This window comes from Undibacterium sp., from assembly GCF_030683615.1.
Taxonomy (GTDB): Bacteria; Pseudomonadota; Gammaproteobacteria; order Burkholderiales; family Burkholderiaceae_D; genus Undibacterium; species Undibacterium umbellatum.
Genome location: NZ_JAUXQE010000037.1, coordinates 115,343 through 170,056, shown reverse-complemented (window position 1 = coordinate 170,056; position 54,714 = coordinate 115,343). Strand labels below are relative to the sequence as shown.

The following is a 54,714-nucleotide window of genomic DNA, read 5'->3' as shown; positions in this document are numbered from 1 at the left end:
CAATATCGTTACTCAATACTGCAATTGCCGCCCCTGCTGTCACCAATCCTGTCAAACCGGGCAGCGCAATACGCATAGGCATGATAGATGGCTTGAGTGGTGCTTTCAGCAATGCTGGCGAGGCGGTGCAAAGAAATTTGCAAATCGCCATAGAGCGTGTCAACGCTCGCGGTGGAGTGCGCCTGCCGGATGGCCTGCATCCTCTGCAACTGAGCAGTTTTGATAATAAACAGGGAGTGGAAGAGTCGCTGACTGCGCTCAGACATGTGACCGATCAGCAGATACCCTTTGTGGTGCAAGGCAATAGCTCAGCCGTGGCGCTGGCACTGGTGGATGCCATCAACAAGCATAACCAGCGGGTACCCGACCATCGTGTTCTCTTTCTCAATTATTCCGCAGTGGATACCACGCTGACCAATGAAAAATGCAGTTACTGGCATTTCCGTTTCGATGCCCACGCCGACATGCGCATGCATGCACTGACCGAAGTCATCAAGACAGATAGTCGCGCGAGTAAGATTTATTTGATAGGCCAGGATTATAGTTTTGGCCGCCAGGTGAATAAATCTGCCCGCGCCATGCTGGCAGAAAAACGGCCCGATATCCGCATCGTTGGTGATGACTTGCATCCCATAGGCAAGATCAAGGACTTCTCACCCTATGCCGCCAAGATCAAGGCCAGCGGAGCTGATGCCGTCATCACGGGCAACTGGGGCAATGACTTGAGCTTGTTGGTCAAAGCCGCCAAGGACGCTGGTATGGCGACCAAGTTTTATACCTTCTATGGCAATGGCCTGGGCGCACCTGCCGCCCTGGGTGATGCTGGCTTGGGCAGGGTGCGTGCCGTGGCCGAGTGGCATCCCAATGCGGGTGGCGCCGATAGTGACGCCTTTTACCAGGAATTCCGCCAGCGTTATCCTGACCCCAGGGATGACTATGTGCATTTGCGCATGCAAGCCATGGTGGAAATGCTGGTTGCCGCGATAGAAAAAGCCAAAAGCACAGAAGCTGCCGCTGTTGCCCGCGCACTGGAAGGCGCACACTACAAGAATGCTTTTCATGATGCCGTCATGCGTGCGGAAGATCACCAATTGATACAGCCATTGTATGTCTCGGTCATGCAAAAGAAGGGGGAGAACGGGGTGCGCTTTGATAACGAAGGCAGTGGTTATGGCTTTAAAAGCGAACGTTATTTTGATGCGCGATTGACTGCTTTGCCCAGCTCATGCAAGATGCTTAAATTGAAATAACAGTCTTACGCAAAACCGCCCCAGCTACGTTGCAGCGCCCAGCCGTACTATAAAGTACTGTCGTCGTCGCTACGGTGTAGTCGGAGTTTCAGACAAGATCTTGTCTGCCGACGTGACGAACCACCCTTGCAAGGGTGTTTTCCTGAGGCGACAGCCTTGCTGGGACAATTTTGCATTATCCCTAGTATCTGTAACCCTGAAAATATAAAGGAAGCATCGTATGAGTAATCCGTTTTCTGGTTCTGAAATCCCCGGCATGAATGCCATGGGCGATACCCTGTCTTTCGTTAAAAAACTCTGGGGCAATATGCAAGTGCCGGGCATGGTCGCGCCACCAATGTCGGTGGACGAGCTGGACAAGAAAATTCAGGATTTGAAGACGGTGGAATCCTGGCTCACCGTTAACATGAACATGCTGCGCGGGACCATACAGGCACTGGAAGTGCAGCGCGCGACGCTGGCAGCCTTGCAATCTCTCGGTGAAAGTTTCGCCCAGCATGCGCAGCAGGCGGGTGCGATGGCAGAGCAGGCCGTATCAGCTACCACTGCGGCTACTGCAGCAGCAAATGCGCCAGCAAGCAATCCCGGTAGCAATGCGGACTGGCCCATGCATCCAAATGCAGCCAAGGCAAATGCCGCAGAGCCCGATCCCGATGAAGAGCTTGACGAAGATAGTGCAGACATGCCGCTTGAAGCCGGTGCAAACCCTGCTAAGGTAGAAGTGCCGGTAGAAGAAACAGCTCAATCTGCCAGTGCTGAAAAAGCTGCAGATGCAACAGACACCAGTACACCTTTCGTCAATCCGGCGGCCTGGTGGGGGCTGCTGCAAGAGCAATTCAAGCAGGCAGTCAGTAAGGCCATGGAAGGGGAGCAGACCGAGACTGCAAAAGATACAAGTCCAGAAAAAAAGGCCCCCGCAAAGAAAGCAGCTAACAAAGCTGCAACCAAGCTCACAACCAAGCCCGCAACCAAGCCCACAACCACATCCACAGCAAAGTCGTCAGCGACGAAAACTGCCAAGCCATCAAGCAAAGCTACATCTGCAACTGGCAGCAAGCCAGCCAAAGCGAGTAGCGGGGCGGCAGTCAAGCCTGCGGTGAAAGCTGTCAGCAAGGCTGCAAAAACAAGTAAGTAAAAATGAAATGTCGATGCTGAATGATCAGCATCGACTATCATGGAGCCCTGAATTTCAATAGAACGGGGAAGTGCAGTTGACCTTGTTGACTTGCTTGATTTCCACGACTTTCAAATTATTATCCATCATCCAGGCAGCCATGCGCTTGATGGTCGGCTGGCCCGTCCTATTGATGACGATCACTTTATCGGATTTTCCATAGACGCAATCGCTTTTAAATTCCAAACCCTCTTTTGGGCCGACAGCAGGTAACGGGACTTCTATCAGTTGCAAGGGAAATTTTGCCAACTCTGCTGCTGACATTTCTCCATACCGTATGTTTGTATCGATAACGAATGCAGCTTTGGAAAACTGCTCAATTGGGTTTGGCGTGCTGGATTTTGTTTCTATGGGTTTGGCGACAAAGGCCACATGTTTATTGCCAATATTATCTCCACTTATCCCTTGCCATTTTTCATTGATTTCCTTGCGCGACGGCAAGCCATTTGCTGCCGGGGCAGATGTGGTCTGGGCAACGGGTAGCGGTGAAGCAGTTGCTACAGTTGCTGCCGCTTTTGGTGTTGCTGCTGCAGGTGCAGCCTTGACAGGTGCTGCTGCAACTTCTTCACCCTGGTATTTGTATTTGCCGTCGAATGGCACGTCACCCCATGCGCTGGCGCAGTTTTCTACATGCAACTGCATGCCGCCGGCTGCACGTTTTAATGTCATATTGCATCGACCTTGGCTAAAATCCCAGCCGCCAGGCGCATCTGATAACTTCCCTTCTCCTGCGCCACTACGCAAATTGCCGGGCTTGCCCTTTTCTGCTACTTCCAGCGTGAATTTGCCATCTGGTTTTACTGTTAACTGACGTTCAAAACTGTTGTCGCTGGCATCATAGACACCAGCCTTGGGAAAAGGATTGTAGTCAGCGGCCAGAACAGGTGCGGTCATGGATGCGAGGCTTGCAGCAAGAAGACTGATCTTTTTGAAGGAGGGAGAGTTTTTCATGTGGTTACAGTGTGAAGTTAGAAAAAAGTCAGAATGGCAGTTCCTGAACCAGCCTGTCAGATCAGGATGCATGATGCATTAATGTAAATAGATGGTGCATGAGAGACGTAGGTGTGTCAATCAAGTAATTGTGTGTTTTATATTAAAGCGCAACAATGTGTAAGCAGGTTTGCATAACAGGTAGTATTTTGCTATTAACTGCAATGCGAAAATATTCGTATATTTATGTTGTCATGACTGACCTATCAGGAGAACTAACAGTGGCTTTCATCTACGAGAGAATTCCCGAAGCAGATATTGTTGCTTTTGGCTTGCGCGAGATTGATAAGCAGTTTCCCATGGCTGTGGCGTCCAGATGGGTGATAGACCGCGAGCGCAATTTCTATTTGCGCTACTTGACCTACGACCGCGAACAGCCATCACACAAAAATTTCAGCTACTTTTGGAACGGTAATCTGTATAGCTTGCGCCTGCGCAGCGAAGGACAGGACATGCCGGACGATAAATGGAAAACCAACTGGAGCTGGCTGGGCATGCGTGAACCAGAAGCAGACGCCAGGGCAGAGTTTGAAGCGAACCGCACCGCTTTCATGACAGATATCAAAGATGCCTTGAGGGCTTACCGCGATGGTTCCTTGTCGCCAGCCTATTCAGCCCACATAGCAGAATTTGACTTTTAGACGGAGGACTTATGTCAGGTCTCAGTCATCTGCAAGCCATAGCGCTGCTGCAAGATCATCCAGAAGATTACCGCACGCCGGGTTCATTGAAAGACCTCGCCAATCAGGTGTCCGTCTATTCTGACGGACAAGTCACCCTGCTGTATGGCGGTATGGTGCACAAGGACATTTCCAGTAATGACCTGGTTGAGCTCATGGTCGCCAATCAAGAAGATATACGCGCGATTAACAAGACACCGATAGCGGCTTTTCTGCAGTCAGAAGATTACCTTGAGGCTGTCGCCAGAGCGCATCATTGCAAATCGGTCGATGAGGTATTGAGCAAGCGTGATCATCCGGCCAATCAATTCATGTTCGCCGCCACCGATGGCCGCTGGGCAGATGCTTCGGCCCGGTTTGCTGCCACCACCAAAGGCGAGGTCATGACGCTCAGCGGTTATGCCGGTGCAGACCGCACCCTGGGCCTGGTGGAGTTGCCTGCCATATTGAAAAACACTGAGGTCACGCATATCAATGGCAAGCCCAAGGATGTATTTCAGGCGATCTACGATGAGACAGGTTCGCTGGCTGAGGTGTTCAAGGCGGTTTCAGCTTCATCTTATGAGTTGATGCGCAATATGGAGGTCAAGGCTTCCACCCATATCAATGCAGACGGTAGCGAGAAAAAGATCGCAGAAAAAGTTGGTTCAAAAAGCCTGTTTGAAACTTCGTCGTATAAAGGCAGCAGCCTCGCTAAAGGAGAAGCAAATTTATCGATTGCCTCCATACCTGAAGCAAAATTCAAAGCCAATATTGACGAGGGAAAATTACACCTGGAAAATATAGAACAAAAGAATCTGGCAGACAGGAAACGAGGGATGGATACGACAGGTTTGCTGCTGGTAAACGATACTCCTTCATCCAGACTGCTTGCGCTTTCCTCTGGCCCTGCGCTGAAGCTGGAATCAGCTTCGCACAAGATATAGATTGTGTGGGATACAAAGCCGAGAGGCGGATTTTTACAGCACTAGCTGTCAGCTCTCTATTTTTGCTTCAGTAAAATTAGCGGCAACAAAATCCCAATTCACTAAACTCCAGTAAGCTTCCATATAAGCAGGTCGCTGGTTGCGGTAGTCAATGTAATAAGCATGTTCCCACACATCGCAGGTCAGCAAAGGCTTGTCGACACCGATCAAAGGCGTGGCAGCGTTTGAAGTATTGACAATTGCCAGCGTATCGTCAAAACGCTTCAGTAACCAAGTCCAGCCAGACCCAAAATTACTGATGCAGGACTGAGTAAATTCTTGCCTGAATGTGTCAAACGAACCCCATTGAGCCGTAATCGCGTCACCCAATGCGCCAGTGGCAACGCCGCCGCCGTTGGGAGTCAGGCTTTGCCAATAAAAATTATGGTTCCACACCTGTGCCGCATTATTGAATATGCTGCCGGTGGATTTCTTGATGATATTTTCCAGAGACTCTTCGGCAAATTCCGTGTCCTTGATCAGGGCATTCAAATTCGTCACATAGGCCTGATGATGTTTGCCAAAGTGAAATTCCAGGGTTTCCCTGGAGATATGTGGTTGCAATGCATCCATTGCATAAGGTAGTTCGGGTAGGGTATGCAGCATGTCAGTCCTTCCGGTGAGCAAGGTTACGGAGTGGTGTCCACACGCAGTGTCGCTTGCAATGTTATTTCAGGGACACTTGCAAGTGCTTTTGACAGTGGGCAGTCACGTTTTGCTGCCGCCGCAATTTCCTGGAATTGCCCATCGCTTATGCCAGCGACAGTCGCTTCCATAGCCAGCGCAATACGGTCAATCACGAAACCCTCACCCTGCTTGGATAAGCTGACGCTGGCCTTGGTATCAACATCGGTGGTTTTCAATCCTGCTTTTTCGCAGGCAAATGAAAATGCCATGGTGAAACAGGCAGCATGGGCGGCACCCAATAATTCTTCCGGGTTGCTACCGCGCCTGTCGTCTTCAAAGCGGCTGGCAAAGCCATAGGGATAATCCTTCAGCGCGCCGGTTTCAGTGCTGATATTACCGACAGCTGTTTTGCCTGAGCCTTCCCAATGGACGCTGGCAGTTTTTTCGGTCATGGTAGATCCTTTTCTGTGAGTGCAGCAAAGTAGGCCAGGTTCATAATTGCGCTAGTATGCGCATCAGTTTCCCAGATCAGAATTTGTCATTTAGCTGTAGCCTATGCCTTTGCTTTAAAGGCATCTGTTCGCTAACACACGCAAGGATACTTATACGATTTGCGACTTTATTGACCTGTTATATGTGAGTCAGCGCACAGATCATCTTCTGTCATTCCCTTAGTCTGCATGCGTATATGCAGCATGCGTTTTCCTACTGGAATTAGATGATCATGATAAAAATACACACAGGTCAGGCAGGGGCTCAACTCAGTCGCGAGGAATTTGGCCAACGTTATCGCGCCAGTTTTATTGATCCGGCTTTTCGTGCAGAAGAATCCGCGATAGTCAGGCTGGAAGAAATTGCCTGGCATGCTTATGACGAAGGACGCAAGGCACCGTTCACGCAAAAAGCAGGTGCTGGCTATGCAGACCCGGATTACGATCTGTCTGTGGAGTGGCAAGCAACCAAAGACCGTCTGGATGCAGCGCAAACACAATGGGGGGGAGCAGCCACACCATCTCGTGTCTTGTTGATCTGCGGTTCAGCGCGCAATGATGGTACCTGTCCCGGTGAAATGTCCAAGAGTTTTCGCTTGCTGCAAATCGCCAAAAAGGAATTGGAACAAGCGAATATTCAGCCCGATGTACTCGACCTGAGTTTACTGACTTCAGAGTATGGCAAGAATATTTTCGCTTGCAAAGGTTGCGCCTCAACGGCCATGCCCTTGTGTCACTGGCCCTGCAGTTGTTACCCCAACCATGCGTTGAACCAGACCAATGACTGGATGGCAGAAATTTATGAGCGCTGGGTCGCTGCGCATGCTGTCATCATCGTCACCCCAGTCTATTGGTACCAAAGTCCCAGTCCCCTGAAGCTGATGATAGACCGCCTGGTCTGTGCTGATGGTGGTAATCCCGATCCTACCTCCACCTCAGGCAAAAAAGCCGCCAAGGCCAAGGAGCTGGAAATGGCAGGCTGGAATTATCCGCAACATCTGGCCGGGCGCGCCTATGGCCTGATTGTGCATGGGGATGTTGCTGGAGTAGATGACTCGCGTCGCGCATTATCTGACTGGCTGGACTGGATGGGCTTTATCGATGCCGGTACACAGGCACGCCTGGGGCGTTACATTGCTTACTACGAACCCTATGCCAATAGTCATGAAGCGCTGGATGCAGATATGGCCATGCAGCAGGAATCGCGCAATGTGGCTACTGCGGTAGCCAAGGCAGTCAGCGAGTTGCGGGCGGGTCGTTTGCAGGCTGTGCAGGTTGACGTAAAAAGACCGCGACCAAAATAAATTCTTTGAAGTATGAACAGCCTTTATCGATGTGAAAGAAAAAAATGAATCCTTATCTTCACCATGTATCCGGCTTTTTCGCTGAACGCGGCGAGGCCGAAGCTACTCTGAGCAGCCTGCTTTTGAGAGGCATACCGTCCGGGCGCATGCAGATTTTTGACAATACCCTTGCAGCACCTCCAACTGCTGCATTGCCACCACAGCCCGGTCCTGTGGCGGGTAGCGACAAGGCCTTGAAAGATATTCTGGTCAGTGGTGCTATCGGGACCGCTGTGGGTACAGGACTGGGTGCCCTGGCAGAAGTGGCCCTGGTCGCCGCCAATGTCAGTCTATTTATCGCCAGTCCCCTGGTTGCACCTTTGGTCATGATGGGATGGGGCGCCAGTATCGGAGGTCTGCTGGGTGCCACTCAAGGTGCGTTCAAGAAAAATACCGCTGGCGCAAGTGAAGCAGATAAGGCTGGTGCTGACAAGCAAGGCTGGTTATCCAGCTTGATCGACGACGCGATTACCAGCGGGCAGTTTGTGCTGGTAGTGCAAACAAACACTGAGCAAGAGACAGCCATAGCACAGGAAGTGATTGACGCATCAGTTGGTGTTTACAAAGATGACAGCATCGCCTGATTCAAGCCTGCAAACAGCCAGGCGTTTCAATTCAGATACTATCTTTTCAATTGCACATTGGGTAAAGCCGGAATCCGAACTTAGTTCCATCTTGATCTGTTAGGCATGTGTCTGCGAACATGCCATTGAATCTGTTGAATGGATTTAAGGACGGCACCAAAGTCATCATCAGGCAGTTGTTCCGCGACGACTGACACAGGGATATGAAACAAGTCGCCAACCAGATTGAAGCGATAGCATTGCTCCATGCCCAATGTCGCAGGCATGCCCATTCTCTTCTCTGCAGCCCCGTCCAGGATTGCATGTGCATGTAGCTACCGCTACGGTTTTGGTGAATAATAGGAAAAGAAAGACGGAAATTAGTTTCATATGGCTAACGCCGAAATGAACGAATGGCCGCCCACAAATTAATAAAATACAGAGCATCATCGCGGCCAGTCCTATCGATCATCCTGTTAGCCTCAATAACGCTCAATCGAAAAAGCTCTGTCAAACTGGCTTTGCCGGTGATAGATAAATCTCAGCAGGAATACCTATGAGTGCAGGCCCGGATAAGTATCCTCCATCTAAGGACCCTGATTCGTTGATAACACGACCTACAACACCAAGCAGAGCACTGCGAAGTGCGATGTTGCTGAAGATATTGCGTGGCCCTGCATGATACATTTCAGTTGCTACTTTAGTCGCAATTTGAATGATAGGCTCAAGCTTAAACTCCAATTGAAACCAATTGCCATGTTTATCCTGCGCACTAAAAGTATTCGGCAAGCCTATATCTCCCATGTGGGAAATTAGAACTATGCCAAATACTTCTGGAAGCCAATCTATCAGGCGTCTTGCCAACATTTGGTCTTGAGCAAGCGCAGCAATTTCAACATTTATTTCATCATCAGAAATACCATCACGCCCGAGCACGGCGATGGCATTTTGCAGGAGTTCTTCAGAAAGTAATGGCAGCATAGAAGTGAGAGCTTAACGTTGAACTGGACGGCTGGCCGCCCAGAGAAATAAAATGAACTGTACCCTTTTGGGCAGCCCAACTCGAGTGCCATGTTAGCGCATTTTATTTGACGACGAGCTCAAATTCGTTGGGGGACAGGCCAAGAAGATGGCTCATACGTTGCCCCTTTTTTTTGCTCCATAGGAGATAGTGGTCACTCATTCTGAGTGCGATCTACAAGCAGAAATAGCGCTCAATTAGAATGCTACTTTGGCTTAATCTTCAGTCTGTGGCCGATTTTTTGCTCAGCACTTGCAAAGCCTCTTTGGTCCACTGCACACGGCTTTCCTCAAAAGTGATGCCCGCTTTCAGTATCAGGTAGCGCAGTTGCTGCTCATGCGACAGCAGTACCCCACTGAAGTCGCGTTGTTCAATTTCTCTATAGGTCTGTAGCTCTTGCTCATGCATTTGCAAACGACGCTCAAATTCTTCCGCCAGGCCCAGCGGGCCTATGGCGGCATCAGCGCGTAGTTTGACCATCATGTCATCACGCAATCGCATCGGTGCACTGGTTTCGCTGGCCCAGCGCCGCAATTCATCCCGGCCCGCGGGCAGGATGTCTATCAATTTTTTACCCGCGCGCCCACCTTCAACCTCGGTCGAAATAACCCAGCCCTGGCTCTCCATGCGCCCCAGTTCCCGGTAGATTTGCTGGTGCGTTGCATGCCAGAAATAGCCTATGGACTTGTCAAAACGCCGCGCCAGGTCATAGCCTGAACATGGCTTTTCGGCAATCGAAGTCAGCAAGGCGTGAGGCAGAGACATGTTTTAGAGTAAATAGTCGGTGTGGTTTTCAGACATTTTATATGCAACTGGTTGCATAAATAAAGCAGTTTCGTTATATTCTTATGCACTCAGTTGCATAAAATCTAAAACAAAACATTTGTTGCTTGATTGAACCCTTTATATTTAGGAAAACGCCATGTCTTTTTATCCCCACCTGACAAAGCCACTCGATCTGGGTTTCACTACTCTACCAAATCGCCTCTTAATGGGTTCCATGCACGTGGGGCTGGAAGAGGTTGACAATGGTTTTGAGCGCATGGCGGCATTTTATGCTGAGCGCGCCCGTGGTGGCGTAGGCCTGATTGTGACGGGTGGCATCGCGCCGAATGAAAGAGCGCGTCCCATGCATGGCGGTGCCATGCTCACTACTGAAGCAGAAGCAGAACACCATAAGATAGTCACCAAGGCCGTACACGATGCAGGTGGCAAGATCGCCATGCAGATTTTGCATTTTGGCCGTTATTCTTACCAGCCTACTCTGGTCGCACCCAGCGCTATCAAGGCACCGATCAATCCTTTCAAACCGCATGCACTGACGACAGAAGAAGTCGAAGAAACCATCTCTGATTTTGTCCGCTGTGCCGCGCTGGCGCAATCGGCTGGCTATGATGGTGTCGAAGTCATGGGCTCGGAAGGTTACCTGATCAATGAATTCATCGCCGCCTGCACAAACCAGCGCGAAGATGAATGGGGCGGTGCCTATGAAAACCGTATCCGCTTCCCTATAGAAATCGTACGCCGCATACGCGAAAAGGTGGGTGCCAATTTCATCATCATCTATCGCCTGTCCATGCTGGATCTGGTCGATGGCGGTTCTACACTGGACGAAGTCACGCAACTGGCAAAAGCCATAGAAGCAGCCGGTGCGACGATTATCAATACTGGCATAGGCTGGCATGAAGCACGTATCCCGACTATTGCCACCAAGGTGCCGCGCGCCGCTTTTGCCTGGGTGACTAAAAAGCTCAAAGGCCAGGTGAATATTCCCCTGATCGCGACCAACCGCATCAATACTCCTGAAATTGCCGAGCAGTTACTGGCAGGAGATTATTGCGACATGGTCTCAATGGCACGCCCACTGCTGGCAGACCCGCTGTTCATGCGCAAGGCGCAAGAGGGCAGGGCAGACGAGATCAATACCTGCATAGGTTGCAACCAGGCCTGCCTGGATCACACTTTTGGCGGCAAGGTGACGTCCTGCCTGGTCAATCCACGCGCCTGCCATGAGACAGAACTGGTTGATGCGCCTCTGGAAAAAGCCAAGCGCATTGCTGTAGTTGGTGCTGGCCCAGCCGGTTTGAGCTTTGCCACGACCGCAGCCAATCGCGGCCATGCCGTGACACTGTTTGATGCCGGTTCTGAAATTGGCGGCCAGTTCAATATTGCCAAGCAAGTGCCGGGCAAAGAAGAGTTTTATGAAACTCTGCGCTATTTCGGAAAACAGATAGAGCTAACCGGCGTCACGCTCAAGTTGAATACCAAGGTCGATGCGGCTGACCTGGCAGACTTTGATGAAGTCGTGCTGGCAACGGGCATCACCCCACGTGTTCCTCCTATCGAAGGCATAGAGCATGCCAAAGTCCTGAGTTATCTGGATGTTTTGCGTGATAAGAAAACAGTAGGCAAATCCGTCGCCATCATAGGCGCAGGCGGCATAGGTTTTGACGTTGCAGAATACCTGAGCCATAGCGGCACCAGCCCGAGTCTGGACCCAGAAAAATTCTACGCAGAATGGGGTATTGATACCGACTATAAAAACGTCGGTGGCTTGCGCGCCGCACAGCTGGAAAAACCAGCACGCCAGATTTTCCTGTTACAACGCAAGACTTCCAAGGTCGGTGATGGACTCGGTAAAACCACTGGCTGGATACACCGTACAGGTTTGAAAAACCGCGAAGTGCAAATGATCGCTGGTGTCAGCTATGACAAGATAGACGATGCTGGTTTGCATGTCACCATCGGTGGCGAGCAAAAGCTGCTGCCTGTCGATAATGTGATTCTGTGTGCAGGTCAGGAACCTAGGCGCGATTTGCAAGCTGCACTGGAAGCCGAAGGAAAACCTGTGCACTTGATTGGCGGTGCAGATGTGGCTGCCGAACTCGATGCGAAACGTGCCATCAATCAGGGCACACGTCTGGCAGCAACAATCTGAAGATAGCAAATCGCCATTCAGGATGAACTCACTTTATTCAGACCCCGTTTGATCAATGTTAAATGCAATACCGAAAGGATGATGATGAACAATGTACCTGCAACTGTCGCCGCTTCCCTGCAAACCTGGCATGAGATGATTGCCAATAAAGACCTGAGTTCCTTGCCATCCATCGTGCATGCTAATGCTGTGTTTCGTTCTCCCATGGCGCACCAGCCCTATACCAGTGCCCAGGCTGTCGTGCTGATACTCAGTACGGTGGCCCAGGTGTTTGAAAATTTTACTTATCATCGCGAGTTGTCTTCTGATGATGGCTTGAACATCGTCCTGGAATTCAGTGCCAATGTCGGTGACAAGCAACTCAAAGGCATAGACATGATACGCTTTGATGCCGATGGCAAGATTGTTGATTTTGAAGTCATGGTCAGGCCCATGAGCGGCTTACAAGCGCTTGGGCAGGAAATGGGTGCGAGATTGGCGCAGTATCTGCCAGCCTATAAAGCATCTAAATAGGCGGCTGAATAATCTCCTGCCAGTTGCTTTTTATTTGCGTGCCTGCCTTTTCAAAAAGCGCATGAGGCTGCCCAGCAAGGGCAGCTTCTCATACAACTCTTCCGCCGCGTCCCAATAATCGCGGTGGAAATTCACCCGGCCATCAGCAGCAAAGCGTATATGTGTAGCTCCCCGTATGCATTGTGGCGCAGCATTGAATTTTTTCATCGTAAATAGAAACTCCCAGACCAGAAAGGCAGTATCGTTTTGCAAAACCGATGAAGTAACACGAAAACGCGGTTCACGAACCTGCACAAACATGTGCTGGAATACATGGTTGATGGCAGGCAGCCCGCGCAGCTCGTTGAAGGGGTCTTTGAAATAGGCATCTTCTGTATAGATGCCGGACATGTTCTGGCAAGTCTTCAGTGAAATGGTTTCAAAGAAAACTATCAGCTTGTCCAGACTGGCTTGATGATCAAGAGTAGTCGACATTTATAAACCTGTCACCTTATGAACCAGATAAAAATAGCTGCGGTAAGGTAGCAGGCGCGCCAACCTCAACCAGTTGGTAAAGCGATGGGGAAAGTGTATGTGAAAGTCGCCTCTCTGCATACCCTTGACGATGGCCAGAGCCGCTGCAGGCGCGCTCATCAGGGCGGGCATCTTGAAATCATTCCCTGCTGTCATCGGTGTTTCAACAAAGCCTGGATTAATCATATACACCGCAATATTTTTAGGGCGCAAATCCAGATACAGGCATTCACACAAATTGATGATGGCGGCCTTGGTTGGCCCGTATACCAGCGCTTTGGGCAATCCAGAAAGGCCAGCTACCGATCCAACTATACCGATACCACCGCAACCCTGCTTGAGCAGTGCAGGCAAAACGGCATCCAGGCATTGGTAAACTCCGCGCACATTAATATCTATCAGCCTGTTGACTGCGGCAAGATCAAGACTGTCTGCCCGCATTTCATTGTAGCTACCGGCAACGACAAGTACCAAGTCTATGCTGCCCCATTTTTCAATCAAGCGCGCATGACAAGCGACCAAGCTGGCGTGATCGCAAATATCTACTGCCATGGCTTCGGCCATCGGGTAGTCAGCCGCAATTTTTTCCAGTTGCACCAGTTTTCGGGCTGACAGTGCGACCCTGGCACCCAGCGTCAGCAACAGCCTGGCAGTTTCTTCTCCTATGCCGCTGGATGCACCGATGATCCAGATGCGTTTACCCTGCCAGTCGCGGATGACGGGGTTCATGGTGCGGTGTTACTACGTTTAGTGAAAGAGAGTGTCACGCTGCCGAGTTCAACTCCAAATTTGCGCATGATGGCACGGTTCAGCATTACTTTGTCATCCATCAAGACCATAGTATCGTCAAAATCCACGTTATAGACGCTGCCATCAACAGGCAAGGCCAGCACATAATTCCAGTGCAGGGTATTGCCGGACACCTGCCCCTTGGCTTCACCTATGACATCTGAAGCAGTGCCGGTAAATTGATCATTCCCCACTTTTTTCAAAGTCCAGATGCGTTTTTGCTTGCTCCCATCTGAGTAAGTAAAGTCTTCATTGAGCGTGCCAATATCACCTGACCACTGGCAATCCATGACTACGGTAAAGCGTTTGACGATGGCACCTGACCTGTCCTGGAATATGCCCCAGGCATCAAGCTTGCCATTGAAATAGCTTTGCATGTCCAATTTGGGAACTTCGTTGCGGTAGCGGCCTGGCTCATACTGGCTGGCACAGGATGTCAGTAGCAGTATCAGGCTGCAGAAAAATAATCGGTAAGTTTGCTTGAACATATGCTTTCCTGATGTGAGTGTTCGTTTTGGCGGAGTGCTTAATTGCCAGCGGATTTGCTGCCTAGCAGCTTGTTACGTAAACTCTGTGCCGTGGTTTTTTTGTCCAGCCATATCGCAAAGAAAGCATGGGCAAATTCAGCATCGCGTATCTCGCCCAGCAATTTTCCATTCAGATAAAATCTGGCTGCTTCATTCGGTATATGAATGCCGGTGATGTGTGTGCCCTGTTTTACGTCCGGGAAAATATTCTTCATCTGCGCCAGCCAGCGTTCCCGCTTTTCGGCTGTGCCCAGCTTGAGCTTTTCTATTTCATCTATGCTGGCATCGGCGATTTTGCTGCCATACAAAGTGCGGGCATAGGCCAGGTCCAATGCAAACTTTTGTGGCTTCTCACTTTCCGGCTTATAGCCTTCAGGTACAGACCACAAACTTGCGTCGTAAATATGCAGGCCAAACCAGCGAAAACTGCCTGTTCCCTGCAAGCTGGCTTGCGGAATTTCCTCACTGATATGTGCAGGTGCTGAGTTTGTCGGCTTGTCTTCGGCATGCACAGTCATCGCTGTCGCTGCAAGCAACAGCGACAAACACATGCTACGTATCAATGGCAGGGTAGTCATTTTTTCCTCAGTGTGAATTGAGTGACATTGATGCTGCCAGCACGGAAACCTGCTTCGCAATAAGCCAGATAAAATTCCCAGGTACGCAAGAATTCATCATCAAAGTTCTGCGTCTTGACCTGCGCCAGTTTTTCCATGAAGGCATGACGCCAGTGCAGCAGGGTGCGTGCATAGTCGAGGCCAAAATTGAAGGTATCAAGTACTTCCATGCCGTAGTTTGTTGCCATGGCGTGAAATTTGTCTATGGATGGCAGCATGCCGCCGGGGAAGATGTATTGCTGTATAAAGTCCGTACCCTTGCGGTAACGGTCGAATAACTCATCTGCAATGACGATGCTTTGCACGCATGCACGGCCGTCCTGTTTCAGGTTGCGGTGCAGGCATTCAAAATAACCTGGCCAGTAAGCTTCACCAACTGCTTCAAACATTTCTATGGAAGCGATTGCGTCATAGTTGCCATTCGCGTCTCGATAATCCTCTATCTTCAAATCACTCTTTGCATGCAGGCCAGCATTGTGCAGGCGCGCTTGGGCATATTGCAATTGTTCGGTAGAGAGCGTCAGACCAGTGACGTGGGCACCTGCATCCCGTATCGCCATCTCAGCAAAGCCGCCCCAGCCACAACCTATTTCCAGCACCCTGGCGTTTTTTGGTAATGCCAGTTGCTCCAGTATGCGGCGATATTTTGCCTGTTGTGCTTCTTCCAGTGATTGGTCTTGCTCGCCTGTATAGATCGCGCTGGAGTAAGTCATCGAGGGGTCCAGCCACAGCTTGTAGAATTCATTGCCTATGTCGTAATGGGCATGAATATTTTTCTTGCTGCCTGTGCGGGAATTGCGGTTCAGTAGATGCTTTAGCCTATAGACAAGGTTACCCCACCAACTGCCATAAATCACGCTTTCCAGTTGCTGGCGATTATGTGAGATCAGTTCTATCAAGCCAGCCAGGCTGCTGGTGCTCCAGTGGCCGGCGATATAACTTTCGGCAAAGCCGATGTCACCTGACTTGAGGACCGCGCGATACAGCTCCCAGTCTTTCAAATGCAGGCTGACGTGCTGCCATCCTTCTGACGCGCGGCCAAAGCTGGCGGTTTGCCCATCAGGGAATTGTATGGTCAGGCAGCCATGCTGAAGTTTGTTCAGCAGGCTGAGGACGAACCTCGCTTGCGCAGGAAAATGCTTGCTATTCAGTTGGGTGTTGACTGTGGCATTGTTGTCAGCGCTTGCAGTGCCAGAGGCAAAGGTGGGATGGAGGCTGCTCATCGGCTTAACTCTTCAGTAGGAGGAATAGGTTTGGAAATAAAGGGTACTCGCTTTATCCACAGGCGCAGTGCTTGTAGATGAATGCGTAGCACTACGCCGATAGTCATGAAGGGGTAGCGCAACATGACCTTGGCTATGTGAGTGTTACTCATGGGCTGTTCACGGCCTGAAACGCTGGTGAGTAATAGCGGACCTTCTGCATCGGCATAGTCAATTCGGGCCAGGTATTTTTTCTGCGTGTGTCCTGCAGTTTTCCCTGCTGTCTCTTGCTGTGCTTGCATGAAACGGAAGCGATAGCTACCCTCCACCTTGCAGAAGGGCGACACATGGAAGATTTTCCTGGCTTGCAATTCTTCGCCATTGGTCAGCCTGCCACCATTCTCCAGCAGGTACAAATGCTTCTCACCAAAGGTATTGCGTACTTCGCACAGCACGGCACGCAAGCTGCCATCCTGGCGATGACAAAACCAGAAAGAGACCGGATTAAATACAAAGCCAAACACCCTGGGGAAGCATTGCAAGCAAATCTCGCCATCGGCATCTGTGATGCCCTCGTTTCGCAACAAGCCATCTATCCATAGTGCCAGCGGCTGGCGAGCATCACCATGGTCACGTTCATGGAAGGACAGGGCATTAAAGCGGTTCACGGAAAACAGTGCAGGCGTGCTCATATGACCGATGTCACGCACAGGCACACGGATAAAAAACACGCCATAGCGAAATGCGTTTTTTGCCGGGCGCAAGCGCTTGTGCATGACTTCGCCTGTACATAAAGTGACAGCAGATTTAGTGGCTGGCGTGTTCATGCCGCACGCGTCATATGTTCGTAGGCTGCTTCTGCACGCGCGAGTATGCACTCTGCGACACGCAGGCCAGATTTCAAGCCATCTTCATGGAAGCCATAGCCTGTCCAGGCACCGGCGAACCAGATATTTCTCCTGCCCTGAATATTGACCAACTGGTTTTGTGCATTGATTGCCAGCGCGTCAAATACAGGATGAGAATAGTCAAAGCTATTGATAATACTGGCCGCTGCCGGTTCTTGAATTGGATTCAAGGTGACGATGACGGGTGTCTTGAATGGCAGGGGTTGCAATTGATTAATCAGGTAATGCACGCAGACACGTGGTTCGTTACCGCTTTCACTTTGATAATTCCAGGCCGACCAGGCTTTTTTATGTTCAGGCAAGACACTCGCATCGGTATGCAGCACTGCGCGATTGGGCTGGTATTTGACAGCCGACAGAATCTGACGCTCAGCCAGGTCGGCATCAACCAGCAATTTCAGGCTTTGGTCGCTATGGCTGGCTAACACAACATGCTCAAACGTTTGCGTGCCATGTGCGGTCTGGACTGTGATTGCGCCTGGTGCTTTTTCTTGCACACTTAATACCGGAGTTTGCAAATGCCTGTGTGCAATCCGAGGCAGGATCTTTTCCACATACTGCCTCGCGCCACCTTGAACGGTTTGCCACTGTGGCCTGTCATTCACTTGCAGCAAGCCATGGTTGTGGCAGAAATTCACGAAGGACGATAGTGGGAATGCCATCATGGTCTCGGTAGGGCATGACCAGATACAGGCTGCCATCGGCAACAAATACCATGCGCGGAATTCTTTACTGTAGCCATGCTGGTCGAGAAAGCTGCCCAGAGGCTGCATGAAGTCGGGATGATTTTTCGTCGTTGCCAGTGCAGTAGTCTGTTTATTAAAGCGCAGGATATCGCGCAGCATACGTATGAACGCCGGGTTGAGCAGATTGCGGCGCTGGGCAAACACCGTATCCAGATTGGCTCCAGCCCATTCCAGCAGGCGACCCCTATTATTGCTCACTGGCATTTTGACAGAGAAAGACATGTCAGTCGCAACAGTCGCGATGTCAAGCTCTTTGAACAAGTTGACCAGGTTTGGATAGGTCTTGTGGTTGAACACCAGGAAGCCGGTATCAACGCCATAGGTCTTGCCTTCCAGGCTGACATCGACGGTATGCGTATGCCCGCCAAAGTAATCATTGGCCTCAAACAGGCTGATTTCATGCCCAGCTTTAGAAAGCTCGTAGGCGCAAGACAGGCCGGAGATGCCGGAACCGATGACTGCGATTTTCATAATCTGTATCTGTTCAGAATATTAGTAAAAGTAACACATATTGATGAATCTAAAAGCGGAATCGTCCCTGCAGTGCCTTGGGTGCCATCCATGCACATCTATAGATACGCAAATTAGGGCTTATTGGATTTATGCGCCTTATCGATTAGCCACACTCAATGTGCTTCGCTCAATAATTTACCTGGTAAAAATGTCGTCTTGGGTTAAAATATGACCGTCAATTTCATTTTGTGACTCATCAGTCACAAAATATACTACAAAGTTTTTATTTGTGCAGGAAAAATAATGGAAATCCGTATTCCTTTTAAAAAACAACAGTTTGATGCGCGTGAAGAAGCCATCATTGATGCTGTCAATCGCCTTTTATCAGAAAAAGGTTATGACTTGATGACCATGGATGATGTCGCCGATGCGGTGGGCATAGCCAAGGGCAGCCTGTACAAGCATTTTTCATCCAAGGAAAAGCTGGCGGGTGCGGCCATGACGCGGCTGCTGAAAGCAACCCAGGCTGAACTGGATACCTTGGCGGTCGACATGCCAGCGATAGACAAGATCAGGCACATCCTGGCCTGGTCCTTGCGCTTGCGCCTGCAGGGGGGCGTGCCACACCTGCCGTCCACCAGCCTGGCCTTGCAGCGCAGCCTGATGCTGAATCTCGATTATGTGATGGTGGCCCTGCGAGTCAATAAACGTTTTTATGCGCTGGTGGCGCAAGCCAGAGAGCAGGGCGCATTGACGCCGCTGGTGCCGGATGATGTGCTGGTCTATACCCTGTATTCACGCGCTTGTGACCCGACCATGGAATTTCTCATGCGCGACAAGCGCCTGACACATGAACAGATAGTCGATGCCATGGTACATGCAACCATAGGTGGTTTTTTGTCAAATGATGCGAGAAAAACCTAAAGCAGTCAGCTTGATGAATTGTTTTCTTTTGAAAGGCGCAAGGCTTCCTGCAAGATGCTGACGTCGCCGATGTGATTTGCCAATAGCAAGATCAGTCTGGCATTCAGGGCCGCACTGGCTTCATCACTAAGCTCGCGATGGGAGTCTATCAATAGCTGATAAAAATCGTCACCAGCGCTGTAATCGCGCTGCGCAGATTTGTCGGGGTAATGGAAATTCGCTTGCAGGTTCAAAGGCATCATGCCACTCCTGATGAATTGCCGCATGCAGTTTGTAATGCACGAAGGATGTGATTCAATTCAAATTTCTGCCAGCGTGCGGTCAGATGTTGATCTGGCCTTAACAAGTGATAGCTGCCATTTTCTGCGCCATAGCGCTGGTGCAGCAAGCCCTTGGTATCAGTCAGGCACAGGTGACCATCAAGCTCAACTTCCTGTTTGCTAATGATGAGTGTGGCTACTGGGATCACTTCCTTTTCCAAGGCCTTTATCGCAGCCAGATGTGCAGCTGGTATGTCAGATACGGCATCACAGAAATACAGGCCATGAAAAACAGGCTGCAAGTAATCGATCAGGAAACCTGTTCCACTTTGAGTACTGACTGGCCCATCTTCAAATGGTGCGCCAATTTGTAGGGCAGTATCAAAGCTGGCGTGGTCTGGTGTGTGTAAAATAGTAGTTGATAAAGTTGACGGCACAGATAGTCGCCCTGAATTCACCAGCTTGCGGGCAAACGCATGTTCTTGCGCCAGACTCAACACTGCATTGCGAAAGCACTTGCTGATCGCACTTTTAGGCGTGATGAAATCAGTAGAGCGTGTCGAGTTCAGCAGATTCTCATCGGCTGCAAATACGCGTTCATCTGAATAAGTGTCCAGCAATTTGGCTGGTGCCTTGCCATCAACGACGAGCTTCAATTTCCACACCAGATTATCCGCATCCTGTATGCCGGAATTGGCACCACGCGCGCCGAAGGGTGACACCTGATGGGCAGCATCGCCAGCAAACAACACGCGGCCATGGCGGAACTTTTCCATGCGCCTGCACTGGAAGGTGTAGACACTGACCCATTCGAGCTCAAACTCCCTGTCATCGCCGAGCATGGCCTTGATGCGCGGCATCACTTTTTCGGGTTTGCGTTCTTCCACCGGGTCGGCATCCCAGCCCAGTTGAAAATCGATGCGCCAGACATTGTCTGCTTCTCGGTGCAGCAGCACGGATTGATTCGGATGAAAAGGCGGATCAAACCAGAACCAGCGTTCAGCCGGAAAGTCAGCCTTCATGACGACATCGGCAATCAGGAAACGGTCCATGAAAACCTTGCCTTCGACTTCCAGCCCCAGCATCTGGCGCAAGGGGCTGCGCGCACCATCGCAGGCGATCAGCCAGTCGGCTTGCAAGCTATAATCACCTTCTGGTGTCACTATTTGCAAAGTCGAAAATTCTTCGCCTTGCTCAATCGCGGTGACACGGTGATTCCAGCGTAACTCAACCCCTAACTCGACGGCACGCCGAACCAGAAATTCTTCCAGATAGTATTGCTGCAAATTCACCATGCCCGGATGCTTGTGATCCGGCGCAGGCAAGAGATTAAAATTGAATACTTCTTCCTTGCGAAAAAAAGTACGCCCTACATTCCACTCTACGCCCTTGTTACGTACCGCCGCTGCGACGCCCAGTCTGTCAAGTATCTCCAGCGTGCGCTTGGCATAGCACAAGCCGCGTGAACCTACCGATACCGTATCATCGTCATCCAGCACCAGTACATCCAGCCCCTGCAACTTGCAATCTATCGCCGCAGCCAGACCAACAGGGCCAGCACCGACAATAATAACTTTGCGGCGTGTAACTTCCTTGGTCTTCAACTCCGGTGGAGTCACGAAAGGGAATTTTTGATATTGATAAGTGCTAAGCAAAATGCGGCTCCTGCGGCGCGATTAAAGCGAAAGACCCAGAGATATTTGAAGGTTCATGACAGCAAAAGAATTTCTCTTGTTTTTCGCTGTGGTGTAGCAGGGAATTCGAGCGGCATGCCGCTCGCCTGCGTAACGAAGTCTGCCTGCAAGCAGTCTTTCCTCCCTCCGTGTCTCTGGGTTGAGAGGTCTTGACGCTCTTAATACTAACCCTCCAAACTCTTCCACATCTCCACATCCCGCTCCGCCGTCCACACCCGCGGATCAACGTGCCCAGATGCTTCATCAAAAGCCCTTGTCACATCAAACGGCAGGCAATGGTCAAAGATCACCCAGTGACCATACTTGGGTTTCAAAGCGGCGTAAGTATTCTTGTAGATGGTATTGAGGTCATGCTGTTGTTGCTGCCCCGCTTTGACGCTGGTGAATAAATCGCTGATGAAAGAACGGGTTTCGCTGAGACCTGCCGCCACCAGTTCTGGCGTAGTCAGGGCAGTACCACGGCCAGGCACCAGTTTCTCGGCTTTCATCGCTTCCAGATTACTCAGGGTTTGCGGCCAGTCTGAATAATAGGCATCGCCCGCATACGGTGTCGCGCCAAATTCAACCAGGTCACCAGAGAACAAAACTTTTTCCTGTGGCAGCCAGACGATGGTGTCCCCCTTGGTATGACCACGACCCACCTGCATGAGCTTTACCTCCAGCTTGCCCAGCCAGATCGACATTTCACCCTTGAAGGTAATCGTCGGCCAGGTCAGGCCAGGCACGCTTTCAACATTACGGAACAGGCGCGGGAAGCGGCCTATTTCACTCTTCATATCCGCATCACCACGTTCGACAATCAGGTCGAAAGTATCGCGGCTGGCAATAATATGTTCCAATCCTTCAGCCACATAGCCACTGGCACCAAGTACGCGAACCGCGTGGTAGTGTGACATCACCACATACTTGATCGGTTTGTCAGTGACTTCACGGATGCGACGCACCACATCCTGCGCCATGATGGGCGTGGCCTGAGTATCGATGACCATGACGGCATCGTCGCCAATGATGATGCCAGTATTCGGGTCACCCTCAGCGGTATAGGCGTAGGCATGTTCGGATAATTGCTGGAAGCTGACTTTCTTTTCTTCCAGGTCAGCGTGTGAGGCAAATTGCTTGGTAGTCATGACAACATCCTTTAATCAGTGCAGTACATGCTTAAATTTGAAGCATGCAACAGAAAACAAGAATAAGCATTAATTCGTTATTTGTAAATGCATTTGTTAATAGTAAAATTAATTCATATTGAACAAGAGGCAGCCATGACAGACAAAAGCAAGGAAAGACGTGGCATAGGTGCAATAGAAGTCGGCGGCCTGATCCTGAATGCCTTGGTCAGTTCTGGCCGTGCCATGTCCTTGGGGGATCTGGCTCGTGAGAGCGGCATGCCTGCTTCGAAGGCTCACGCCTATCTGGTCAGTTTTGGCAAACTCGGTCTGGTGGAACAGGATGCGGCGACTGGTGCTTACCAGCTGGGCCCCTTTGCCTTGCAAATGGGCTTGGTCAGCCTGCAGCAAATGTCACCCGTCAAACTGGCAATACCTGAGATTACCCGCCTCGCAGCAACCACAGATCAAACCATCGCGCTGGCGGTGTGGGGCAGCCATGGCCCTACCGTGGTGTATATCGCAGAATCAAGCCGCCCCATCCATGTGAATATGCATGCGGGCTCTGTCATGTCCATGCTGGGTACTGCAACGGGACTAGTGTTTTCTGCCTTCTTGCCACAAGCGCTAGTCGACAAGGTGATCGCCAGGGAAGTCAAAGATGAATTGGTGATAGGGCAGGCGGGTGTACAGTTGACAAGCAGGGATATTGCCAGCGTACTGGCAGAAGTACGTGTGCAGGGTCTGGCGAGGGCACAGGGCCTGCCCATACCGGGCATTAATGCCCTCAGCGCGCCGGTATTCAACCATGCCTGCACCTTAAGTCTGGTGATTACAGCTACTGGCCCCAAGGGCAGTTTTGATACCGACTGGAATGGCGAACTGGCACAGGCTTTGCGAGCCAGTGCCAGTTCCTTGTCGCGTCAGCTGGGTCATATGCCCAAGCCGTAGAAGATGAAAGCTTTATACTTTATTGCGCTGCCAGGGCTTTCTCTACGTCTGCCACCAGTTTCTTGTCATCTGGAGTTGTGTAGCTGGAATAGGCAGCCACGACATTGCCTTTGCGGTCTATCAGATATTTGTAAAAATTCCATTTCGGTGTCGTGCCCGTTGCCTTGATCATCTGCGCGTACATAGGATTCACATCCTTGCCCCTGACTGCAGATTTGCTGAACATGGGGAACTTCACGCCATAGGTATTAAAGCAAAAGTCGGCAATTTGCTTGTCATTGCCTGGCTCCTGCTTGCCAAAATCATTGGATGGGAAACCCAGTACCACCAGACCCTTGTCATTGTATTTGGCGTACATGGCTTCCAGGCCTTCGTACTGCTTGGTGAACCCGCAATAACTCGCAGTATTGACGACCAGTGCAACCTTGCCCTTGTACTGGCAAAGATCTTGCGGCGTTTCATCTTGCAGACGCTTGAATTTATGGTTCAGCACGGCCGGGCAGGCATCACCGGTATCTGCCCATGCTCCCAAGGAGCAAGTGATCAAACTCAGAAAAAGAGCAGCTTGTATTGGTGTGCGTCGCAGCATGGTTAACTCCAAAAGAAGAGGATGTCATCTTAGCGCAGTCTTGAGGAAATATGTGGATTGAAGGCTAACTGATTAAGTTGAGCACAGACAGCGCGCTTCTGTCGATAAACCGACAGCGTGATGGAAATCGTACTATATTGACATCGAATACCTCTGTTGTGAGACTCTGGTTTTAGGGTATCTACATCCCTATATGCCTAAATCGCATATAAAACATCGAAACACTTCGTTTTAATTTATATGGGACCGTTTTATCCTGTACTCCTCATAAAAATTATTACTTACCAGGACTAGAGATGATGATCAAAAAACTTATTCTTGCAGCAAGCTTTGCCACGGCTTTTTCGTCTGTCGCAATGGCAGCGGATATCAGCCTGCTCAATGTTTCCTATGACCCTACCCGTGAGTTATATCAGGATGTGAACCAAGCTTTTGCCAAGCAATGGAAAGCCAAAACCGGTGACAATGTCACTATCAAGCAATCCCATGGCGGCTCTGGCAAGCAGGCGCGTGCCATCATAGATGGACTGGATGCAGACGTAGCCACCCTGGCACTGGCCTATGACACCGATGCCCTTGCAGAAAAAGGCCTGGTCGACAAAGCCTGGCAAAAGCGTTTGCCACACAATGCCTCACCATATTCTTCGACGATTGTATTCCTGGTGCGCAAGGGTAATCCCAAAGGCATCAAGGACTGGGGTGATATCGTCAAACCTGGCGTTGCCGTGATTACACCCAATCCCAAAACTTCTGGCGGCGCACGCTGGAATCATCTGGCAGCCTGGGGCTATGCCCTGAAATTACCAGGCGGTAGCGAAGCCACGGCAAAAGAATTTTTATCCAAGCTATATAAAAACGTCCCCGTACTGGATTCAGGTGCGCGGGGTGCAACCACTACCTTTGTTGAGCGTGGCATAGGTGATGTCTTGCTGGCCTGGGAAAACGAAGCCTTGCTGGCTATTAAAGAACTTGGCCCGGACAAGGTCGAGATTGTTGCGCCATCCACCAGTATCCTGGCTGAACCTTCGGTTGCCGTGGTCGATAAAGTGGCAGATCGCAAGGGCACCCGCAAGGTGGCAGAAGCTTATCTGAACTTCCTGTACACCGACGAAGGTCAGGATATTATCGCCAAACATTACTACCGTCCGACGACAGAAAAAGCCTCGAAGAAATACGCGGCGCAATACCCTAAAGTGAAACTGTTCACTATCGATGAAGCTTTCGGTGGCTGGACCAAGGCGCAAAAAGTGCATTTTGCTGATGGTGGTATTTTCGACCAGATTTATCAACCAGGCAAAAAATAAGCTTCGTTTATAAAAAATTTGGAGCTGAGGCAGAAATGCATTATCCCGCATTGCAAAACTACTTGAGTCGTCTGCAAAGTACGCTGGCCACCACCAACTTGTGGCTGGATGAACAAGGGCGTGCGCGTGGACGTTATTTTAATTCCACCCTGACCAGCGCCTTCCAGGCCATACGGGCAGGTGACGATGGCCGCGTTGCAGCCTATGAGGCGTATGCGCGCAGTTATGCCAGTGACGACCAGGGGCTGAATATATGGAAGCTGCTGGAAAATGCCGCCAATGATGATGAGTCGGTTGAGTTGGATAGATTGTGCCGGCTCTTGCATACCCTGAACTTTTACCGGCAGCCAGAAAGTGCCAAGCTGGATTTATACCTCAGTGTGCATAGTCGCTTACTGGCTGCGGTAGAAGGCAATCATGGTATGGCGTTTCGCCGCATCCTTGATGTACTGGAGTTGCCACACGCGGATATTATCTTGCAGTTGCCGCAAATAACGCCCAGCCAGCGCTGGGTGTTGACGCATGTTGCCGAGAATTACCGGCGCAATGGTTTCCGCATAGGCTTGCATGCTGCCAGCCTGGAGCAGGCGGCAGACTTGCTGGAGCGCATACGCCCGGCTTCCATCAAGGTGGATATCAGCCTGGCCAACGATGATCAGGCACAGGTGCGCTTGCTTGAGCAGGCTGACCGCGCTCAGTGTCATATCATCTTCCGCCGTATAGAAAACCAGAAACGCTTAGAGGCATTGCGCCTGGCACATCAGACTGCCAGCCCGTATTTGTTGCAGGGCTTTTTATTTGATTTGCCCAAGGCAGCGTTGCTGAGCCTGGATGAAGGTCACCTGGTCTTTGACTATCGGGAAGAATTCAAGCTGGCTTGAATTCCGCTCAATTGGGCAGGCCAAGCCAGAATACATACCTTATTCACCTGTTGATCTCATTATCTGGCCTCTTATGCTGATCGCGCATAAGGGGCCAGATGCATGTTTGCCCTCAGTGTTTGGTGAAGAAATGAATAAACTGATCACTCATTCATTGATGTTTTTATAATTCTTGCCTATATTTGCTTTTTTATATAGCAATCCATATGCGAAAAACGTATTTAAGCATAAGAAAAAATTCGTTTTCTATATAACGAAATACTGGGAAGATTGCTCATCGATAGTCATATCTGTAATAAAGGCTAAGCATGGCGCAGTTTCCAGGATCAAATAAAAAGGCAAGACGGGTGATACCCGGCTTTCACTTGTCTTTGGGTTTTACGGTGTTTTATCTGGGCTTGATCGTCCTGATACCGCTTTCTGCCGTGTTCCTGAAAACTTTCACCATGACCTGGGAAGCGTTCTGGAATACCGTGACTTCTGACCGTGTGATGGCTTCTTACCGCCTGACTTTTGGCGCATCCCTGCTGGCTGCCCTGATCAATGTCTTCTTTGGCGGCATCGTTGCCTGGGTATTGGTGCGCTACAAGTTCCCTGGCAAACGACTGATCGATGCGCTGGTGGATTTGCCGTTTGCCCTGCCTACTGCTGTAGCGGGCATTACCCTGGCAACTCTTTATGCACCGAATGGCTGGATAGGTAAATTGCTGACACCGCTGGGCATCAAGGTCGCCTATACACCATTAGGTATTTTGATTGCGCTGACATTCATCGGCCTGCCTTTTGTGGTGCGCACGGTCCAGCCTGTATTGGAAGAAGCCGAGAAAGAACTGGAAGAAGCGGCAGTCAGCCTCGGTGCCAGCCATCTGCAAACTTTCTTGAGGGTGATCTTGCCCAGCATCTTGCCCGCCTTGCTGACAGGTTTTGCACTGGCCTTTGCCCGCGCCACTGGCGAATATGGTTCAGTGATCTTTATCGCTGGCAACATGCCCATGATTTCTGAAATTACACCGCTTTTCATGATCACCAAACTCGAACAATATGATTATGCCGGGGCGACGGCGATTGCCGTGGTCATGCTTCTACTGTCATTTAGCCTGCTGCTGGCGATCAATGCCCTGCAAGCCTGGACGCGCAGCCGCCAAAATGCAGGGAGGGATTGATCATGACGAGCGCCACCATCACTACGCCTGTCAAGGCACCATTCGCTACCCGCAGGCATGAGCCAGTGATTACCCCGGCAGCAACGCTGGAGCCGCTATGGGTACGCATAGTCTTGACTACGATAGCACTGGCTTTTTTGACCCTGTTTTTATTTGTACCACTGGCAGCCGTTTTTTCTGAGGCATTGAAAAAAGGCTGGGAAGTTTATCTGGCGGCCATCATAGAAGCAGATGCCTTGTCGGCCATCAAACTGACCCTGATTGCCGCTGCCATATCCGTGCCTTTGAACCTGGTATTTGGTGTGGCTGCAGCATGGGCTATCGCCAAGTTTGAGTTCCGTGGCAAGAATGTTTTGCTGACATTGATCGATTTGCCGTTCTCGGTGTCACCGGTTATTTCTGGCCTGATCTATGTCTTGCTGTTCGGTGCCCAGGGTTGGTTTGGTGAATGGTTGCGTGAACATGACATCAAGATTTTGTTTGCTGTGCCAGGTATCGTGCTGGCGACCATCTTCGTGACTTTCCCCTTCGTTGCGCGTGAACTGATACCGCTAATGCAGGCACAGGGCAGTGAAGAAGAAGAGGCTGCTTTAGTGCTCGGCGCATCAGGCTGGAAGACTTTCTGGTATGTCACCCTGCCAAATATCAAATGGGGTTTGTTGTATGGCGTGATCCTCTGTAATGCGCGTGCCATGGGCGAGTTTGGTGCTGTGTCTGTGGTGTCTGGCCATATCCGTGGTGAGACCAATACCATGCCGCTGCAGGTCGAGATTTTATATAACGAGTACAACTTCACTGCCGCTTTTGCTGTCGCTTCATTGCTGACCTTGCTGGCCTTGCTGACACTCGCGCTTAAAACATTAGTCGAATGGCGTACCAATGAAAACCGCCAAGTAACACAAGAATAAAGAGAGAAGGGGTTTATCGTGAGTATCGCTGTTAATCAATTACAAAAACGCTTTGGCAGTTTCACTGCACTGGATAATGTCTCGCTGGATTTTCCGAATGGTGAATTGACCGCTTTATTGGGACCATCAGGCTGCGGCAAGACCACTCTGCTGCGGATTATCGCCGGGCTGGAATATGCCGACAGCGGCCAGGTTTTACTGGACGGGCAAGATGCTTCTTCCCAGCATGTGCGTGAACGCCAGGTTGGCTTTGTATTCCAGCACTATGCTTTGTTCAAGCATATGACGATATTTGAAAACATCGCTTTCGGTTTGCGCGTCAAACCGCGTCATCTGCGCCCGTCCGAAAGCGAGATCAAGGAGAAAGTCACCAAGTTGCTGGAACTGGTGCAACTGGACTGGCTGGCTGACCGCTATCCACCGCAATTATCTGGCGGCCAGCGTCAGCGTATCGCACTGGCGCGAGCTTTGGCAGTGGAACCGCGTGTGCTCTTGCTGGATGAGCCTTTCGGGGCACTTGATGCCAAGGTACGCAAGGAATTGCGCCGCTGGTTGCGTCGTCTGCATGATGAATTGCATGTCACCAGTATTTTTGTCACGCATGATCAGGAAGAAGCGCTGGAAGTGGCAGACAAAATTGTCCTCATGAACCACGGCAAGGTTGAACAGGTTGGTGCGCCGGCCGAGGTATACCAGCATCCGGCTACGCCTTTTGTGTATGGCTTCCTCGGTAATGTGAACCTGTTCCGTGGTCGCATCCATGAAGGCATACTCGATGCAGATGGTGTGCCTTTTGAGGCACCTGGTCATGCTGAAACCCGTGATGCTTTTGGTACTGGTTATGTGCGTCCACATGAGCTGGAGATAGACCGTTATTCCCCCGGTGCCACAGGCCTCAATGTACAACTGCGCCGCGTCCACAGTATAGGCCCACTGGCCCAGCTGGAACTGGAAAGAGATGACAACGGCGAACTGGTTGAAGCCATGATTTCTACCGAACGCTATGAACTATTGAAGCTCAAAGTTGGCGAAGCCCTGGTAGTGCGACCCAAGCGTCTGCATGTCTTCGTCGATTCCCAATAAGAATAAGGTTTACTATGAATTTCCAACAACTACGCTCCATCCGTGAAGCGTCACGCCGCGGTTATAACCTGACCGAAGTGGCAAATGTCTTGTTCACATCCCAACCAGGTGTCAGTCGCCAGATACGTGAACTGGAAGAAGAATTGGGCGTCGATATTTTCGAGCGTAATGGAAAACGCCTGACCGGCCTGAGTGAGCCGGGCAAGGATATTCTGCCCATCATAGAAAGATTATTGCTGGAGGCAGAAAACCTGCGCCAGGCTGGTGAAGATTATTCCGATCAATCCAAAGGCACCTTGACGATAGCCACTACTCATACCCAGGCGCGTTATGTCTTGCCCAAGGTAGTGCAGGGTTTCCGCCAGGCTTTCCCGGAGGTTCGCATCGCCTTGCAACAAAGTTCCCCTGAACATATTGCCGAATGGGTATTGTCCGGCAAGGCTGATATCGGTATCGCTACCGAAGGTCTGTCGCAGTTCAAGGACCTGGCATCTTTCGCCTGCTATGAATGGAATCACGTTGTCGTCGTCCCTGAAGGCCATCCTTTGCTGGAAAAAGAAGAATTGACACTGGAAGACTTGTCGACTTATCCATTGATTACCTATGATGTAGGCTTCACTGGCCGTGGTCATATTGATGATGCTTTCCGTCTTGCTGGTTTGCGCACGGATATCGTGCTGACCGCCATGGATTCTGACGTTATCCAGCAATATGTGGCACTGGGTCTGGGTGTGGGCCTGGTGGCGTCGATGGCAATTGAAGTGCAACGTGCACATGGTCTGAGAACTATTTCAGCCAGCCATTTGTTTGCATCGAATGTCACGCGTCTGGCAGTGCGCCGTGGTGCTTATCTGCGTGCTTATACTTATGAATTTATACAGCAGTTTGCACCAAACCTTGATAGGGATGAGGTCAGGCAGGCGGTTAGTGAAAACGAAGTAGTTTAAAAATTCATATTTTTGTTGCGTTGCAGCCTAAATTTTAAGCAATTCAGGCGCTGTCGTGAAGGCGTCACATCTCTCTGGTAAAATTAGGCAAATTATTCTAATTTCCGCAATTTTTATCAGAGGTTGACCATGCTTTACCCTGAATTGTTTAAGTCTTTGGAGCAAGTACGCTGGAATATGGAGTCCGACATCCCCTGGGATAAGTATGACGCCAGCAAATTGACACCAGAGCAGGCGCAAACCATCAAGATGAATGCCATCACTGAATGGTCTGCCCTGCCAGCGACCGAAATGTTCTTGCGTGATAATCGTGGAGACAGTGACTTTTGCGCCTTCATGTCCATCTGGTTTTTTGAAGAGCAAAAGCATTCCTTAGTCTTGATGGAATACTTGCGCCGCTTCCATCCTGAGTTGGTGCCGACGGAAAAAGAGCTCGACAATGTACGCTTCGAGTTTGATCCAGCACCTCCGCTGGAAACACTGATGTTGCACTTCTGTGGTGAAATCCGCCTGAACCACTGGTATCGCTGCGCCTCTGACTGGCATACCGAGCCTGTGATCAAACATATATACAAAATCATCAGCCAGGATGAGGCACGCCATGGCGGTGCTTATCTGCGCTACATGAAAAAATCCCTGACAGAAGCTGGCGATGTGGCCCGCGCTGCATTTTCCAAAATTGGTGTCCTGATGGCATCCGCCAGACGTACGGAAAAGCCGCTGCACCCGACCAACCTGCATGTCAATCAGGCGTTGTTCCCGAACGATACCATACAGTCACGCCTGCCCGATCCGGACTGGCTGGAACGCTGGCTGGATGGCCAGATCAAGTTTGATGGCGTATGGGAAAAGAAAGTCGTTGACCGTATCTTGCACAATATGTCTCTGCTGTTTGAACGCACTTTTGAAACTGTGCAAGACTTGAACCGCTATCGCAAGGAAGTCGCACAAAGGCTGGTTATTCTGCCTGGCAGCATGCCTAGTGCTGCATAAGCCTGGTCTGAACCTGTACAATTGCCGCTATTTATTAGCGGCTTTTTTTATTTGTACAATCAAGACCTCTCAACACAGAGGCACGGAGACACAGAGGGGGCACAGAGGAAATTCGTATGTTTTTCCGTAGGTTGGGCTACGTTTTACCAACCCAACACCGTGCCTTTGATAAGCGTATGCGTTGTTTATTCGCCGAGTGTTGGGCTGATGAAGCGTAGCCTAGCGAGGCCCGGCTCAACCTACAACAAATTACGATTTCGGTTTTCTCTATGCTTTTCTCTGTGTCTCTGTGCCTCTGTGGTGAGTGGTTTTCGTAAAATACCCACAAAATTTCCTATGCCAGAATTCGAAAAAAAATTAACCACCCGCAGCGAGCTAGCTGAACGCGTACGAGCACTTCCCAAGCCCGTGGTCATGACCAACGGCGTGTTCGACATCCTGCATCGAGGTCATGTCAGCTACCTTGCTGATGCGCGTGAATTTGGGGCTTCGCTGGTGGTCGCAGTGAATACCGATGCTTCGGTCAAGCGCCTGGGCAAGGGCGATGACAGGCCGCTTAATGCCTGTGAGGATCGCATGGCTGTGCTGGCAGCGCTGGAAGCAGTTAGCCTGGTAGTGGAGTTTGATGAAGACACCGCCTTGCAAGCCGTGCTGGCAGCGCACCCGGATGTATATGTCAAAGGTGGCGATTACGATATGACGTCTATCCCTGAAGGCCAGGCCGTGCTGGCTTACGGTGGTACGGTGGCGGCGATCGATTTTGAACATGACCGCTCGACTAGCAAATTGCTGGCCAAGGTACGTTCAGGTAGCTAAGTTTAGGCGGATGAGTTGTTTTGTTGCTGTAGCAGGATTTCAAATTCTTCTGGTGGCACGGGTTTCGAGAATAGATAACCTTGCGCAAAATCGCAGCCTGCCTGCTTCAGCAAGTCATGCTGCTGCTGGGTTTCCACCCCTTCGGCCACGACCTTCAAATCCAGTTTGTGCGCCATCATGATGATGGCTTCAGACAGTGCGATATCACTTTTATCAGATGCCAGGTTGCGGATGAAGGATTGGTCTATCTTGAGATAATCGATATCAAATTTCTTCAGATAGGAAAGTGAAGAATAACCGGTACCGAAATCATCGAGCGCAACCTGTATCCCGGCATCGCGGAATTGCAAAAGCTTGCTGGCAATTTTCTGGCTGGCATCAAGTAACAATCCCTCGGTGATCTCTACGGTAATTGCCTGGCCTGGCAGGTTTTGCAATGCCAGATGATGTATCCAGTTAACATAGCGTTCCTGGTCGCCCTGGAACTCCATGGGCGACTGGTTGACACTGATCTGGAAGTCTGGATGATACAGTTCACGCCACTTCTTGACCCAGCTCACTGCTTCGCGGAAAACCAGATCCCCAATGGCGACGATCAAACCGCTGGTCTCGGCAATTGGGATGAATTCCATAGGGCTGACGAAGCCCAGTTGCGCATGGGGCCAGCGCACCAGGGCTTCAGCTTTCTGTATTCTTCCTGTATGAATATCGACGATGGGCTGAAAATAGACGCGCAGGCTGTTGTCGGCAATGGCGGCACGCAAATCATTGGTCAGGCGCAGACGTGTCAGCGCCGCTGTTTGCAGTCCAGGAGTGAAGTAACTGAAGCGATTCCTGCCTTGAGCTTTGGCCGCATACATTGCCTGGTCTGCATGCTTGATCAGGTCATCCAGATTGTCCGCATCACGCGGATAAATGGTAATGCCCACGCTGGCAGATAAATAGATTTCTTCACCAGCCAGCTGGAAGGGCTTGGACATGCTGCGTATGATGTTTTGCGCTATCGTCTCTGCACGGTTTTGCTCATGCATCTCCGGTAGTGAGACGGTAAACTCATCACCGCCCAGGCGTGCCACGGTATCACTTTCCCTGACGCAGTGGCGCAGGCGGTGTGCCGCTTCTATCAGTAAAGCATCGCCGGTTGCATGGCCCAGGGTGTCATTCACTTCCTTGAAAAAATCCAGATCGATGAACAGTACCGCCAAAGCCAGATGATGACGCTTGCTGCGCTTGATATCGTGGTCCAGCCTGTCATAAAACATGCGACGGTTAGGCAAACCGGTCAGAGTATCAATATTCGCCTGCTGCCAGACCAGAGCTTCGGTTTTTTTCTTTTCGGTGATGTCGAGTACTGTACCGAGCATGCGTTGTGGGCGACCATCTCTATCCCATTCGACGACAGCACCGACTGATAGTATCCAGCCCCATTCTCCACTGGCTTTTTTTTGCCGGAATTCGACGCGATATTCATTGGTCTTGCCTTCCAGATGCTCCGTGAAAGCGCGGGCAGCTATGGGGAAATCGTCAGGATGTACCCTGGCTGCCCAGTTCTTTTTATTCTCTTGAAAACTGTCATGTGCATAGCCCAGCATAAGCGCATATTCCGGATTGACGATGGCATCTCCGGTTTGTACATTCAAATCATACAAACCCTGATGGGTAGCAGACAGCGCCATGCGCAGGCGCTCTTCACTTTCACGCAACGCACTTTCAGCCTGCTTTCTTTCTGAAATGTCAGTGTGGGTGCCGACCACGCGGGTTGGTCTGCCCTCGGCATCGCGTTGTATGACGGTGCCGCGTGTCAGTATCCATTTCCAGCGGCCATCCTTGCATTGCACTCGATGCTCATTGATGTAGATCGCCGTCTTGCCATCAAAATGGTCTTGCCTGTCCTGATACATCTGCTTCAGGTCGTCTGGATGAGTGCGCTTGTCGAGTTCTTCAGACAAGTCTTCTATCTCATCCTTTTCGTAACCATAGATTTCGCGCAGGCGGTCTGACAATATTTCTATGCCAGTTTGTGGATACCAGTCCCAGACACCATCGCCCGCACCTTCCAGCGCCAGTTGCCACCGTTCTTCGTGCAGATGCAGTTGTTCTTCACTTTGTTTGTTGTGGCTGATATCAACGATCATTGCATAGCAGCCCCTGACTTTGCCATTGAGGTCAAAGACGGGTAATAGCTGAGCAGAAATATTGCGAGTGCCACCATGCAGATAGGGGACCGTGGCTTCATAAGTCACGGATTTTCCACTCAGGGCTAGCTCGACTTTGGGGCGGATATGTTGAAAAGCTGCATCGCCTATCACTTCAGCCATATGCTTATTGATAATGGCAGAACTGGGGATACCAAACCAGTGGTGATACATCTGGTTAATGAATTGATAGCGGTAGTCTGCATCTACATAAGAAATGCAGACAGGTAAAGCATCTATCAGATGCCGTAGCTGCTGAAGGTCATCTTCGAATTGCTCAATTACTGGGTTTTGCACGTTCTGGTCCTGGCCTGGGGGCAATCACAGTAGTAGCGGCTGTCTGGATATTGTCTCAAGTGACCATGCTAAAGGATTTTTCATAAAGTGCAGCAAATTTTCAAATACCTTGTGGTAAATAGGATAATTGCTGTGCAGCAATGAAAATGTCAATGCCGCACTTCAGTTGCCGCCTGCGTAACCATGTTGCCGCCAGGCCTCATAGACGACGACGGCAACGGTATTCGACAAGTTCAGGCTGCGGTTGTCTGGCCTCATTGGCAGGCGTATGCGCTGGCTGGCGGGGAAGGATTCACGCAATTCAGGTGCCAGGCCGCGGGTTTCTGCACCAAATACAAAGTAGTCCCCAGGCTGAAAAGCCATAGACGCAAAAGGCGTGGAGCCATGAGTGGTCATGGCAAACATGCGGCCGGTATCGGGTTGCTCACTGGCACAAAAAACTGCCCAGTTTTTATGCACCTTCATGCTCGCATAGTCATGATAATCAAGACCCGCGCGCTTCATTTTGGAGTCGTCCAGTGGAAAGCCCAAGGGTTCTATCAGGTGCAGTTGTACACCCGTATTGGCACACAGACGGATGATATTGCCAGTATTTGGCGGTATTTCTGGTTCGACCAAGACAACGTGAAACAAGGTGATTCCTTAATGAATGTGGGGGAGAGTGCGGGCGAAAACATAAGCAGTCACTTTGGCTGCGCCGTGTCGCTTCAGCATTGTAGCGATTTCATGCATGGTCATGCCAGTAGTCATCACATCGTCAACGATGCCCAGGTGCAAATCTCTGACACTGTCCATGTCATGTTGACAAAGGCAGAAGGCGTGCTTGACATTGCGGGCCCTGGCTGCCGTTGGCAGGCCACTTTGCATGGCGGTTTCCCGACTGCGTTGCAAAATGTGTACATCGCCAGGAACTCCCAGGTGTTTGGTGAGCGTGCGAGTGATTTCCCAGGCCTGGTTAAAACCGCGCTCAGCCAATCGCTTGGCCCCCAGAGGCACGGCACAAAGCAAATCCGGTAGTTCACTGCCTTGCTGCTGCAAGATGCTATCCCTGAGCATACGGGCAAACCACGGTGCCAGGGCCAGTTGATGGCCAAACTTGAGAGACAGCACCAGTTGGTCTTGTGGCGCTGCGTAATCACAAACAGTCACGGTTCTGTCAAAAGCAGGCGGATTACTCAGGCAATCACCACAACGCGGGCTGGCGCTGGCAGGCGGCAAGGGCAGGGCGCATTGCAGACACCTATGTTGCTCAGTCTGGAAATAGGCTAGTTGACACGCGCTACAAACCACATCGCTGCTGTCAAGATGGCAGAGGGCACACGAATTGGGTATCAGGGCCGCAATAGAATTTTGCCAGGCTTGTTTGAGTTTATCTGTGATCATTGGCTAAAGCGTGGGCACATCAGTGTAAACTGCCAGCTTAACTTATAATCGCAGTTTCTTGCAATTTTGCCTATGTTGAGTGCCCCCATCAGTTTGCAATTGGTACGCCGCCTGTTTGCCGACGCTGAAAAAATCCGTGCTTCCGACTTTTTGCGTCGTGAAATTGCCACGCGCATGCGTGAAAAGCTGGAACTGGTCAAAATCGAGCCCACTGGCTTTCTGGATGCTGGTTGCGGCGAGACGGATGATATAGCAGAGTTGCAAAAAAACTATCCTTCAGCCCAGGCTTACGGTGTTGATGCCTCTTTGTCCATGTTGACGGCAGGCAGGGACAAGCAACTGGCAGCAAAAAGCGCTATGGGACGCTTGTTGGCAAAGTGGACGCCCGCAGCCTTGCGCCAGGATGGTGGGCAGCATTTGCTATGTGCCGATTTTGCCCGTTTGCCCATGGCGAATTCATCTGTCGATCTGATCTGGTCAAATCTGGCCCTGCACTGGCATCCCCAGCCCGACCTGGTGTTTGCTGAATGGCGCAGGGTGTTACGGACTGAGGGCTTGCTGATGTTTTCCTGCTTTGGCCCTGATACCATGATGGAATTGCGGCGAGCCTTTGCTGATGTCGATGATTTGCCGCATGTGTTGCCCTTTGTCGATATGCATGATTTTGGCGATATGCTGGTTAATGCAGGCTTTTCAACACCCGTTATGGATATGGAAAAAATCACCCTGACCTATGGCGAGCCTGAAAAACTACTGGAAGATGTACGTGCACTCGGTGGTAACCCCCTGATGACACGCCAACAAGGTTTGCTGGGCCGCAAAGCCTATGAGCGATTGCTGGTGGCACTCGAGAAAAACAGAAATGCAGATGGTCGCCTGACACTGACTCTGGAAGTGGTTTATGGTCATGCCTTCCGTCCGGTTAACCGAAAAACTGCGGCTGGTGAATCCATAGTTCGCTTTGATTTGCCTAAAAAGTCTTCTTAATCCAGATCAAGCCCGAATCAAAAAATGCGCAAAAACTGCAAAATCACCGCATAAATCTTTGTGACATTTGAGCCAGATCATGGCTGGAAGAAATGTATTCTGCTTGATATCACCCAGCTTTACGCCTTATACTCTCGCAGTTGTGGACGTTGCCGGTACGCATTTGTGATTTTTAGATCTGTGTCCTTGGCGCTCTGTTAAAAGAATTCTAATCGGGTTTTGGGGAAAGACATGAAACATGCTAAGCGATTAAAGTCGTTCATGCTGGGTGCCTCGCTCTTGGCTGCAAGTTTGCCAACGTGGGCGGTGGTCAATGGACCAGCTGTAGATATGAAGGGCGGTCCGGCGATAAAGCAGTTGAATCTGCAACCACCTGTTACACAAATTGCGGAGCAAATTTATTCCATTCATAACCTGATGCTGGTTATCTGTCTGGTCATTTTTGTGGCAGTTTTCGGCGTGATGTTTTACTCCATACTGAAACACCGCAAATCTGTAGGTCACAAGCCTGCGACGTTCCATGAAAGTACAGCGGTAGAAATCGCCTGGACAGTCGTACCGTTTATCATTGTTATCGTCATGGCCTTGCCAGCAACAAAAACTGTTGTGGCGATGAAAGATACCTCGAATGCCGACATCACCATTAAAGCCACTGGCATGCAATGGAAATGGGGCTACGATTACCTCAAGGGTGAGGGCGAAGGCATTTCCTTCCTGTCCACCCTTTCCACACCACGCACACAAGTTGGTGCGCCTGGTGTAGAGCCAACAGAAAAACGCGGCGACAACTACCTGATTGAAGTTGACAATGAAGTTGTGGTTCCGGTCAACAAGAAAATCCGCGTGATCACGACTGCCAATGACGTTATCCATGGCTGGACTGTTCCGGCTTTCGGCGTGAAACAGGATGCGATTCCTGGTTTCGTACGCGATACCTGGTTCAAGGCTGAGAAAATCGGTACTTACCGTGGTCAGTGCGTAGAGCTGTGCGGTAAAGAACATGCCTTCATGCCTATCGTTGTTACTGTCGTCTCTGATGCAGACTACAAAAAATGGGTAGATGGCAAGAAGAAGGAAATGGCTGCCAAGGCAGACGATCCTAGCAAGGTCTGGACTGTGGATGAGTTGAAACAACGCGGTGAAAAAGTTTACACTCAACACTGCGTAGCCTGTCACCAGGCAACTGGTAAGGGTGTGCCCGGTGCATTCCCTGCGCTGGATGCTTCTGCCATGGTAACTGGTCCAAAAGCACCTCAGATCAATATCTTGTTGAATGGTAAAGCACCAGGCATGCCTGCATGGAAAGGTGTTTTGTCTGACACAGAAATTGCGGCAGTCATTACCTACACACGCAATAGCTGGTCTAACAAGGCTGCTGAAAACATCGTCCAACCGGCTGAAGTTTTGGCTGCGCGCAAGTAATAAACAGGAAGAACAGGAGAAAAGATGAGCACTACCTCAGCTGATCACGCTCACGATCACTCTCACGACCACGCGCATGACCATCCACATGGTTGGCAGCGCTGGTTATTTGCCACCAACCATAAAGATATTGGTAGTCTGTATCTGTGGTTCGCATTCACGATGTTGCTGGCCGGTGGTGTCATGGCTCTGGGCATTCGTAGTGAATTGTTCCAGCCTGGTCTGCAACTCATGCAACCGGAGTTTTTCAACCAGTTGACGACCATGCATGGTCTGATCATGGTTTTCGGCGCCATCATGCCGGCTTTCGTTGGCTTTGCTAACTGGATGGTTCCTCTGCAAATCGGTGCATCCGATATGGCATTTGCCCGCATGAACAACTTCTCGTTCTGGCTGATGCCTCCGGCAGCGCTGTTGCTGATGGGTTCCTTCTGGGTACCTGGCGGCGCCACTGCTGCTGGCTGGACACTGTACGCACCATTGTCCACGCAAATGGGCCCTGGTATGGATATGGCGATTTTCGCTGTCCACATCATGGGTGCGTCATCCATCATGGGTTCCATCAACATCATCACGACCATCCTGAACATGCGCGCTCCTGGCATGACTTTGATGAAGATGCCGATGTTCTGCTGGACCTGGCTGATTACCGCTTACCTACTGATCGCTGTTATGCCGGTTCTGGCTGGTGCGATCACCATGACGCTGACTGACCGTCACTTCGGTACTTCCTTCTTCAATGCTGCAGGCGGTGGTGATCCTGTCATGTATCAACACATTTTCTGGTTCTTCGGACATCCAGAGGTGTACATCATGATTTTGCCAGCGTTTGGTATTGTTTCCCAGATTGTTCCTGCGTTCTCCCGCAAGCCCTTGTTTGGATATGCATCGATGGTGTATGCAACAGCATCCATCGCGATCCTGTCCTTCATCGTTTGGGCACATCACATGTTTACAACCGGTATGCCAGTCACGGCACAGTTGTTCTTCATGTATGCCACCATGCTGATCTCGGTACCTACTGGCGTGAAAGTGTTTAACTGGGTAGCGACAATGTGGAAAGGCTCGATGACTTTCGAGACGCCTATGTTGTTTGCAGTTGGCTTTATCTTCGTGTTCACCATGGGTGGTTTCACAGGCCTGATCCTGGCGGTAACACCAATTGATATCCAGTTGCAGGATACTTACTACGTGGTTGCTCACTTCCACTATGTATTGGTGGCAGGTTCCCTGTTTGCACTGTTCGCCGGTTTCTACTACTGGGGTCCAAAATGGACAGGTTTCATGTACAACGAAACACGCGGCCAGATTCACTTCTGGGGTTCGCTGATTTTGTTTAACATCACCTTCTTCCCTATGCACTTCCTGGGTCTGGCTGGCATGCCACGTCGTTATGCCGACTACCCTGCGCAGTTTACTGATTTTAATCAGATTGCCACGATCGGTGCGTTTGGTTTTGGTTTGATGCAGGTGTACTTCATCCTGGCTGTGGTGATCCCGTCCATCAAAGGCGGCAAGCCAGCACCTGCAAAACCATGGGATGGTGCTGAAGGCCTGGAATGGACAGTGCCTAGCCCTGCTCCTTTCCATACTTTTGAAGAACCACCAGTATTCAAATAATAGTAGTACGGCTTAGGCTCGCCCCGGTTTTGCCGGGGCAAGACAAAAAATGAGTAAGCAAAACAAACCGAATAACTTCAAAACAGCCATTATCTTGTTTTCTGTCGCACTGGTGTTTTTTGCTGGTGTCTTCATCAAGCAAACCTGGTTACGCTGAAAAGGTGTAAAAAATGTCGCAAGAAGAGCAGGGTGCAGGCAATAAGCGCAAACTGAACGCGAACATGATGGGCAAGTTGCTGGTGATTACTGTTTTGATGTTTGGATTCGGTTACGCCTTGGTACCCATCTACAAACAGATATGTGAGTTGACAGGTGTGAATATTCTGACACCCAAGGATATTTCAGTCGAAGAGCTATCCAACTCCCAGATCGACAGAAGTCGTGTAGTGACGGTTGAATTTGATGCAAACACGCAAGGCCCGTGGCGTTTTCGTCCTACCGTGGCGAGCATGAAAGTGCATCCCGGTGAAATGACACAAATCGTTTATGAAGTAGTCAACAAGCAGTCTTATAAAATGGATGCGCAGGCGATTCCTAGCTATGCTCCACAACAGGCTGCCAGCTACTTCAAGAAAATGGAATGCTTTTGTTTCAAGCAACAGACCCTGGAACCGAATGAAGCACGCCAAATGCCAGTGATGTTTTATCTGGATCCGGCCTTGCCGAAAGACGTTAAGACGATTACCTTGTCTTATACTTTCTTTGAAGTGGGTGGCAAGTCTCAAGCTGCTGCCAGTAAAGAGTCGGGTAAGTCATGACAGATTTGAAAGAAGCAAGTAAGCGTAAGGCTTCGTTTTTGGCAACAATGAAAGCCGTATTCTGGTCATTTTTGGGAATACGCAAGAAAAATGATTACGAGCAGGATGCAGCACAGTTGAATCCTGTTCATGTGATTATTGCTGGCATCATAGGCGCACTGATTTTCATCTCGGTGCTGATCATGATAGTCAAACATGTAGTCGCGAAATAATAATTCAAGTAGTACATTAAATTGCATCGGGAGATGGAAATGAGTTCTCAACACGCTAATGCGCCATACTATTTTGTGCCTGGCCCATCCAAATGGCCGGTACTCGGTGGCACCACCTTATTGCTGACCATGATAGGCGCTTCTGCCTGGGTGAATGGACTGGCCTGGGGTTCCTACCTGAATTTTGCCGGTATCATCCTGACCCTGGTGGTTTTGTATAAATGGTTTGGTGACGCCATTGCTGAGTCTGAAGGCGGCAAGTACAGCGCCCGTATCGACGTCTCTTTCCGTTGGAGCATGAGCTGGTTCATCTTCTCTGAAGTGATGTTCTTTGCTGCTTTCTTTGGTGCATTGTTCTATGCACGCGCCATCAGCATGCCCTGGCTGGCTGATCTGGATCACAAAGTCTTGTGGCCTGATTTTGCTGCCACTTGGGGTAACGTTGGCCCGGCTGGTACAGTGGAAGCCTTCAGAACCATGGGGCCTTTCCCTATTCCTACCATCAACACTGCCTTGTTGCTGACTTCTGGTGTGACGCTGACGATTTCTCATCACGCTCTGCGTGAAGGTCAGCGTGCCAAGACCGCATTCTGGTTGTTTGCTACAGTCTTGCTAGGAGCTGTGTTCATGGGCTTCCAGGTCTATGAGTACATGCATGCCTATAGCGAATTGAACCTGAAATTGACTTCTGGTATCTATGGTTCGACTTTCTTCATGCTGACCGGTTTCCATGGTTTCCATGTGACCATGGGTGCGATCATGTTGTCGGTTGTTTTGTATCGTCTCATGAAAGGCCATTTCACCGCAGAGCATCACTTCGCATTTGAAGGCGCTGCCTGGTACTGGCACTTTGTTGACGTGGTCTGGCTGGGTCTGTACGTTGTTGTCTACTGGCTGTAATAGCAAGCTTCAGTAGCATGAAAAAAGCCGCACAGTTAGTGCGGCTTTTTTACATATATGAAAGTGTGTGGATGGCTGGCCCTGCAGATATTGCGCTACCAGTAAATCTATCTGATGCCGGTAGGCTGAATCAGGCCATAATGATTGGCCAGCAAGATCAGCAAAAACAGGGTAATGGAAAAACCGACCCGGAACGCCAGGGCTTTCACCGTGCGATTGCTTTTTCCCTTGTCTTTCATTAAGTAGACCAAGGCTGATCCCATGCTGAAGATAATAAGGAAAAAAGCGATAGCGACAAGAATTTTCATGCTGTTTATTGTTGGTGCTTTTGATTGATCGATTTCTGCATTGTAATACCTTACTACTTGAATGCCTATTTCCTTCCGCTTCCGTCTGATTCCATTTATCGCCAGCCTGCTGTTGATCAGCCTGGGTATTGCTTTGGCGCAATGGCAGACTAACCGTGCGCAGGTAAAAGAAAGTCTGGCAGCGCAATTGACTGAGCGCCAGCAGATGCCTGCCCTGGCCTTGAATGCGCAGACTTTGCCAGAGCAGATACTACCATTTCGAAAATTGCAGCTCACCGGGCAATTGATACGCGAATGGCCTTTGTATGTGGATAACCGCCCATTGCAAGGCAAGGCAGGTTTATATGTGCTGATGCCATTCAAGCTGGCTGGCAGCAGTAAATATGTATTGATTGCGCGTGGCTGGCATCCACGTAATGGACGTGACAGGATGCAGATGCCGGATGTTCCTGTGCCCGCAGGTCAGATCGTGCTGCAGGGTATGATGCGGGACAAGCTCGACAGGGTAATGCAACTTGGCCAGGCTGAAATAGTCAAGCCTGGCAGCCTCTTGCAAAATGTTGATGTAGAAGCACTTGCAAAACAGACGGGCTGGGACTTTTACCCCTTTGTACTTGAGCAGACATCGGTTTTTGAAGATGGCTTGTTGCGTGACTGGCCCCAGCCCTCACTGGGAGCTGACAAGCACAGGGGCTATGCTTTTCAATGGTATGCGCTGGCCTTGATGGCCTTCTTATTTTTTGTTGTTACTGGAATTCGTCGTGGAAAAAACTGATAAGCAAACTTTGCGTGGTCGCTGGAAACTACTATTGGTGGTGGCAGTTTGTGCTGCTCCCATGATTTTTTCCTACTTTACCTATTATGTTGTCAAGCCCAGCGGCCGCACCAATTACGGGACCATACTTGACCCACGCAATTACCCCATGCCTAAACTGCAAGGTCATTTGCTGGGAGCTGCTGCCACCGATCCGGCGATCGGCCTGGAAGCCTATGCAGGCAAGTGGCTGATGGTGCAGATAGATAGCGGCGCTTGCGCCGAAGTTTGCCAAAAGAGGATGTATGACATCCGTCAGTTGCGCACTGCCCAGGGCAAGGCAATGGACAGGATAGAACGCGTCTGGTTGATTACTGATGATACCCCAATAGATACCTCGCTGATACGCCAGCATGACGGAGTGCGCATGCTGAAAGTGGATGCTGCGGCATTGAAAGCCTGGTTGCCGACAGAAAGCGATAGCCAGATCACTGACCATATTTACCTGATAGACCCGCTCGGCAATCTAATGATGCGCTTTCCAAAAGATGCGGATGCCAACAAGATTAAAAAAGACCTCAGCAAATTATTGCGTGCGTCTGCGATAGGTTAATCGTCATGTGGTTGCAGCTTGCGTTAACAGCACTAATGGTCGCGGTGATACCAGCGAGTATTATTTTCTTGTCCAAAGAAAAGAATAAATACCGCAAACTTATCGCAGTTACCGTGACACTGACTTTTGAACTCATCATGTTTGGTGCATTCACGCGCCTGACAGATTCTGGTCTGGGCTGTCCTGACTGGCCTGGTTGTTATGGCCAGGCCAACCCGCTGCAGTCCCACGCAGCTATAAAGGCAGCAGAAATCGCCATGCCTACTGGCCCCGTGACTTTGCAAAAAGCCTGGATAGAAATGGTGCATCGTTACATGGCCATGGGTGTAGGCATACTTATTATTGCCCAGATGGTCATCGCCTGGTCGCGCCGCCATCAACTCAATGCCAGCCCCTGGCTGTCGACCTTTCTCCTGTTTTTTGTTTGCCTGCAAGGAGCTTTTGGTGCCTGGACAGTGACTCTCAAGCTGCAACCCATCATCGTCACCATCCATTTGATACTGGGCATGGGCTTGCTTTCACTACTGAGTGCAAGTCTGGAACAACAAAGTTCTTCTTTGATAACTGTAAATATCGCCGCTACTGATGCCAGGCGCATGTTGTGGCCAGCCAGCCTGGCTTTGCTGCTAGTTTTCTTGCAGATTGCACTGGGCGGTTGGGTAAGCACTAACTATGCTGCACTGGCTTGTCATGACTACCCCATGTGCAATGGCAAGCTGATGCCAGCGATGGACTTTGAGCATGGTTTCAGCCTCTGGCGTCAGCTAGGCCAGACCGTCGATGGCAATTACCTGCCATTCAATGCCCTGGTTGCCATACACTGGGTGCACAGGAACTTCGCCCTGCTGGTGGTTGCTGTCTGCCTGTGGGCGGCGTTGAGAGCACGCAAGATTGCCGGATTGGAAAAGCTGGGCAGCCAGCTCTTGCTGGCCATCGTTGTCCAATTCATCATCGGTGTTTCTACCGTATTTTTTTCCTGGCCCTTGTTGCTGGCAGTTTTGCATAATGGGATGGCCGCCATGCTCGTGCTCTTGCTGACCATGTTAAACTACCGCATAAGGCATGTGAGCCTTGCCGCTGCCAAAGATAGATCATGACCACTTTAAGTTTGCCTTCCAACCGACTGGCTCAGTACTGGGCGTTGACCAAGCCCCGTGTTACCCAGCTCGCCGTGTTTTGCGCCGTTATTGGCATGTTTCTGGCGACGCCAGATTTGCCTGACTGGCGTGTCGTGGTGGCAGCTACCGTGGGTATCTGGCTGCTGGCCGGTGCTGCTTTTGCCGTAAATTGCCTGGTGGAAAAAGAAATTGATTCACGCATGGCAAGAACCGCACGCCGCGCGACGGCCCAGGGTGAAATCACGGTACCGCAAACCCTGGTGTTTTCAGGTGTTATTGGCGGCATGGGTATGTGGATCTTGTATACCATGGTCAATCCCCTGACCATGTGGCTGACTTTCATTACCTTCGTCGGCTATGCCGTGGTATACACCATCATCCTGAAACCGGCGACACCGCAAAATATCGTCATCGGTGGTTTGTCTGGTGCCATGCCACCGGCGCTGGGCTGGGCAGCCGTGGCAAATGATGTTCCAATGCAGGCATGGTTGCTGGTCCTGATTATCTTTGTCTGGACGCCGCCGCATTTCTGGGCGCTGGCGATGTACAGACGGGATGACTATGCCCGTTCTGGCCTGCCGATGTTACCAATCACCCATGGCCTGGAATTTACCCGCTTCCATATCTGGCTCTATACGATCGCCTTGTTTGCAACCACCATGCTGCCTTACGCGGTACATATGAGCGGGCTGATTTACCTGGTCAGTGCCATCATCCTCGGCCTGATCTTCCTCTGGTATGCATGGCGTATTTATAAGCACTACGATGACGTGCTGGCGCGCAAGACCTTTACTTTTTCCATCATTTACCTGTCATTGCTATTCGCGGCCCTGTTGATTGACCACTATATCAAGCTATGAAAATTCTGAAGCATCTTGCCAGTATGTTGATGGCGCTGAGTTTGCTGGGCTTATCTGGCTGCATGCCTGTGCAAGAAAAATTCAACAACACGGATCTGACCGGCCTGGATTATGCCAAGGATTTTTCCCTGACCGATCACAATGGCAAGCCGCGCACCTTGGCTGACTTCAAGGGCAAGGCTGTGGTGATCTTCTTTGGTTATACCCAGTGTCCTGATGTTTGCCCGACCACCATGGTGGAAATGGCAGGGGTCATGAAATTGCTGGGAGCTGATGCCGACAAGGTGCAAGTCTTGTTCGTGACGCTCGATCCTGAGCGTGATACCCAGGCTTTATTGTCCAATTATGTGCCCAACTTCGACAAACGCTTCCTGGGCCTGTATGGCAATGCAGAGGCAACTGCCAAGGTCGCCAAGGAGTTCAAGGTGTTTTATCAGAAGGTTGACGGTAAAACGCCAGGCAGTTATACCGTAGACCATACTGCTGGCAGTTATGTATTTGATCCCCAGGGACGCATACGTTTATTCTTGCGCCATGGCCAGGGGCCAGAGCCAGTTGCACATGATCTGAAGATACTCCTGAAGTGAAGGCAATTCCCGGCCAGCCTGAGACCTCCAGGCCGGGAAGTATTCATGGCGCCAGCTGCCTGAGTGCAGCGCGGACCTCGTTATGAACATCGACTTCTTGCATTAACTGCCAAACGCTGCCTGCGCAACATCAGCGAAACTTGTTCCCCGCACCGCGGGCCCCAGCAACAGCTTGCTGGTAAATGTCAAACCACGGTTGCGATAATAGCCCGTTTTCCAATAGTGGTCGCCAACAGCCCGGCCATAAGCAAATTGCAGCGTAGGTATATTCTTGCCTTCATAGACTTTGGTCCACTGAGCTGACGGGTCTTCGTCAAGTCTGGAAATGGCCAGATAACCACTGCTATCTGCTGCCCATGTGACTTCTATCATGAACTTGACCCATTTACCCTTGCTCAATTGCCCATTACTGAACTGGGCGCGAACTGCATTTTTGGGCTTGGTACGTGTTCCGCCTTCGAGGATATCTCCTGTTTGCAGGTTAATATGAAAGTCGCTTTCTGCACATAAGGCAAATGCCGGATTGGTTCCCAAGTTATCCGGGCCGTGCAACTGGAAAATAATGCCCCAGGGATAAGGATCAACAGAAGTGGCAACCGGAGGTTGCCAGTCAGCTGGTAATTTGACAGAAATTCCATAAAACTCTTTCCCGGAACCTGTATTGACTGATAATGGCGAAGCATTGAGTGATTGCATGGTCGATACTTCAGCACGCTCGCCGGACCATCCCCCGACCTGATCACCGGGCTTGACCTGAATTTGTGCCACAGCAATATCCGGTGAAAACCGTTCATTGTCACGAGGCACAATGCGATCTTTTTCCCATGCCTGTAAATCACGCCATACGCCACGGCCAGGCCGCTCGGTCTTGGCACTCCAGTCGCCCACAAAACTGACATTGGCCGGGAGTGTTTTTACTTGCGCTCCGCAGTTAAATGACATGAGGATAGTAATCAGTAAAATTGATGTTTTCTTTTTCATCACTTTGCCTTGCATTGAAAGCTGTTTGAACGTCAGCATAAGTTTTCTCCTTGGTGAGAATCCATGGTCTGTATCGTGTATAAAATAGCCAGACTCTCAGTGTGAGCAAAGCAGGTGATGAGCCTTGCTACGCTAAGTTCTACTGGCTTGCATGAGCATGAAGATGCGCAGAATCTGTGAGATGATCTTTCCTGCTGTTAATCGAAAATAGTTTGTTAGCTCCGCAGGATCAATGTAGCACCGCCAGAGAAATTAGTTAAGTGACACTATTTATTTTCGGCAATTTAATATGGAAAATCAGGTTTCTGCGTGGATTTTCATGCTGGCAATACATTCTGGAGCATTAACGGTAGGTGGATCACCAAAAACAAAAGGCACTCTCGCGAGTGCCTTTGTCATTACTGCAGCATATTTTGATTAAGCAAAACTGCTGAGGCTGCCCTTCATTTTCTTCAGGGCTGCGCTTTCGATCTGGCGTATGCGTTCGGCAGAAACGCCATACTCATCCGCCAGTTCGTGCAGGGTTGCACCTGTACCATCATCGTTTTTCAACCAGCGTGATTCTATGATATGGCGTGAACGTGCATCCAGCTTGGCAAGTGCAGATTCCAGGCCTTCGCTTTGCAAGCGATCATACTGGCGTGTTTCCAGAACACGGGTAGGCTCGTCAGATTCAGTTTTCAGATAAGCGATAGGAGCGAATTTCTCATCGTCATCATCCGTCGGTGCATCCAGGGCAATATCGTGGCCGGACAAACGCATTTCCATTTCGATGACTTCTTCGCGTTTTACATCCAGCGTTGATGCCAGGGCATCAATTTGCTTGGGTGTCATCGCGTCCAAGCCTTCTTTATGGCTGCGCAGGTTAAAGAATAATTTGCGTTGGGCTTTGGTCGTTGCTACTTTGACCAAACGCCAGTTTTTCAAAATGTACTCATGCATTTCGGCCTTGATCCAGTGCATGGCATAGGACACCAGACGCACGCCCTGGTCAGGGTCGAAACGTTTAACGGCTTTCATCAGGCCAATATTGCCTTCTTGAATCAAGTCGGCATGTGGCAAGCCATAGCCGAGGTAACCACGGGCGATGGAGACGACCAGACGCAGATGCGACATAACCAGTTGCTGCGCAGCAGCCAGATCATTTTCATTGCGCAATTTGTTTGCAAAGTCGATCTCTTCCTGATGCGTAAGCATAGGCAGGCGATTAACTGCAGAGATATAGGCATCAATATTACCCAGCGTGCCACTAAAGCCTAGGGCCAGAGCCGTGCTGTCAGTTGCAGGGATCAATTGTGTCGATGTAGTTGCCATTTTTCCTCCTTATTGCTGCCTTAAGAGTATCAATTACTCTTTTCGGCACTATCAAGTTCCTATATTAGCACTCTCTTGAGAAGAGTGCTAATACTCAGATTCTATGAACTTCATCAAATAAATCTATTGAAAAACAAGCATTCATTGAAGGTTTTTATATTTCTTAGACGCTGGCTGAGTCTGAAAGTTGCAGTCAAATCGATGCAAATTGTAAGAGGCTGTTGCAAAACCACATTGGCCTTATGAAATTGCTATTAGCTGGCTTTTGCCAACTGCCTTCTGACCGAAAGAAAAACGCCTACCAGCCCAAGCAACATGCTAACAGCTAACAGGATGGCGCTCTGTGCGATACCCAACGGAGCCAGGTGGAACTCAGAAGCATATAATTTGGCAAATTCGGCAATCGCCTTGTTCAAAGGCTGTAGGGATGCTGCGATCATGCCCAGTGCCAATGCGCCCGCCAGCAATCCTAACAAGGCACCGGTATAGTAATACGGCTTGTGAATAAAGCTATTGGTTGCACCCAGCAAGCGGGTGAGGGAAATTTCAGCTCTGTGCGAAATAACTTGCAGGCGGGTGGCGTTAAACACTACAACCACGACAACGACTCCCAGCGTCGTGGCAAGGAATAACAGACCCAATTGCATGATCTGCACCAGTGCAGCCAGGCGCTTGACCCAGGCAGAGTCAAGCTGCACCACATCCACATCCGGCATCTGTTTGATTTCTTCTACCAGCGCCTCTATCTTGCCAGCATCATTGTTCGACATTGCTAATATATAAGCGTCTGGCAGAGGATTACCGCCCAGGGTGGACAAAACCTCGGCCAGATTGGATGATTGCTCTAGACTGGCGAGTGCCTTGTCTTTGGGGATAAAACTCAAATTTGCCGTAATGTTTTTCTCTTTCAACAATTTCTTCAGCGGTATCGACAAGGCAGTGGCAGTTGCCCTCGGGGTGTCAGGGCTGACAAAGATGCTGATTTCCGGTTCTATCGACAGTTGCGAGGAAATTGGGCGTATGTTTTCTATCAGGGTCAGGCCAGCGATGGGCAAAGCCAGCGCAATTGCGACTACCAGTACATTGAACAGGAAATTGCCGGGACTGCCGCGCACATGGGTGAGCGCAGTCTTGATGGCAAACAAGTGCTGGCGTAACCAGTTGGTCATGAATTTGTCCTTGATATTTAATGATGCAGGATCAGGCCGCCAGCGAGGATTTCCAGGTATCGACTAAACGGCCCTGGCTCAGATAGATCACGCGGCTGGCCTGATCGAGAAATTGTTCATCATGGCTGGAGATAATGCAGGTCACACCAGCACTCTGGAAAGCCTTGAGTGCAGTGATAACTTTGTTGGCATTATCGCGGTCGAGAAATGCAGTCGGTTCATCCGCCAGAATGATCTGAGGCCGGTTGACGATGGCACGAGCAATCGCCACGCGCTGTTGTTCACCACCTGACAAAGCCAACGGCATTGAGTATGTCTTGTCTGGCAAGCCGACTTTTTCCAACGCAATGCGTGCGCGGGTTTCGGCTTCTGCCTGCGAGGCACCAGTGACGATGATAGGCAGCATGACATTGGCCAGCACATGGCGGTCAGTCAGGAGTTTTTGATCCTGCAAGATCAGGCCCAGCTTGCGGCGCAGATAGGGCAGGCTGCTACTTTTCAATTTGCCTATGTCCTGGCCATTCACCTTGACCTGGCCAGCAGTTGGTTTTTCTATGCCTGCGATCATTTTCAGCAAGGTGGATTTGCCCGCGCCTGAGGGGCCAGCCAGGAAGATCAGTTCACCAGCAGCAATCGACAAGGAAACATCGTTGAGCGCGTAGGCATCTTGCGAATATTGTTTGCTGACGTGTTCAAATTCAATCATGGTCGCGTCTTGTCTTTGTGAGCTTCATTGTGTGCTGGTTTCCTGCGCCGCCCTCCGCCAAACTTAGCTAAGCAGGGCGTCAACAAATTCCTGGGCATTAAATGGTTGCAAGTCTTCAATCTGTTCGCCTATGCCGATGAAGTAGACAGGCACAGGGCGGTTCTTGGCAATCGCTGCCAGCACACCGCCTTTAGCCGTGCCATCCAGCTTGGTGATGACCAGGCCAGTCAATTGCAGGGCATCATCAAAGGCCTTGACCTGTGTCAGCGCATTCTGACCAGTGTTGCCGTCGATAATGAGCAAGACTTCTTGTGGTGCACCATCCATGCCCTTGCCAATGACGCGCTTGATTTTCTTGAGTTCTTCCATCAAATGCAGCTGGGTAGGCAGGCGACCGGCAGTATCCACCATCACGACATCGGTGCCACGGGCGCGGGCCGACGCGACTGCATCAAAAGCCACAGCGGCAGGGTCACCAGATTCTTGTGAAATAACAGTGACATTATTACGCTCACCCCAGATCGTCAATTGCTCACGCGCTGCCGCACGGAAAGTATCGCCAGCCGCCAGCAATACAGATTGCTGGTGGGTCTGCATATGCTTGGCCAGCTTGCCTATGGTCGTTGTTTTTCCTGCACCATTCACGCCTGTGATCATCATGACCAAAGGTTGATAACGACCCAGTTCCAGTGGTTTTTGCAAAGGGGTCAGCAGTTCCAGTAGCAAGACTTTCAATGCAGCCTTGACTTGCTCGGCATCCGTCAGCTTGTCTTCCTTGACCTTTTTCTTTAGACCATCCAGCAGGAATTGGGTAGCTTCCACACCGGCATCCGAGGTCAGCAGGGCAGCTTCCAGCTCTTCATACAAATCATCATCAATGCGGGCACCGATGAAGAGGGTGGTAAGATTCGAGGAAGTTTTGGCGAGCCCGGCTTTCAGGCGGCTTAACCAAGAGCGTTTTTGCTCAGGTTCCGCCGCCTTGGGAGCGACAACTTCCGCCACGGGAGCCGCAGCGACAGTGGCTGCTATAGTGGCAGGCGCGACAGGTGCAGGGCTGGCTGGCGCCGTAATAACGGATGCCGGCTCAGCCACAACAACTGGCGCCTCTTCTTTGGGCTTTTTTTTGAAAAAACTAAACATCGGGATATATTTCGGAGTGCGGGCGGCAAAAAATGCCAGCCCTGATATTAGAATGCTGCCATTTTAACAGACAGCGCAATGTAAACAGATTTAGCCGTAGCAAGCATGCAATGAAAACAAATAGTAAAAAAAAGCCAGTAAAAACGACAGTCGTAAAACGTCAAAGCCATCAAGTCCGCATCATAGGCGGAGTCTGGAAGCGCAGCCTCCTCAGCGTGGTCGATGCAGAGGGTTTGCGCCCTACGCCAGACCGTGTCAGGGAAACCCTGTTCAACTGGCTCAACCATTTGCTTCACAGCAACTGGACTGGCGTGCATTGCCTGGACCTGTTCGCCGGTAGTGGTGCGCTGGGTTTTGAAGCAGCCAGTCGTGGCGCGGCGCAAGTCATCATGGTGGAGGCGCATACCCCGGCTTACAAGCAACTGGAGCAAGTAAAGGACAAATTGCAAGCCAGCCAGTGCAAGCTGCTCAGGGCAGATGCACTCAAGGCACTTGAAAGTTTGGCTGCCCAGCCACAAAAAATGGACGTGATCTTCCTAGACCCACCGTTTGAACAGGACTGGCTCGACCGCATTTTGCCAGCCTGCGCGCAATTGCTCAGCCCAAAAGGCTGTATCTACGTAGAATCCGAGTTTTCTTTGGCTGAATCAGCAAGTGATGAAGCTGCAAATGAAAAAATAGCTAAATTATTAAGCGGATGGCAGCTTATCCGCGCCGATAAAGCTGGTAGTGTCTTTTTCCACATACTGCAACGCAACATTTTACCGCATGAGGCGCACGAAAATCAGGCATAATGCCTGCTCAACTTGGTGCATATCCTTATGCAGATTGCGAAAAAAGGGAGTGAAGATGGTCACAGCCGTTTATCCGGGAACATTTGATCCGCTAACACGCGGTCATGAAGATCTGGTGCGTCGCGCATCCGGTCTTTTTGATACTTTGGTGGTGGGTGTGGCGGATAGCAAAAGCAAGAATCCATTTTTTTCCCTGGATGAGCGCCTGGAAATTGCCAATGAAGTGCTGGGACATTATCCGAATGTCAAAGTAGAAAGTTTTTCGGGACTGCTGAAAGACTTTGTGCGCAAAAATGACGCGCGCGTCATCGTGCGCGGTTTGCGTGCGGTGTCTGATTTTGAATATGAATTCCAGATGGCGGGCATGAACCGTTATCTGTTGCCAGATGTAGAAACCCTGTTCCTGACTCCTTCTGATCAGTATCAATTCATTTCAGGTACGATAGTGCGTGAGATCGCCATGTTTGGCGGTGATGTGTCAAAATTTGTTTTCCCTTCAGTTGACCGCTGGTTGAAGAAGAAAGTTGCTTTGCTGGCTGAGAACAAGTCTTAAAGTAAATATAATAGTACTTACGCAAAAACGCCCTCAGCTGCGTCGCAGCTCCTAACCGTACTAAAGTACTGTCTTCGGCGCTGCGCCTTGCTGGGACAATTTTGCGTAAGCCCTATATAAGTAGGTGCTGCTGATGTAGTGACTGAGCAGCACATGAAAGCGACAACATGGCCCTGATGATTACAGACGATTGCATCAATTGTGATGTCTGCGAACCCGAATGCCCCAATGATGCGATTTACATGGGGCCGGAAATTTATGAGATAGACCCGCATAAATGCACCGAGTGCGTGGGCCATTACAAGGAACCGCAATGCCAGCAGGTTTGCCCTGTCAGCTGCATTCCTTTCAATCCTGAATGGCGCGAAACACCAGAACAGTTGAACGCCAAATACGAGCAATTGCAGGCAGACAAAAAGCCTGCGCAACAATAAGACCAGTCTAAAAACAGCGTACCTGGTTGCGTCCGCCGTTCTTGGCCTGGTACAAGGCCCGGTCGGCGCGCAACACCAGATCGCGGGCGATACTGCTGGCGTCTTCGTAATTGCTGTTCTCATCTATGGTCGTGAGGCCGATTGATATCGTCGCCTGGCAAGTGCCAGACTCACTCAAGATGAATTCCTGGCTGGCGATACTTTTGCGTATGCGTTCCGCCACCTGTATTGCATCATGCAAATTGGTGTTGACCAGCACCACCACAAATTCCTCACCACCAAAACGGCCAAGGGTATCGCTGAGACGCAGTTCATCCTTGATGCGTTTTGCTACTTCCTTCAACACATCGTCACCACCCTGATGCCCGTAGCGGTCATTGATTTGCTTGAAGAAATCGATGTCCAGATACATGCAGGCGATGCTATACCTCTGCCTGCGCGCGCGGGCAATTTCTTCCAGCATGCGCTGCTCTACGTAGCGACGGTTGCTGACATTCGTCAAGGGATCAGTCAGGCCTATATAAGTCAGGCGCTCATTGTTAATGACGTTTTCCAGACAGATTGCAATGATGGAGCCCAGACGCTCAATAAAATCAGTCGCCATGTTGGGCTGGAAACGGTCGGCCTTGAAACTGCCCAGATTCAGACAACCTATCAGACGGCCTTGCCTGCGCATAGGGATGATGGCGATACTGGCAGGCTTCTTGTTGAAACTGCTGAAATAAGAGGCATATGCCAGGCTTTGATAGAGACCCAGTTGCGGCTTGCGCAAGGCAGTTTCTGGTTGGCTGAGTTCGACTTCATGCCGCAAGAAAATCAGATGTGGAAATTCACTCAAATCTATCTTCAGGTCAGCCAGCATTTGTTGCAAGTCGCCCAGCTTGTCAAACAGCACCAGCGACACTACATCCAGTTCAGAAGTGACTGCCAGGGCGCTGAAAATATTCGTGATCAGTTCACGAAAGCTATTCGCACCAATAATCTTCAAATCGAAACTCTGGTGGCGCGCCATGATGTTTTGATTGCGGTGCGCCAGTTCCAGCAAGCTATCGAGTCTGGCCCGCAAAGCTTGGTTTTCGCTTTGCAATTCCAGCAACGCAGACTGAGCCTGGTCTGGCTCTTCATCTATAGGTGCTGGCATCATGCTTTCCATTGCTGTTGGTATCTGTCTGTATTTTTTGCGTTAAAAGGCAATATTCATATCCATGACATCACCGACACGTAATAACTGTCCCACACCTTGTTCGACGATGACATTCATGCCAAAAGTGATGCCGCCATCGACCAGTGGATTGGCACGATAAGTCTGCAAAATATCCATCGGGTCTGGGCCAAATTCACCGGTACTCTGGTCTATCGACGGCATGGGGCAGCGCGGACAAGGTTTTACCGGGCGTAACTTTATCTTGCTGCCCACTTCAAAATTTGCGGCATAGTCTTCTTCAAAAGCCTCTATGCCAGCCAGCACGATATTCGGGCGGAAGCGGTTCATGGGCAGGCCACTGCGTCCCTGCTTTTCCAGGCGCTGATTGAGATCATCAAGCGAGGCAGTAGCCGTCAGTAAAATCGGGTAGCCATCAGAAAAACGTGTGGCCACCAGTCTGTCGCCTGTCCATTTCTGATTTGCAAAACGTTGGGTTTGTGCTGTACTGCGTACCAGACGGCAGGGAGTGTCCAGTG

Annotated in this window: 61 protein-coding genes (2 of these 61 only partly in view); 33 read left to right on the top strand and 28 right to left on the bottom strand. The window is 50.4% G+C overall.

All coding sequences use genetic code 11. The annotated features are described in order from the left end of the window. Nucleotides 1-1,250: the 3' portion of a branched-chain amino acid ABC transporter substrate-binding protein gene (locus Q8K39_RS20385; protein WP_305263024.1), read on the top strand. Its footprint begins 52 nt before the window's first position; the window shows 1,250 of its 1,302 coding nt (coding positions 53-1,302); its start codon lies off the left edge, out of view; it ends in the stop codon at nt 1,248-1,250. A gap of 220 nt (nt 1,251-1,470) precedes the next feature. Next, on the top strand, nt 1,471-2,385 hold the full coding sequence (locus tag Q8K39_RS20380) for a PhaM family polyhydroxyalkanoate granule multifunctional regulatory protein (protein WP_305263022.1): 915 nt from the start codon (nt 1,471-1,473) through the stop codon (nt 2,383-2,385). Nucleotides 2,386-2,439: 54 nt separating this feature from the next. Here the strand turns inward: Q8K39_RS20380 and Q8K39_RS20375 are convergent, their stop codons facing one another. After that, on the bottom strand, nt 2,440-3,318 hold the full coding sequence (locus Q8K39_RS20375) for a hypothetical protein (protein ID WP_305263021.1): 879 nt from the start codon (nt 3,316-3,318) through the stop codon (nt 2,440-2,442). A gap of 317 nt (nt 3,319-3,635) precedes the next feature. Between Q8K39_RS20375 and Q8K39_RS20370 the strand changes: the two genes are divergently transcribed. Together Q8K39_RS20370 and Q8K39_RS20365 are read left to right on the top strand one after the other, a co-directional pair. Continuing rightward, entirely contained in the window at nt 3,636-4,055 is a 420-nt protein-coding gene (locus Q8K39_RS20370; protein ID WP_305263020.1) for a hypothetical protein, read from the top strand. A gap of 11 nt (nt 4,056-4,066) precedes the next feature. Beyond that, the gene (locus tag Q8K39_RS20365) at nt 4,067-5,020 is read left to right on the top strand and encodes a hypothetical protein (RefSeq protein WP_305263019.1); all 954 of its coding nucleotides are present in this window, start codon (nt 4,067-4,069) and stop codon (nt 5,018-5,020) included. Nucleotides 5,021-5,068: 48 nt separating this feature from the next. Here the strand turns inward: Q8K39_RS20365 and Q8K39_RS20360 are convergent, their stop codons facing one another. Then, entirely contained in the window at nt 5,069-5,665 is a 597-nt protein-coding gene (locus Q8K39_RS20360) for a superoxide dismutase (protein ID WP_305263016.1), read from the bottom strand. Between the two features lie 23 nt (nt 5,666-5,688). After that, nucleotides 5,689-6,138 carry an OsmC family protein gene (locus Q8K39_RS20355; RefSeq protein WP_305263014.1) on the bottom strand — a complete coding sequence of 150 codons (450 nt, stop codon included), beginning with the start codon at nt 6,136-6,138 and terminating at the stop codon, nt 5,689-5,691. Nucleotides 6,139-6,410: 272 nt separating this feature from the next. Between Q8K39_RS20355 and Q8K39_RS20350 the strand changes: the two genes are divergently transcribed. Both Q8K39_RS20350 and Q8K39_RS20345 read left to right on the top strand, forming a co-directional pair. Beyond that, the gene (locus Q8K39_RS20350) at nt 6,411-7,481 is read left to right on the top strand and encodes a flavodoxin family protein (protein ID WP_305263012.1); all 1,071 of its coding nucleotides are present in this window, start codon (nt 6,411-6,413) and stop codon (nt 7,479-7,481) included. Between the two features lie 44 nt (nt 7,482-7,525). Continuing rightward, nucleotides 7,526-8,104 (top strand): hypothetical protein, encoded by a 579-nt coding sequence (locus Q8K39_RS20345; protein WP_305263010.1) that lies wholly within the window; start codon nt 7,526-7,528, stop codon nt 8,102-8,104. An 80-nt stretch (nt 8,105-8,184) separates the two neighbouring features. Here the strand turns inward: Q8K39_RS20345 and Q8K39_RS20340 are convergent, their stop codons facing one another. The 3 genes from Q8K39_RS20340 to Q8K39_RS20330 form a co-directional block, all read right to left on the bottom strand. Next, nucleotides 8,185-8,370, bottom strand: a complete 186-nt coding sequence (locus Q8K39_RS20340; protein WP_305263008.1) for a hypothetical protein — start codon at nt 8,368-8,370, stop codon at nt 8,185-8,187. Nucleotides 8,371-8,593: 223 nt separating this feature from the next. Continuing rightward, complete coding sequence (locus Q8K39_RS20335; protein WP_305263006.1) at nt 8,594-9,064, bottom strand: hypothetical protein; 471 nt, start codon at nt 9,062-9,064, stop codon at nt 8,594-8,596. Nucleotides 9,065-9,326: 262 nt separating this feature from the next. Then, nucleotides 9,327-9,869: a PadR family transcriptional regulator gene (locus Q8K39_RS20330; RefSeq protein ID WP_305263004.1), complete on the bottom strand. Its 543-nt coding sequence runs from the start codon at nt 9,867-9,869 to the stop codon at nt 9,327-9,329. 157 nt (nt 9,870-10,026) lie between these two features. On the opposite strand from Q8K39_RS20330, the gene Q8K39_RS20325 reads away from it, so the two are divergent. Both Q8K39_RS20325 and Q8K39_RS20320 read left to right on the top strand, forming a co-directional pair. Continuing rightward, a complete protein-coding gene (locus Q8K39_RS20325; RefSeq protein WP_305263002.1) occupies nt 10,027-12,042 on the top strand; it encodes an NADPH-dependent 2,4-dienoyl-CoA reductase in 2,016 nt (671 codons plus the stop codon). 84 nt (nt 12,043-12,126) lie between these two features. Then, nucleotides 12,127-12,555, top strand: coding sequence for a nuclear transport factor 2 family protein (locus Q8K39_RS20320; RefSeq protein ID WP_186954961.1), 429 nt, complete (start codon nt 12,127-12,129; stop codon nt 12,553-12,555). A 30-nt stretch (nt 12,556-12,585) separates the two neighbouring features. Here the strand turns inward: Q8K39_RS20320 and Q8K39_RS20315 are convergent, their stop codons facing one another. The 7 genes from Q8K39_RS20315 to Q8K39_RS20285 are packed head-to-tail and all read right to left on the bottom strand — an operon-like array spanning nt 12,586 to nt 18,328. Beyond that, the gene (locus Q8K39_RS20315) at nt 12,586-13,029 is read right to left on the bottom strand and encodes a nuclear transport factor 2 family protein (protein ID WP_305262999.1); all 444 of its coding nucleotides are present in this window, start codon (nt 13,027-13,029) and stop codon (nt 12,586-12,588) included. Further along, a complete protein-coding gene (locus Q8K39_RS20310; RefSeq protein ID WP_305262997.1) occupies nt 13,030-13,797 on the bottom strand; it encodes an SDR family NAD(P)-dependent oxidoreductase in 768 nt (255 codons plus the stop codon). It abuts the gene before it with no gap. Further along, nucleotides 13,794-14,345 carry a DUF3833 domain-containing protein gene (locus tag Q8K39_RS20305; RefSeq protein ID WP_305262995.1) on the bottom strand — a complete coding sequence of 184 codons (552 nt, stop codon included), beginning with the start codon at nt 14,343-14,345 and terminating at the stop codon, nt 13,794-13,796. Before Q8K39_RS20305 ends, Q8K39_RS20310 begins: the two co-directional genes overlap by 4 nt. 38 nt (nt 14,346-14,383) lie before the next feature. Further along, on the bottom strand, nt 14,384-14,962 hold the full coding sequence (locus Q8K39_RS20300; RefSeq protein ID WP_305262993.1) for a chalcone isomerase family protein: 579 nt from the start codon (nt 14,960-14,962) through the stop codon (nt 14,384-14,386). Beyond that, the gene (locus Q8K39_RS20295) at nt 14,959-16,224 is read right to left on the bottom strand and encodes a cyclopropane-fatty-acyl-phospholipid synthase family protein (protein WP_305262991.1); all 1,266 of its coding nucleotides are present in this window, start codon (nt 16,222-16,224) and stop codon (nt 14,959-14,961) included. The genes Q8K39_RS20300 and Q8K39_RS20295 overlap by 4 nt, the downstream gene beginning before the upstream one ends. Continuing rightward, a complete protein-coding gene (locus tag Q8K39_RS20290; RefSeq protein ID WP_305262989.1) occupies nt 16,221-17,030 on the bottom strand; it encodes a DUF1365 domain-containing protein in 810 nt (269 codons plus the stop codon). Before Q8K39_RS20290 ends, Q8K39_RS20295 begins: the two co-directional genes overlap by 4 nt. Beyond that, nucleotides 17,027-18,328 carry an NAD(P)/FAD-dependent oxidoreductase gene (locus Q8K39_RS20285; RefSeq protein ID WP_305262988.1) on the bottom strand — a complete coding sequence of 434 codons (1,302 nt, stop codon included), beginning with the start codon at nt 18,326-18,328 and terminating at the stop codon, nt 17,027-17,029. The genes Q8K39_RS20290 and Q8K39_RS20285 overlap by 4 nt, the downstream gene beginning before the upstream one ends. 285 nt (nt 18,329-18,613) lie before the next feature. On the opposite strand from Q8K39_RS20285, the gene Q8K39_RS20280 reads away from it, so the two are divergent. Beyond that, nucleotides 18,614-19,234: a TetR/AcrR family transcriptional regulator gene (locus tag Q8K39_RS20280; protein ID WP_186954953.1), complete on the top strand. Its 621-nt coding sequence runs from the start codon at nt 18,614-18,616 to the stop codon at nt 19,232-19,234. A gap of 5 nt (nt 19,235-19,239) precedes the next feature. Here Q8K39_RS20280 and Q8K39_RS20275 read toward each other — a convergent pair whose 3' ends face one another. The 3 genes from Q8K39_RS20275 to Q8K39_RS20265 all read right to left on the bottom strand — a co-directional run bounded on the left by Q8K39_RS20275 (nt 19,240) and on the right by Q8K39_RS20265 (nt 22,315). Further along, a complete protein-coding gene (locus Q8K39_RS20275; RefSeq protein WP_305263164.1) occupies nt 19,240-19,473 on the bottom strand; it encodes a DUF2783 domain-containing protein in 234 nt (77 codons plus the stop codon). Beyond that, entirely contained in the window at nt 19,473-21,149 is a 1,677-nt protein-coding gene (locus tag Q8K39_RS20270) for an FAD-dependent oxidoreductase (protein WP_305262986.1), read from the bottom strand. Before Q8K39_RS20270 ends, Q8K39_RS20275 begins: the two co-directional genes overlap by 1 nt. Nucleotides 21,150-21,352: 203 nt before the next feature. Beyond that, nucleotides 21,353-22,315 carry an MBL fold metallo-hydrolase gene (locus tag Q8K39_RS20265; RefSeq protein ID WP_305262985.1) on the bottom strand — a complete coding sequence of 321 codons (963 nt, stop codon included), beginning with the start codon at nt 22,313-22,315 and terminating at the stop codon, nt 21,353-21,355. 135 nt (nt 22,316-22,450) lie between these two features. Here Q8K39_RS20265 and Q8K39_RS20260 point away from each other — a divergent pair, with 135 nt between their 5' ends. Next, nucleotides 22,451-23,245 carry an IclR family transcriptional regulator gene (locus Q8K39_RS20260; RefSeq protein ID WP_305262984.1) on the top strand — a complete coding sequence of 265 codons (795 nt, stop codon included), beginning with the start codon at nt 22,451-22,453 and terminating at the stop codon, nt 23,243-23,245. 19 nt (nt 23,246-23,264) lie between these two features. Here the strand turns inward: Q8K39_RS20260 and Q8K39_RS20255 are convergent, their stop codons facing one another. After that, nucleotides 23,265-23,834, bottom strand: coding sequence for a glutathione peroxidase (locus Q8K39_RS20255; RefSeq protein WP_305262982.1), 570 nt, complete (start codon nt 23,832-23,834; stop codon nt 23,265-23,267). A 296-nt stretch (nt 23,835-24,130) separates the two neighbouring features. On the opposite strand from Q8K39_RS20255, the gene Q8K39_RS20250 reads away from it, so the two are divergent. From Q8K39_RS20250 to rfaE2, 8 genes are all read left to right on the top strand, one after another. After that, nucleotides 24,131-25,138 carry a sulfate ABC transporter substrate-binding protein gene (locus Q8K39_RS20250; protein WP_305262979.1) on the top strand — a complete coding sequence of 336 codons (1,008 nt, stop codon included), beginning with the start codon at nt 24,131-24,133 and terminating at the stop codon, nt 25,136-25,138. Nucleotides 25,139-25,173: 35 nt separating this feature from the next. Further along, a complete protein-coding gene (locus Q8K39_RS20245; protein WP_305262977.1) occupies nt 25,174-26,019 on the top strand; it encodes an EAL domain-containing protein in 846 nt (281 codons plus the stop codon). Between the two features lie 308 nt (nt 26,020-26,327). Continuing rightward, the gene (gene cysT / locus Q8K39_RS20240; RefSeq protein ID WP_305262975.1) at nt 26,328-27,182 is read left to right on the top strand and encodes a sulfate ABC transporter permease subunit CysT; all 855 of its coding nucleotides are present in this window, start codon (nt 26,328-26,330) and stop codon (nt 27,180-27,182) included. A gap of 2 nt (nt 27,183-27,184) precedes the next feature. After that, complete coding sequence (cysW, locus tag Q8K39_RS20235) at nt 27,185-28,090, top strand: sulfate ABC transporter permease subunit CysW (protein WP_305262973.1); 906 nt, start codon at nt 27,185-27,187, stop codon at nt 28,088-28,090. A gap of 18 nt (nt 28,091-28,108) precedes the next feature. Beyond that, entirely contained in the window at nt 28,109-29,173 is a 1,065-nt protein-coding gene (locus Q8K39_RS20230) for a sulfate/molybdate ABC transporter ATP-binding protein (protein ID WP_305262971.1), read from the top strand. A 14-nt stretch (nt 29,174-29,187) separates the two neighbouring features. Then, a complete protein-coding gene (locus Q8K39_RS20225) occupies nt 29,188-30,120 on the top strand; it encodes a CysB family HTH-type transcriptional regulator (RefSeq protein WP_305262969.1) in 933 nt (310 codons plus the stop codon). Between the two features lie 129 nt (nt 30,121-30,249). Further along, the gene (locus Q8K39_RS20220) at nt 30,250-31,113 is read left to right on the top strand and encodes a ferritin-like domain-containing protein (RefSeq protein WP_186954941.1); all 864 of its coding nucleotides are present in this window, start codon (nt 30,250-30,252) and stop codon (nt 31,111-31,113) included. Between the two features lie 336 nt (nt 31,114-31,449). Next, nucleotides 31,450-31,929: a D-glycero-beta-D-manno-heptose 1-phosphate adenylyltransferase gene (gene rfaE2, locus Q8K39_RS20215; protein WP_305262967.1), complete on the top strand. Its 480-nt coding sequence runs from the start codon at nt 31,450-31,452 to the stop codon at nt 31,927-31,929. Nucleotides 31,930-31,931: 2 nt separating this feature from the next. Here rfaE2 and Q8K39_RS20210 read toward each other — a convergent pair whose 3' ends face one another. The 3 genes from Q8K39_RS20210 to Q8K39_RS20200 form a co-directional block, all read right to left on the bottom strand. Beyond that, nucleotides 31,932-34,421 (bottom strand): GGDEF and EAL domain-containing protein, encoded by a 2,490-nt coding sequence (locus Q8K39_RS20210; RefSeq protein ID WP_305262966.1) that lies wholly within the window; start codon nt 34,419-34,421, stop codon nt 31,932-31,934. A 162-nt stretch (nt 34,422-34,583) separates the two neighbouring features. Then, entirely contained in the window at nt 34,584-35,054 is a 471-nt protein-coding gene (trmL, locus tag Q8K39_RS20205; protein WP_186954938.1) for a tRNA (uridine(34)/cytosine(34)/5-carboxymethylaminomethyluridine(34)-2'-O)-methyltransferase TrmL, read from the bottom strand. Nucleotides 35,055-35,063: 9 nt separating this feature from the next. Next, on the bottom strand, nt 35,064-35,804 hold the full coding sequence (locus Q8K39_RS20200) for a phosphoribosyltransferase family protein (RefSeq protein WP_305262963.1): 741 nt from the start codon (nt 35,802-35,804) through the stop codon (nt 35,064-35,066). 72 nt (nt 35,805-35,876) lie between these two features. On the opposite strand from Q8K39_RS20200, the gene Q8K39_RS20195 reads away from it, so the two are divergent. The 7 genes from Q8K39_RS20195 to Q8K39_RS20165 all read left to right on the top strand — a co-directional run bounded on the left by Q8K39_RS20195 (nt 35,877) and on the right by Q8K39_RS20165 (nt 41,703). Next, nucleotides 35,877-36,791: a methyltransferase domain-containing protein gene (locus Q8K39_RS20195; RefSeq protein ID WP_305262961.1), complete on the top strand. Its 915-nt coding sequence runs from the start codon at nt 35,877-35,879 to the stop codon at nt 36,789-36,791. 231 nt (nt 36,792-37,022) lie between these two features. Further along, nucleotides 37,023-38,213, top strand: coding sequence for a cytochrome c oxidase subunit II (gene coxB / locus Q8K39_RS20190; protein WP_305262959.1), 1,191 nt, complete (start codon nt 37,023-37,025; stop codon nt 38,211-38,213). A gap of 24 nt (nt 38,214-38,237) precedes the next feature. Further along, complete coding sequence (ctaD, locus tag Q8K39_RS20185; protein ID WP_186954934.1) at nt 38,238-39,833, top strand: cytochrome c oxidase subunit I; 1,596 nt, start codon at nt 38,238-38,240, stop codon at nt 39,831-39,833. Nucleotides 39,834-39,882: 49 nt separating this feature from the next. Then, on the top strand, nt 39,883-39,990 hold the full coding sequence (locus Q8K39_RS20180) for a cytochrome oxidase small assembly protein (protein WP_211324343.1): 108 nt from the start codon (nt 39,883-39,885) through the stop codon (nt 39,988-39,990). A 13-nt stretch (nt 39,991-40,003) separates the two neighbouring features. Next, a complete protein-coding gene (locus tag Q8K39_RS20175; RefSeq protein ID WP_305262956.1) occupies nt 40,004-40,591 on the top strand; it encodes a cytochrome c oxidase assembly protein in 588 nt (195 codons plus the stop codon). Continuing rightward, entirely contained in the window at nt 40,588-40,803 is a 216-nt protein-coding gene (locus Q8K39_RS20170; RefSeq protein ID WP_110256436.1) for a DUF2970 domain-containing protein, read from the top strand. The genes Q8K39_RS20175 and Q8K39_RS20170 overlap by 4 nt, the downstream gene beginning before the upstream one ends. A 39-nt stretch (nt 40,804-40,842) precedes the next feature. After that, nucleotides 40,843-41,703 carry a cytochrome c oxidase subunit 3 gene (locus tag Q8K39_RS20165; protein ID WP_305262954.1) on the top strand — a complete coding sequence of 287 codons (861 nt, stop codon included), beginning with the start codon at nt 40,843-40,845 and terminating at the stop codon, nt 41,701-41,703. Between the two features lie 107 nt (nt 41,704-41,810). On the opposite strand, the gene Q8K39_RS20160 is transcribed toward Q8K39_RS20165, so the two are convergent. Beyond that, complete coding sequence (locus tag Q8K39_RS20160; protein ID WP_186954931.1) at nt 41,811-42,011, bottom strand: twin transmembrane helix small protein; 201 nt, start codon at nt 42,009-42,011, stop codon at nt 41,811-41,813. Nucleotides 42,012-42,072: 61 nt separating this feature from the next. Here Q8K39_RS20160 and Q8K39_RS20155 point away from each other — a divergent pair, with 61 nt between their 5' ends. The 5 genes from Q8K39_RS20155 to Q8K39_RS20135 all read left to right on the top strand — a co-directional run bounded on the left by Q8K39_RS20155 (nt 42,073) and on the right by Q8K39_RS20135 (nt 45,943). Continuing rightward, complete coding sequence (locus Q8K39_RS20155) at nt 42,073-42,786, top strand: SURF1 family protein (RefSeq protein WP_186954930.1); 714 nt, start codon at nt 42,073-42,075, stop codon at nt 42,784-42,786. A 61-nt stretch (nt 42,787-42,847) separates the two neighbouring features. After that, complete coding sequence (locus Q8K39_RS20150) at nt 42,848-43,378, top strand: cytochrome C oxidase subunit I (RefSeq protein ID WP_230413813.1); 531 nt, start codon at nt 42,848-42,850, stop codon at nt 43,376-43,378. A 5-nt stretch (nt 43,379-43,383) separates the two neighbouring features. Further along, complete coding sequence (locus tag Q8K39_RS20145) at nt 43,384-44,475, top strand: heme A synthase (protein WP_186954928.1); 1,092 nt, start codon at nt 43,384-43,386, stop codon at nt 44,473-44,475. Next, nucleotides 44,472-45,356: a heme o synthase gene (cyoE, locus tag Q8K39_RS20140; protein WP_305262949.1), complete on the top strand. Its 885-nt coding sequence runs from the start codon at nt 44,472-44,474 to the stop codon at nt 45,354-45,356. The genes Q8K39_RS20145 and cyoE overlap by 4 nt, the downstream gene beginning before the upstream one ends. A gap of 23 nt (nt 45,357-45,379) precedes the next feature. Next, nucleotides 45,380-45,943 (top strand): SCO family protein, encoded by a 564-nt coding sequence (locus Q8K39_RS20135; protein ID WP_370868661.1) that lies wholly within the window; start codon nt 45,380-45,382, stop codon nt 45,941-45,943. A gap of 102 nt (nt 45,944-46,045) precedes the next feature. Here Q8K39_RS20135 and Q8K39_RS20130 read toward each other — a convergent pair whose 3' ends face one another. From Q8K39_RS20130 to ftsY, 5 genes are all read right to left on the bottom strand, one after another. Further along, nucleotides 46,046-46,924: a heparin lyase I family protein gene (locus Q8K39_RS20130; protein ID WP_305262947.1), complete on the bottom strand. Its 879-nt coding sequence runs from the start codon at nt 46,922-46,924 to the stop codon at nt 46,046-46,048. 417 nt (nt 46,925-47,341) lie between these two features. Further along, nucleotides 47,342-48,238 carry an RNA polymerase sigma factor RpoH gene (rpoH, locus tag Q8K39_RS20125; protein WP_186954924.1) on the bottom strand — a complete coding sequence of 299 codons (897 nt, stop codon included), beginning with the start codon at nt 48,236-48,238 and terminating at the stop codon, nt 47,342-47,344. A 254-nt stretch (nt 48,239-48,492) separates the two neighbouring features. Further along, nucleotides 48,493-49,407 (bottom strand): ABC transporter permease, encoded by a 915-nt coding sequence (locus tag Q8K39_RS20120; protein WP_305262945.1) that lies wholly within the window; start codon nt 49,405-49,407, stop codon nt 48,493-48,495. A gap of 31 nt (nt 49,408-49,438) precedes the next feature. Next, nucleotides 49,439-50,113 carry a cell division ATP-binding protein FtsE gene (locus Q8K39_RS20115; RefSeq protein WP_305262943.1) on the bottom strand — a complete coding sequence of 225 codons (675 nt, stop codon included), beginning with the start codon at nt 50,111-50,113 and terminating at the stop codon, nt 49,439-49,441. 63 nt (nt 50,114-50,176) lie between these two features. Continuing rightward, a complete protein-coding gene (ftsY, locus tag Q8K39_RS20110) occupies nt 50,177-51,253 on the bottom strand; it encodes a signal recognition particle-docking protein FtsY (RefSeq protein ID WP_305262942.1) in 1,077 nt (358 codons plus the stop codon). Between the two features lie 110 nt (nt 51,254-51,363). Between ftsY and rsmD the strand changes: the two genes are divergently transcribed. The 3 genes from rsmD (at nt 51,364) to Q8K39_RS20095 (ending at nt 53,034) form a co-directional block, all read left to right on the top strand. Continuing rightward, nucleotides 51,364-52,047, top strand: a complete 684-nt coding sequence (gene rsmD, locus Q8K39_RS20105) for a 16S rRNA (guanine(966)-N(2))-methyltransferase RsmD (protein WP_186954920.1) — start codon at nt 51,364-51,366, stop codon at nt 52,045-52,047. Between the two features lie 55 nt (nt 52,048-52,102). Then, nucleotides 52,103-52,600: a pantetheine-phosphate adenylyltransferase gene (gene coaD, locus Q8K39_RS20100; protein WP_110256449.1), complete on the top strand. Its 498-nt coding sequence runs from the start codon at nt 52,103-52,105 to the stop codon at nt 52,598-52,600. Nucleotides 52,601-52,767: 167 nt separating this feature from the next. After that, nucleotides 52,768-53,034 (top strand): YfhL family 4Fe-4S dicluster ferredoxin, encoded by a 267-nt coding sequence (locus Q8K39_RS20095; RefSeq protein WP_186954919.1) that lies wholly within the window; start codon nt 52,768-52,770, stop codon nt 53,032-53,034. Between the two features lie 7 nt (nt 53,035-53,041). Here Q8K39_RS20095 and Q8K39_RS20090 read toward each other — a convergent pair whose 3' ends face one another. Beyond that, nucleotides 53,042-54,178, bottom strand: coding sequence for a DUF484 family protein (locus Q8K39_RS20090; protein ID WP_370868651.1), 1,137 nt, complete (start codon nt 54,176-54,178; stop codon nt 53,042-53,044). Nucleotides 54,179-54,217: 39 nt separating this feature from the next. After that, on the bottom strand, nt 54,218-54,714 hold the 3' portion of the coding sequence (locus Q8K39_RS20085) for an MOSC domain-containing protein (protein WP_370868650.1). The gene runs 397 nt beyond the window's last position; the window shows 497 of its 894 coding nt (coding positions 398-894); its start codon lies off the right edge, out of view — the gene reads right to left on this strand; the stop codon is at nt 54,218-54,220.

What these genes read in the sequence shown, in the direction of transcription:
- Q8K39_RS20380 (WP_305263022.1), top strand. Translation starts at nt 1,471, where the DNA reads ATGAGTAATCCGTTTTCTGGTTCTGAAATCCCCGGCATGAATGCCATG.
- Q8K39_RS20375 (WP_305263021.1), bottom strand. Translation starts at nt 3,318, where the DNA reads ATGACCGCACCTGTTCTGGCCGCTGACTACAATCCTTTTCCCAAGGCT.
- Q8K39_RS20365 (WP_305263019.1), top strand. Translation starts at nt 4,067, where the DNA reads ATGTCAGGTCTCAGTCATCTGCAAGCCATAGCGCTGCTGCAAGATCAT.
- Q8K39_RS20360 (WP_305263016.1), bottom strand. Translation starts at nt 5,665, where the DNA reads ATGCTGCATACCCTACCCGAACTACCTTATGCAATGGATGCATTGCAA.
- Q8K39_RS20355 (WP_305263014.1), bottom strand. Translation starts at nt 6,138, where the DNA reads ATGACCGAAAAAACTGCCAGCGTCCATTGGGAAGGCTCAGGCAAAACA.
- Q8K39_RS20350 (WP_305263012.1), top strand. Translation starts at nt 6,411, where the DNA reads ATGATAAAAATACACACAGGTCAGGCAGGGGCTCAACTCAGTCGCGAG.
- Q8K39_RS20345 (WP_305263010.1), top strand. Translation starts at nt 7,526, where the DNA reads ATGAATCCTTATCTTCACCATGTATCCGGCTTTTTCGCTGAACGCGGC.
- Q8K39_RS20340 (WP_305263008.1), bottom strand. Translation starts at nt 8,370, where the DNA reads ATGCCTGCGACATTGGGCATGGAGCAATGCTATCGCTTCAATCTGGTT.
- Q8K39_RS20335 (WP_305263006.1), bottom strand. Translation starts at nt 9,064, where the DNA reads ATGCTGCCATTACTTTCTGAAGAACTCCTGCAAAATGCCATCGCCGTG.
- Q8K39_RS20330 (WP_305263004.1), bottom strand. Translation starts at nt 9,869, where the DNA reads ATGTCTCTGCCTCACGCCTTGCTGACTTCGATTGCCGAAAAGCCATGT.
- Q8K39_RS20325 (WP_305263002.1), top strand. Translation starts at nt 10,027, where the DNA reads ATGTCTTTTTATCCCCACCTGACAAAGCCACTCGATCTGGGTTTCACT.
- Q8K39_RS20320 (WP_186954961.1), top strand. Translation starts at nt 12,127, where the DNA reads ATGAACAATGTACCTGCAACTGTCGCCGCTTCCCTGCAAACCTGGCAT.
- Q8K39_RS20315 (WP_305262999.1), bottom strand. Translation starts at nt 13,029, where the DNA reads ATGTCGACTACTCTTGATCATCAAGCCAGTCTGGACAAGCTGATAGTT.
- Q8K39_RS20310 (WP_305262997.1), bottom strand. Translation starts at nt 13,797, where the DNA reads ATGAACCCCGTCATCCGCGACTGGCAGGGTAAACGCATCTGGATCATC.
- Q8K39_RS20305 (WP_305262995.1), bottom strand. Translation starts at nt 14,345, where the DNA reads ATGTTCAAGCAAACTTACCGATTATTTTTCTGCAGCCTGATACTGCTA.
- Q8K39_RS20300 (WP_305262993.1), bottom strand. Translation starts at nt 14,962, where the DNA reads ATGACTACCCTGCCATTGATACGTAGCATGTGTTTGTCGCTGTTGCTT.
- Q8K39_RS20295 (WP_305262991.1), bottom strand. Translation starts at nt 16,224, where the DNA reads ATGAGCAGCCTCCATCCCACCTTTGCCTCTGGCACTGCAAGCGCTGAC.
- Q8K39_RS20290 (WP_305262989.1), bottom strand. Translation starts at nt 17,030, where the DNA reads ATGAACACGCCAGCCACTAAATCTGCTGTCACTTTATGTACAGGCGAA.
- Q8K39_RS20285 (WP_305262988.1), bottom strand. Translation starts at nt 18,328, where the DNA reads ATGAAAATCGCAGTCATCGGTTCCGGCATCTCCGGCCTGTCTTGCGCC.
- Q8K39_RS20280 (WP_186954953.1), top strand. Translation starts at nt 18,614, where the DNA reads ATGGAAATCCGTATTCCTTTTAAAAAACAACAGTTTGATGCGCGTGAA.
- Q8K39_RS20275 (WP_305263164.1), bottom strand. Translation starts at nt 19,473, where the DNA reads ATGCCTTTGAACCTGCAAGCGAATTTCCATTACCCCGACAAATCTGCG.
- Q8K39_RS20265 (WP_305262985.1), bottom strand. Translation starts at nt 22,315, where the DNA reads ATGACTACCAAGCAATTTGCCTCACACGCTGACCTGGAAGAAAAGAAA.
- Q8K39_RS20260 (WP_305262984.1), top strand. Translation starts at nt 22,451, where the DNA reads ATGACAGACAAAAGCAAGGAAAGACGTGGCATAGGTGCAATAGAAGTC.
- Q8K39_RS20255 (WP_305262982.1), bottom strand. Translation starts at nt 23,834, where the DNA reads ATGCTGCGACGCACACCAATACAAGCTGCTCTTTTTCTGAGTTTGATC.
- Q8K39_RS20250 (WP_305262979.1), top strand. Translation starts at nt 24,131, where the DNA reads ATGATGATCAAAAAACTTATTCTTGCAGCAAGCTTTGCCACGGCTTTT.
- Q8K39_RS20245 (WP_305262977.1), top strand. Translation starts at nt 25,174, where the DNA reads ATGCATTATCCCGCATTGCAAAACTACTTGAGTCGTCTGCAAAGTACG.
- cysT (WP_305262975.1), top strand. Translation starts at nt 26,328, where the DNA reads ATGGCGCAGTTTCCAGGATCAAATAAAAAGGCAAGACGGGTGATACCC.
- cysW (WP_305262973.1), top strand. Translation starts at nt 27,185, where the DNA reads ATGACGAGCGCCACCATCACTACGCCTGTCAAGGCACCATTCGCTACC.
- Q8K39_RS20225 (WP_305262969.1), top strand. Translation starts at nt 29,188, where the DNA reads ATGAATTTCCAACAACTACGCTCCATCCGTGAAGCGTCACGCCGCGGT.
- Q8K39_RS20220 (WP_186954941.1), top strand. Translation starts at nt 30,250, where the DNA reads ATGCTTTACCCTGAATTGTTTAAGTCTTTGGAGCAAGTACGCTGGAAT.
- rfaE2 (WP_305262967.1), top strand. Translation starts at nt 31,450, where the DNA reads ATGCCAGAATTCGAAAAAAAATTAACCACCCGCAGCGAGCTAGCTGAA.
- Q8K39_RS20200 (WP_305262963.1), bottom strand. Translation starts at nt 35,804, where the DNA reads ATGATCACAGATAAACTCAAACAAGCCTGGCAAAATTCTATTGCGGCC.
- Q8K39_RS20195 (WP_305262961.1), top strand. Translation starts at nt 35,877, where the DNA reads ATGTTGAGTGCCCCCATCAGTTTGCAATTGGTACGCCGCCTGTTTGCC.
- coxB (WP_305262959.1), top strand. Translation starts at nt 37,023, where the DNA reads ATGAAACATGCTAAGCGATTAAAGTCGTTCATGCTGGGTGCCTCGCTC.
- ctaD (WP_186954934.1), top strand. Translation starts at nt 38,238, where the DNA reads ATGAGCACTACCTCAGCTGATCACGCTCACGATCACTCTCACGACCAC.
- Q8K39_RS20180 (WP_211324343.1), top strand. Translation starts at nt 39,883, where the DNA reads ATGAGTAAGCAAAACAAACCGAATAACTTCAAAACAGCCATTATCTTG.
- Q8K39_RS20175 (WP_305262956.1), top strand. Translation starts at nt 40,004, where the DNA reads ATGTCGCAAGAAGAGCAGGGTGCAGGCAATAAGCGCAAACTGAACGCG.
- Q8K39_RS20170 (WP_110256436.1), top strand. Translation starts at nt 40,588, where the DNA reads ATGACAGATTTGAAAGAAGCAAGTAAGCGTAAGGCTTCGTTTTTGGCA.
- Q8K39_RS20165 (WP_305262954.1), top strand. Translation starts at nt 40,843, where the DNA reads ATGAGTTCTCAACACGCTAATGCGCCATACTATTTTGTGCCTGGCCCA.
- Q8K39_RS20160 (WP_186954931.1), bottom strand. Translation starts at nt 42,011, where the DNA reads ATGAAAATTCTTGTCGCTATCGCTTTTTTCCTTATTATCTTCAGCATG.
- Q8K39_RS20155 (WP_186954930.1), top strand. Translation starts at nt 42,073, where the DNA reads ATGCCTATTTCCTTCCGCTTCCGTCTGATTCCATTTATCGCCAGCCTG.
- Q8K39_RS20150 (WP_230413813.1), top strand. Translation starts at nt 42,848, where the DNA reads ATGATTTTTTCCTACTTTACCTATTATGTTGTCAAGCCCAGCGGCCGC.
- Q8K39_RS20145 (WP_186954928.1), top strand. Translation starts at nt 43,384, where the DNA reads ATGTGGTTGCAGCTTGCGTTAACAGCACTAATGGTCGCGGTGATACCA.
- cyoE (WP_305262949.1), top strand. Translation starts at nt 44,472, where the DNA reads ATGACCACTTTAAGTTTGCCTTCCAACCGACTGGCTCAGTACTGGGCG.
- Q8K39_RS20135 (WP_370868661.1), top strand. Translation starts at nt 45,380, where the DNA reads ATGTTGATGGCGCTGAGTTTGCTGGGCTTATCTGGCTGCATGCCTGTG.
- Q8K39_RS20130 (WP_305262947.1), bottom strand. Translation starts at nt 46,924, where the DNA reads ATGAAAAAGAAAACATCAATTTTACTGATTACTATCCTCATGTCATTT.
- rpoH (WP_186954924.1), bottom strand. Translation starts at nt 48,238, where the DNA reads ATGGCAACTACATCGACACAATTGATCCCTGCAACTGACAGCACGGCT.
- Q8K39_RS20120 (WP_305262945.1), bottom strand. Translation starts at nt 49,407, where the DNA reads ATGACCAACTGGTTACGCCAGCACTTGTTTGCCATCAAGACTGCGCTC.
- Q8K39_RS20115 (WP_305262943.1), bottom strand. Translation starts at nt 50,113, where the DNA reads ATGATTGAATTTGAACACGTCAGCAAACAATATTCGCAAGATGCCTAC.
- ftsY (WP_305262942.1), bottom strand. Translation starts at nt 51,253, where the DNA reads ATGTTTAGTTTTTTCAAAAAAAAGCCCAAAGAAGAGGCGCCAGTTGTT.
- rsmD (WP_186954920.1), top strand. Translation starts at nt 51,364, where the DNA reads ATGAAAACAAATAGTAAAAAAAAGCCAGTAAAAACGACAGTCGTAAAA.
- coaD (WP_110256449.1), top strand. Translation starts at nt 52,103, where the DNA reads ATGGTCACAGCCGTTTATCCGGGAACATTTGATCCGCTAACACGCGGT.
- Q8K39_RS20095 (WP_186954919.1), top strand. Translation starts at nt 52,768, where the DNA reads ATGGCCCTGATGATTACAGACGATTGCATCAATTGTGATGTCTGCGAA.
- Q8K39_RS20090 (WP_370868651.1), bottom strand. Translation starts at nt 54,178, where the DNA reads ATGATGCCAGCACCTATAGATGAAGAGCCAGACCAGGCTCAGTCTGCG.